Origin of the sequence: Stenotrophomonas sp. ZAC14A_NAIMI4_1, from assembly GCF_003086915.1 — a bacterium.
In the GTDB taxonomy this organism is placed as follows: domain Bacteria; phylum Pseudomonadota; class Gammaproteobacteria; order Xanthomonadales; family Xanthomonadaceae; genus Stenotrophomonas.
In genome coordinates this window covers 399861-455780 of record NZ_CP026002.1, presented here as the reverse complement: position 1 = coordinate 455780, position 55920 = coordinate 399861, and the positions used below count along the sequence as shown (strand labels likewise).

The following is a 55920-nucleotide window of genomic DNA, read 5'->3' as shown; positions in this document are numbered from 1 at the left end:
TGCAGGTGCGTGCGCGGCAGGGCGGCGAGCGCATCCTGCTACCCGGCCGTACCCATTCACACGCGCTGAAGGATTGCCTGCAGCGCGAACACCTCGCGCCCTGGCGGCGCGCGCAGCTGCCACTGCTGTTCGACGGCGGGCAGCTGCTGGCCGCCGCCGACGTGGTCGTTTCCGCGCCGCTGCAGGCGTGGCTGCTGGCCCGCGACGCACAGCTGCAGTGGCGCCCCGGCGGCTGGTGAATTGACCCCCGCGCGGCTGCCGTCCACACTTGTCGCATGGCCAAGAAGTCCCCCGAAAACGCCTCCCCCGTCGCCCAGTTCGAGCAGTCGCTTGAATCGCTGGAACAACTGGTGGAGCAGATGGAAACCGGCGAGCTGAGCCTGGAAGCTTCGCTCAGTGCTTACGAACGCGGCGTCGGTCTGTACCGCCAGTGCCAACAGGCGCTGGAGCAGGCCGAACTGCGCGTGCGCCTGCTCAGCGATCCGGCCCAGCCCGAAACCGCAGAACCCTTCGATCCGCCCAGCCATGACGGCTGAAGCGCACTTCGCACGCTGGCGCGACCGTATCGAAAGCCAGCTCGACGCCGCCCTGCCCTCGCCGGCCGATGCCCCGCAACGCCTGCACCAGGCGATGCGCTATTCGGTACTGGGCGGTGGCAAGCGCATGCGCCCGCTGCTGGTGTATGCCAGCGGCCAGCTGTTCGGCGCACCGCTGGACCAGCTCGATGCCGCCGCCATGGCGGTGGAAATGATCCACGCGTACTCGCTGGTGCATGACGACCTGCCGGCGATGGACGACGACGCACTGCGTCGTGGCAAGCCCACCACCCACATCGCCTTCGACGAGGCCACTGCGATCCTCGCCGGCGATGCCCTGCAGGCACGCGCCTTCGGCCTGCTGGCCGATGCACCGCTGGCGGCCAGCCTGCGCGTGGCCTGCCTGCAGACCCTGGCGCACGCGTCCGGTGCGTCCGGCATGTGCGGCGGCCAGGCGCTGGATATCGATGCCACCGGCCAGCAGCAGTCGCTGGCCGCGCTCACCCGCATGCATGCCCTGAAGACCGGTGCGCTGATCCGCGCGGCGGTCCGCATGGGCGCGCTGTGCGGCCACGCTCCCGACGCGCAGCTGGCCCAGCTGGATGACTTCGCCGACGCGCTCGGCCTGGCCTTCCAGGTGCGTGACGACATCCTCGATGTCGAAGCCAGTTCCGAACAGCTCGGCAAGACCGCCGGCAAGGACCAGGCGCAGGACAAGAGCACCTTCCCGGCACTGCTGGGCATGGACGGTGCCAAGGCGCACCTGCGCGAGCTGGCTGCACGCATGCAGTCGGTGCTGGCCAGCCATGGCGAAGAGGCCGACGCACTGCGTGCGCTGGCGACCCTGGCGGTGGAACGGGATCATTGATCGCGCTCGCCGGGCGTGGCCCGGCGCTACCGGCGACGCACACAAAAACGCCCGGCACTGCCGGGCGTTTTCGCGTCCACGTGCGGCGGATCTTACTTGATCAGGCGCAGGGTGAACGGGTAACGGTAGGTTTCGCCGTTGTTGGCCTTCACTGCGGCGATGATGCACAGGACCAGGTTGGCCACGTACACGATCGGCATCAGGATGGCGCCGATGATGACGAAGCTGAGGATCACGCAGACCAGCACGGCGATGGCAACGGTGATCTGGAAGTTCAGCGCTTCCTTGGACTGGTCGGTCACGAAGCCCTTGCCCGCATCATCCTTGTTGATGAGCCAGATGATCAGGGCACCGATGAAACCGGTGAAGATGCCCAGCAGGTGCGCGGCCAGCGCCATGGTGCGCTGGTCGCTCGGCACGCTGGACGCGGCCGGCACGTTTTCGAAATCGCTCACGACAAAACTCCTTGTTTTTGGGTGGTCTTGACCAACCGGCAGCAGGCCGATCGCGTCAGGCGGCCATAGCTTACGCCATCAATGGCATCAATCATTACCGGCGATGGTCATCCGCCCGACCAGGATCGAGCCGGTACGAATGTGCGAGCGCGGATCGACATCGCTGCCGACGGCCTCGATGACGGTGAACATCTCCCGCAGGTTGCCGGCGATGGTGATGCCGTCGACCGGGTACTGGATCTCCCCGTTCTCCACCTTGAAGCCACCGGCGCCCCGCGAGTAATCGCCGGTCACCCCGTTCACGCCCTGCCCCATCAGCTCGGTCACCAGCAGCCCGTCGCCCATCTGCCGCGCGATCTCCTGCAGCGAACCGGCATTGGCCGCCAGCTGCAGGTTGTGCACGCCGCCGGCGTTGGCCGTGGTCTGCAGGCCCAGCTTGCGCGCCGAGTAGCTGCCCAGCACGTAGCGCTGCAGCACGCCATCGCGCACCAGGGCCGAAGCCCGGGTCGCCACGCCGTCGCCGTCGAAGGCGGCCGAGCGCAGGCCGCGGCGCAGGTGCGGCAGTTCCTCGATCTGCATCCAGTCCGGGAACAGCTGCTGGCCCACGCTGTCCAGCAGGAAGCTGGCCTCGCGGTACAGGGCGCCACCGGACACCGCCGACAGCAGGTGGCCGACCAGGCTGCGTGCCACTTCCGGGGCGAACAGCACCGGCATGCTGCTGGTCGGCAGCGAGCGCGGCTGCAGCCGCGACACGGTGCGCTCGGCGGCGCGGCGGCCCACGCTGTCGGCCGCCTCCAGGTCCTGGCGGGCCAGGCCGCCGGTGTACCAGCCGTCGCGCTGCATGCCATCGCCGCTGCCGGCGATCAGGGCGCAGCCGACCGAATGGTGGGTGCCTCGCTCACGGCCGATGAAGCCGTGCGAATTGGCGTAGACCGAGACACTCTGCATGCTCGACACCGAGGCGCCGTCGGAATTGCTGATGCGCGCATCGGCCTCGCGGCCGGCTGCCTCGCAGGCCAGGGCCAGGTCCACCGCCTCGTCGGCCTGCAGCGCCCAGGGGTGCCAGCTGTCCAGGTCGGGGAAGTCACGGGCCATCAGCGCGGCGTCGGCCAGGCCGGCGGCCGGGTCGTCCTCGGTATGGCGGGCGATCGCGCAGGCCTGTTCGACGGTGGCCGCCAGGCTCGCCTCGTTCAGGTCGGCGGTGCTGGCACTGCCCTTGCGCTGGCCGAAGTACACGGTCACGGCAATGCCGCGGTCGCGGGTGGACTGCACCGTCTCGACCTCGCCGAGACGGACGTTCACTTCCATCCCGCGGTCTTCGCTGCAGCTGACTTCGGCCTGGCTGGCGCCCAGCGCGCGGGCGCGCTCCAGCAGCTGCTGGGAAAGGTCGGCCAGGCGTTCCAGACGGGCCGGGCTGTCGTCGCCGACGGCCACTTCAGGGGCGATCACGTTCAATGCTTTATCCTGTGCGGGTTGGGCCCGGCATCACGCCGGGCGACTTTTTTTGAGATCAGGTAGGGACGATGCGCGGACGCGACGAAGAAACCGGTGAATTCCACGACAAGAGCCGCAGCCAGAACCGGCGCGACGCGCTCGATGTCCTGGCCCTGGGCGAAAAACTGGTGTCGCTGACCCCGGCCCAGCTGGCGCGCCTGCCGGTGCCGGAAGACCTGCTGCCGCATATCGCCGAGTGCAAGCGGATCACCGCCCACATCGCCCACAAGCGGCAGCTGGCGTTCCTGGCCAAGCACATGCGCCGCGAAGAAGACGCCACGCTGGACGCGATCCGCGACGCGCTGGACGCCAACAGTGAAACCGGCCGCCGCGAAGTGGCGATGATGCACCGCGCCGAAGACTGGCGCGAGCGCCTGCTGAACGACGGCGACAAGGCGCTGGGCGCCCTGCTCGACGATTACCCGCAGGCCGACCGCCAGCAGCTGCGCACCCTGGTGCGCAACGCGCAGGCCGAGAAGGCGAAGAACAAGCCGCCGCGCGCCTACCGCGAGATCTTCCAGGTGCTGCGCACGCTGATGCTGCCGGCCGCGCTGGGCCTGAAGGCCGCGGCCGATGAAGCCGACGACGTCGAGACCGACGAAGCCGACGAGGACTGAGTCCCCGCCGGCCCGGGCGGTGGCGCTGGCCATCGCCCGGCTCAGGCCTGGGTACCGCCGACAGTGATGCCTTCGATCAGCAGCGAGGGCTGGCCGACACCCACCGGGACACTCTGGCCGTCCTTGCCGCAGATACCGACACCCTCGTCCAGGGCCAGGTCGTTGCCGACCATGCGCACCTTCTGCATGGTTTCCGGGCCGTTGCCGATCAGGGTCGCGCCCTTCACCGGCGCGGTGATCCGGCCATCCTCGATCAGGTAGGCCTCGGTGGCCGAGAACACGTACTTGCCACTGGTGATGTCGACCTGGCCGCCGCCGAAGTTGACCGCGTACAGGCCCTTCTTCACCGAGCGGATCATTTCCTGCGGGTCGTGCTGGCCGGCACGCATGTAGGTGTTGGTCATGCGCGGCATGGTCAGGTGCGCGAACGACTCGCGACGGCCGTTGCCGGTGGGGGCCACGCCCATCAGGCGCGCGTTGAGGCTGTCCTGCATGTAGCCGACCAGGATGCCGTCCTCGATCAGCGTGGTGCACTGGCTCGGGTGGCCCTCGTCATCGATGTTGAGCGAACCGCGACGCCCGTCCAGGGTGCCGTCGTCGACGATGGTCACGCCCGGGGCGGCCACGCGCTCGCCGATGCGGCCGGCGTAGACGCTGGTGCCCTTGCGGTTGAAGTCGCCTTCCAGGCCATGGCCCACCGCTTCATGCAGCAGCACGCCGGGCCAGCCCGGGCCGAGCACCACCGGCATCACCCCGGCCGGGGCCGGTACGGCTTCCAGGTTCACCAGCGCCTGGCGCAGGGCCTCGCGGGCGAAGGCCTCGGGGCGGCCGTCGGCGAACAGTTCGGCATACCCATAGCGGCCACCGCCGCCGGCGTAGCCCGATTCACGGCGGCCGTTCTGCTCGACGATCACCTGCACGTTCAGGCGCACCAGCGGGCGCACGTCGGCACCCAGCACGCCGTCGGTGCGGGCCACCAGTACGGTATCCACGCCACCGGACAGGCTCACCATCACCTGCTTCACCCGCGGGTCGGCGGCGCGCAGGTAGCCGTCCAGGCGCTTGAGCACCTCGACCTTGGCCTCGTTGCCCAGACTGTCGATCGGGTCCAGCGTCGGGTACAGCGCGCGCGCGTTGCCGCGCAGCAGCGAACGCCCGGCCTGGGCGCCGCCTTCGCGTGAGATCGCGCGGGCCGACTGCGCAGCGGTCAGCAGCGCGTCGGCATGGATGTCATCGGAATAGGCGAAGCCGGTCTTCTCGCCGGCGATGGCGCGCACGCCCACGCCCTGCTCGATCGAATGGGCGCCGTCCTTGACGATGCCGTCTTCCACGCTCCAGCTTTCGCGCCGGGCATGCTGGAAATACAGGTCGCCGAAGTCCACGCCGGGGCCGAGCAGCTGGCCGAAGGTGCGCTCCAGGCCAGCGGTGTCCAGGCCGCCGGGGCGCAACAGGCGGTCCTGGGCAAGCGTCAGTGCGTTATCAGTCATGGTCTCGATCTGGGGGTCTGGAGGCGGCCAGGCAAGGCCGCCGGATGAACAGGGGCCGCGACGCTCAGCGCGGGCGCGGCAGGTCGGTGACGGTCGGCGGCACCGCCGGGGCCGGTGCAGGCGCGCGCGGCGGGGCCGGGGGACGGTCGCGGCTGCGTTCGATCACCTCCACCTTGGGCTCCTTCCACGGGCCGGTGACCCGGTAGGTGCGGGCGCCGATCTCGCCCAATGGCTTGGACAATACCGCATTGGTGGCCGCACCCAGCGCGGCGCCCACCGGGCCGCCGGCCACCGCGCCGACCACGGTCAGCAGGTTGCCGGCGCGCGGGTTGACGTCGATGGTCTGGTCGAACTGCTGCTGGCGCAGGTCGGTCTGGCCGCGGATGGTGATGTTGGCCGCCGGGCCTTCGATCAGCACCTTGTCGGTGCGCGCCATGCCATCGGCGAACTGCATGCCGCCTTCAATGTGGTTGAACGCAAAGCCCTTGGAGAAGAAATCGCGGAAATCGAACATCAGGCGGCGCGGCAGCTGGGCCACGCTGAGCAGGCCCAGCACGCGGCCGGCACCGGGGTCCAGTTCCAGCAGCTGGCCGTTGCGTGCGTCGATGTCGAGCGTGCCCTGCAGGTTGCCCAGCTGGAAATCGGACGGCCCGCCGGCCCAGGCGGCCTGCAGCTGCGCCTGGCCGGAGCCGCCGCGCAGCTGGCCGGCGTAATCCAGGTTCTGCATCAGCCCGCCAAGGTCCTGGCTGCGCACCTTCGCGGTCAGTTCGGTGCGTGCGCCCTCGCCCTTGCCCAGCCAGCGGCCGGTGATGTCGATCTCCTGGTCCGGCGCGCGGAAGCGCAGAGTGTCCACGTTCAGGCCGTTGCCCAGCGGGCGCGTGCGCAGCACGGCCTGGCCCAGCACCACCTTGCCGAATGTCAGGTCGGCGATGTCCAGTGCGAACGGCGGCAGCTTGGCCGGGTCCATGTCATCGGCACCGGTCTGCGGCCGTGCCGGTGCCGCGGCGGTGTCCGCCCCGGGCGCTGCCGGCGAGGACTGCCAGTGCACACGGTCGAGCTGGCCGCTGATGGTGCCGCCATCGGCATTGGGGACGCTCAGGTGACCGGCCAGCGACGGGCCGTCCAGGCGCACGTCCAGCGCCTGCGCGCCCGGCCGCAGCTGCAGCCGGGTCTGTTCGAAGATGCCGCCGATCAGCATCAGCCTGCCGACCTGCACGTCCACCGCGCGCAGCGGCATCGGGTCGCCATCGCCACCGGCGCCACGCGCCAGGCCGATCCATTCCAGCGCATCCAGGGTCGGGCTGCGGCCGTTGATGGCCAGCCCGCTGGGCGGCGGATCGCGGTCGACGCGGTCGCTGCCCATCGTCACCTGCACGCCGGTCTGGTTGTTGTGGGTGCGCGCCGCCAGCGCCAGGCGCTGGCCGAAGGCCACGTCGATGCGGCCATCGCCCATCGGCAGCTGCGCCGACACCGTCGTCGCCAGCGCATCGGCGGCCGGCTTGTCCAGCGGCGCCGGCAGGTCCAGGCGGGTGCCCACCAGGTCCGAATGCAGGCGCAGTTCGCTCGGCGGGGCCGGCGCACCGGGCGCCACCTTGGGCAGGTTGACCGCAATGGTCCAGGCCGAGGTGCCCTCGAGATAGGGTTTCAACCAGGCCATTTCCGGCGCACGGTCGATCAGCACCTTGGCATCCAGGCGTGCGGCCAGTTCCGATTCAAAGGCCCGCGCGGGATCGCGCACGTAGCCGCCGGCGCGCAGGCTCAGGCGGCCGTCCTGGCCCAGGTGCCGCACTGCCAGGTCCTCGGCGGCGAAACCACCGCTGCCGTACCGCGCCTGGCCCTGCATGGCGTCGAATTCCAGATCGAAGCGCTTGTCCACCAGCTTCACGCCGGCCAGGTCCACCGTGCCCTGCAGGTGCCCGCCGCTTTCGTCGTGGTGCAGCGGCTGCAGCAGGTCGAAGTGTACGTTGGCCGGTCCGCTGGCCACGAGATTGTCCAGGGTGTCGCCGTAATCCTTGTGCAGGCCACTCTGCCGCAGCATCGCCAGCAGCCGGCCCGCCTCGCTCTGGCTGTCGGCTCGCACGTACAGCGGCGCATGGCCGAAATCCTCGATGCCGGCCTCGAACTTCTGCACCGCCACGCCGGCCAGGTCACCACGGCCCTGCATGTGGAAACCGGGGCCGATGAAGGCGATGTCGGCGTCGACCTGGCCCATCAGCGGCCAGTCGTGCTGGAAGCGGATGTCGCCGTTGCTGATGTGGCCGGTGGCCTCGAAGCGGCCATCGTTGTTGTCGAACGGCCAGTCGTCCAGGTCACCGCTGACCAGGCCGATGCCGCCGCGCACCTGGCCGCCGACCAGGGCGGCATCCAGCCAGTCAGTGGCGCCCTTGCTCATCCTGGAATGGATCCAGAACCGCTTGGCGGCGGTCATCGGCACGTCGTCCAGCTTGGCCGCCAGCTGCAGCCACGGCCGCGTGCCATCGCCCTGGAACCAGACCCCGCCGCGCACGTCGGCCGCGTAATTGGTGCCCTCCACCCGCATGGCGGGCGTACCGATGCGCCAGCCACCGGCTTCATCGCGCCAGCCGACGATCTGCCCGGCCAGGTGCAGGTCGTGGCGCTCGCCGAAGCCGGTCGGCCAGTCGAACTGCAGTTCCTGCTGCGGCTTCAGCTGCAGGCTGAAACCATCGGCATCACCTTCGAAGCGTCCGCCCAGGCCCCGAACGCCGGGGGCATCGCCGACGCTGGCAAAACCCAGCGCCTGCAGCTCACCCTGCGCCCACAGCGGGCCGTCGCGCTGGCCCTGCAACTGTAGCGCCTGCACGTCCAGCTGCGGCCTGGACAGGTACAGCCAGCGCCGCAGGCCCGGTTCCAGGCGGTCGCTCAGGGCCAGCGCGCGCAGCGCGGTACCGGCCTGCACCGCCCCGCTGCTGATCCGCAGCTGCTTGCCCACCTGCACCTGCAGGCCATCGAGTTGTTGCTGGTCCGGCCCGGCCTGCAGGCGCAGGCGCGGCACCTGCAGCGCCCAGCCGTCGCCCTGGCGCTGCCAGCGCAGGCGGGCCTGCACGCGCTGCAGCTGCAGGCCCGGCGTGGTCACGCCCGGCAGCGGCGCGCCATCGATGCGCACCTCGCGCAGGTCCGAATCGGTGGTCAGGGCCACCGGCGCGAAATCGCGCAGGGCCAGCCACAGGTTGAGTTCGCCCTTGCCCTCGCGCAGGCGCACGCCGCCGGCCGCCAGCAGCGGCGACCATGCATGGAAATCGACCGGGTCGGCACCCAGCCATGCCTGGCCGTTGCCGTGGCGGCGGTCCAGGTCCAGCACCGCCGTCAGCGGCAGCGCATCGGTCTGCGCCCAGGCGCGCACGCCCACCCGCAGGCGGTCGCCATCCACGCGCAGGCGCAGGTCGATGCGCGGCAGCGTGGCATCCACGCCCAGGCCGGGCGCATGCACGCCCAGGCGGCCACCGATCACCTGCAGTTCGCCCAGCCGGCGCAGCGCATCCAGCGGATCACCGCTGCTGGATTGCGGCAGCCCTCGCACCGACCAGCGACCATCGCTGGCCTGCTGCAGGTCCAGGGCCAGGCCGCGCAGGCGCAGTTCGGTCAGCGAACGGCCCGGTAGCAGGCCGCTGTACATCGACACCAGTACTTCGGCCTCGCCGATGGCCAGCCCCTGCCCGGCGCCGATGCGCAGGCCCTTGAGCTGCAGCAGCGGGCCACGGCGGGTCCAGGCGGTGTCCAGTTGTTCGAAGCGCACCGGTTGCCCGGCGCGCTCACTCAGCCAGGCCGCAATCGCCTGGGGATGGCGCTCGGCCAACGGCAGCAGCTGGCTGAGCGTACCCACCAGCAGCGCCAGCACGACCAGACCGACCGCGCATGCAGCAACGAAATGACGGCGGATCCTTCGCAGTCGCAGGCGCGGCGGCGCGCTCATCGGCCTCGACCGATGCCCGGCCCGCGTGCTTCAGAGCAGAACGACATCGAACTGCTCCTGCAGGTACTGCTCATCGGCCTGGAAGCGGATGCTCTTGCCGAGGAACTCCTCCAGCTCGGCCACCGCCGCCGACTCCTCGTCGGTGATGCGCGCCACGACCTTGGTCGAGGCGATCACCAGCAGGCGCGCCGCTTCGAACTGGCGCACCGCGCGGGTGATCTCGCGGAAGATCTCGTAGGTCACCGTCTCGGTGGTCTTGATCGAGCCCCGCCCGCTGCACTGCGGGCAGGTCTCCGACAGCTGCCGTTCCAGGCTTTCCACGGTGCGCTTGCGGGTCATCTCGACCAGGCCCAGCGGCGAGAAGTCGTACACCGTGGTCTTGGCGTGGTCGCGGGCCAGGGCCTTTTCCAGCGTGCGCAGGACCTGTCGGCGGTGCTCGGCGTCATCCATGTCGATGAAGTCGATGATGATGATGCCGCCCAGGTTGCGCAGCCGCAGCTGCCTGGCCACCGCCTGCGCGGCCTCCAGGTTGGTGCGGAACACGGTCTCTTCCAGGTTGCGCTGGCCAAGGAACGAGCCGGTGTTCACGTCGATGGTGGTCATCGCCTCGGTCTGGTCGATGACCAGGTAGCCGCCGGACTTCAGCGGCACCTGCTTGTCCAGCGCGCGGCCGATCTCGTCCTCCACCCCGAACATGTCGAAGATCGGCCGGTCGCCCGAATACAGCTCCAGCTTCTCGGCCAGCACCGGCATGTACTTGGCCACGAAGGCCTGCAGCTGGGCGAAGGTTTCCTTCGAGTCGACCTTCACCTTGTCCACGTCCTTGCGGATCAGGTCGCGTACCGAACGCAGCGGCAGGCTCAGGTCTTCATAGATGTTGCTGCACGAGGGGGCTTCGCGGCCCCGCCGTTCGACCACGTTCCAGACGCGCGACAGGTAGGCCACGTCCTCGGCGATGGCCTCGGCCGGCTGCCCTTCGGCATTGGTGCGCACGATGTAGCCATAGCCACCATGCTGGGCCGACAGCTCGGTCACCAGCGCCTTCAGCCGCGCGCGCTCGCCTTCATCCTCGATGCGCGCCGACACGCCCACCACCTTGGACTGCGGCAGCAGCACCATGTAGCGGGACGGAATGCTGATCTGGGTGGTCAGGCGGGCGCCCTTGGTGCCGATCGGGTCCTTCACCACCTGCACCACGATGTCCTGGCCGTCGCGCAGCAGCTCGACGATGGGCACGCTGGACGGCGGCGGCAGGGTGGTGTGCTCGGTATCGGCGCTGGCCACCGGGGCCGGCCGCACCACGTCGTTGGCGTGCAGGAACGCGGCGCGCTCCAGGCCCACCTCGACGAAGGCCGCCTGCATGCCGGGCATGACCCGCTGCACCTTGCCCTTGTAGATGTTGCCGACCACGCCGCGGCGCCAGCCGCGTTCGATGTGCAGCTCCTGCAGCATGCCGTTCTCGATCACCGCGACCCGGGTCTCGCGCGGGGTCACATTGACCAGGATTTCCTCAGACATCGGCAGCCTCCCTGGCGGCATCGGCAATGGGGGCCGGCACGCCGCAGCGCGCCAGCAGACGATCGGTATGAAGCAGCGGCAACCCCATCACGCCGGAGTAGCTGCCGGAAAGGTGTTCGATCCAGCGCTCGGCGCCCCCCTGGATGGCATAGGCACCAGCCTTGTCCAGCGGCTCGCCGGTGGCCACGTAGGCGGCGATGTCGGCCGCGCTGATCGGGGCGAAGGTGACCTCGGAAACGACCAGTTCACTGTCCAGCCCGCCAGCGCCCACCACCACCACGGCCGTCATCACCTGGTGGGTGCGCCCGGCCAGCCGCGCCAGCATCGCCCGCGCGTCGGCCGCATCGGCCGGCTTGCCGAACACCTCGCCGTCGAGCACGACCTCGGTATCCGAGCCCAGCACCCGCGCCTGCGGGTCGGTGGCCAGCACCGCGGCCAGGCCGGCGCGCGCCTTGTCGGCCGCCACGCGGCATACATAGTGTTCGGCGCTTTCGGCAGCCGCGCGCACCTCGGGCACCTCCAGGTCGAGGGCCTGGAAGGGGCGTCCGAGTCGGGCCAGCAGCTGGTTGCGTCGGGGGGAGCGGGAAGCAAGATAGAGCATCGGCACAGCATAACCTGAGGGCGCTGCCTGAATCGTCGGCAACCCCGCCCGGCACGCCTCAAACCCCGAACGGACTCACAGCGCGTTCATCGCTACGACACCACCCTCACCGCCACAACAAGGAGATCCCATGCGCCGCACCGTCACCCCGCTGCTGCTCGCCCTGTCCCTCGCTCTTGGAGCCTCGATGACCGCCCACGCCGCCCCGTCGTCGCCGTCGATCGCCGCCGCGGCCGAAGGCACCCTGCTGAACATCTCGGCCAATGCCGAGGCCACCCGCGTGCCGGACGTGGCCACCCTGTCGGCCGGCGTGGTCACCCAGGCCGCCGACGGCAACAGCGCCATGCGCCAGAACGCCCAGCAGATGGACAAGGTGCTGGCCGCGATCAAGGCCGCCGGCATTGCCGAGCGCGACGTGCAGACCAGCGGCGTCAGCCTGAACCCCCAGTACCGCTATGCCGACAACGAAGCGCCGAAGATCACCGGCTACCAGGCCAGCAACACGGTCAGCCTGAAGGTGCGCGACATCGCCAAGCTGGGCAAGGTGCTCGATGCCCTGGCCGCCCAGGGCGCCAACCAGATCAACGGCCCGCAGTTCGAGATCGACCAGCCCGAGCCGGTCTATGACGAAGCCCGCCTGGCCGCGCTGAAGAAGGCCCAGGCCCGCGCCCAGACCTATGCGACGTCGCTGGGCCTGCAGGTGCGCCGCATCGTCAGCATTTCCGAGAACAGCAACGGCGGCTTCCGCCCGATGCCGATGATGCGGGCCATGGCCGCCGGTGCGGCGATGGACAAGGCCACCCCGGTCGCCCCCGGTGAATCGACCGTGTCGGTGAACCTGGACGTGGTGTTCGAACTGGGCCGCTGATCGCGCGCGCCAGGCCAGCGCGGGGCCGCCACATGGGTAGCGCGGGGCCATGCCCCGCGAGCGCAGCGGCGCATCTTCTTCCGCCGGGCATGGCCCGGCGCTACCGGCAGATGCCTCGCACGAGGCCGCCACATGGGTAGCGCGGGGCCATGCCCCGCGAGCGCAGCGGCGCATCTTCTTCCGCCGGGCATGGCCCGGCGCTACCGGCAGATGCCTCGCGCGGAGGCCGCCACATGGGTAGCGCGGGGCCATGCCCCGCGAGCGCAGCGGCGCGTCTTCTCCCGCCGGGCATGGCCCGGCGCTACCGGCAGATGCCTCGCACGAGGCCGCCACATGGGTAGCGCGGGGCCGTGCCCCGCGAGCGCAGCGGCGTGTCTTCATCCGCCGGGCATGGCCCGGCGCTACCGGCAGATGTCTCGCGCGAGGCCGCCACAGGGGTAGCGCGGGGCCGTGCCCCGCGAGCGCAGCGGCGTGTCTTCATCCGCCGGGCATGGCCCGGCGCTACCGGCAGATGTCTCGCGCGGGGCCGCCACATGGGTAGCGCGGGGCCATGCCCCGCGAGCGCAGCGGCGTGTCTTCATCCGCCGGGCATGGCCCGGCGCTACCGGCAGATGCCTCGCGCGGGGCCGCCACATGGGTAGCGCGGGGCCGTGCCCCGCGAGCGCAGCGGCGTGTCCTCATCCGCCGGGCATGGCCCGGCGCTACCCCTTCATGAAGGCCAGCCCAACGGCAGCGCCCGTGCCTCTAGGCAGTGGCCGGGCGCCGGCGCTAATGATTGACTGCCAGCCGCGTGCGGCAACCCCGATGGCGGCCCTGGTGCGTTGAGGACTTCGTCACTGGCATGGAGGTGGACCATGGTTCGTACGTATCCCGTTGTACCGCTGCAGTTCGATCCCGCCCGCGTCGCCGCCTGGAGCGCGGCCATTGCCCTGCACCTGCTGGCCTTCCTGTTGCTGCTCATCCCGGCAACCTACCAGGCCATCACCGCCCTTCCCCGCGACAGTACCGAGGTGAGGCTGATCCCCAAGGAGCAACCGAAACCGCCGGAGCCGACCCCGGTGCCGCCGGAGCTGGTCCAGGTGAAGGTCGACCCCAAGCCGAAGACCACGCCGACGGTCGTCCCGCCCCTGCCCACCCCGACCGCAACGCTGGAAGAAGCCCAGGGCATCATCCTGCCCGCCGCCGAACCGGCACCGGTACAGGCGGTGCCGAGCGTTGCGCCCTCCACCCCGATGGCCGGGGTGCAGCTGCAGTACCGCAGCGCCCCGCCGCCGGCCTACCCGGTGCAGGCCGTGCGCAGCCACGAACAGGGCACCGTCCTGCTGCGGGTCGAGGTGGACCCCAGCGGCCAGCCGGTGGATGTCAGCATCGAGCGCAGCAGTGGCTCGCGCAGCCTGGACCAGGCGGCCCGGCAGCAGGTCCTGCGCCACTGGCGCTTCGTGCCGGCCGAGCGTGACGGCCAGGCGGTAGCGGCCATCGGCATGGTGCCGGTGCAGTTCTCCCTGCCGCAGTAGGGCCCGTGCCGGCCCGGCGCACTGCCGGGCCGGCCATACAGGCCGCCTGTACCCCGTCAATAGCCGTTCACGCCAAAACGTTTCGCTTTGGTCGAAAGATCGTTACGAATTCAGTAAAACTTCACACCGCCGTCACCTGCCAGAAACCTAGATTGATGCGTCCCCGGGGCACACCGGGTGACAGCCCTCAATGCTCGAGTTTTCCAGTCAGGAGAGAAGCTGTGAAACACCCGATCCAACGGCCCGCCAGCCGCCGCCAAAACCACCTGGCAACTTCCATCACCCATATCCTCGCTGGCGGCACCCTGCTGCTGGCCGGCGCCGCGGTCTCCTCCTCTGCCTTCGCACAGGAACAGGCCACCAACCTTGACCGCATCACGGTCACCGGTTCGAACATCCCGCGCACCAACACCGAAACGCCGTCCCCGGTGCAGGTGGTGACCCGCCAGGAAATCGACCGCACCGGCAAGACCACGGTCGCCGAATACCTGCAGACGCTGACCGCCGACGGCGCCGGCTCCATTCCCAAGACCTTCGGCAACGGCTTCGCCGGTGGCGGCGCGGGCATTTCGCTGCGCGGCCTGGGCGCCGGCTCGACGCTGGTGCTGTTGAACGGCCGCCGCATGGCGACTTACGGCCTGGCTGACGATGGCCAGAAGGTGTTCACCGACCTCAGCACCATCCCGCTTGACGCCGTCGAGCGCGTGGAAGTGCTGAAGGACGGCGCCTCGGCCATCTACGGTTCCGACGCGATCGCCGGCGTGGTCAACATCATCCTGCGCAGCGACTTCCAGGGCGCGATCCTGCGTGGTTCCTACGGCGTGTCCGGCGATGGCGACGGCGATGCCAAGAAGGCCACTCTGACCGCCGGTACCGGCGACCTCGCCAGCGATGGCTGGAACGCCTTCTTCAGCCTGGACGTCGGCAAGACTGACCGCATCCAGATCAGCGACCGCAAGAACCGCAAGTGGATCGGCACCGGCGACATCCGCCGCTGGGGCTACGATGCCGCCGATGCGCAGTTCCTGGGTGGCGCCTACCTGTCCGGCGGCACGGCCGGCGGCACCGGCCCGAACGGCTCGGTGTTCGACAACACCGGCCACCTGGTCGCCCTGCCGGGCTGCGCCGGCGTGACCACGATCCCGGGCCAGACCGATGCCACCGCCCAGGCACAGGGTTGCCTGTGGGATCCGGCACAGCTGTACCGCGACCTGAGCCCGGAAGAGAAGTACGTCAATGTGTTTGGTCGTGCCAGCTTCGCCTTCGGTGAAGGTGGTGAGATCTACACCGAGATCGGCTACTCGAAGAAGGAAACCATCTTCAGCAACACGCCGTCCGGCGTGTCCGGCGGCTGGGGTTACCCGGGCGGCCCGGTCAACGCCAACAGCGGCCCGGGTGCAACCATGCTGTACGCCGGCCACCCGGACAACCCGCTGCCCTACGCTGCGCGCCTGCGCTACAGCGCCTGGGACGTGGGCCCGCGCGTGACCGACAACACCAATGAGTTCAACCGTTTCCTGGTGGGTGCGAAGGGCAACTGGGGTGAGTGGAGCTACGACACCGCCTACCTGCATTCGGGCACCGACCTGGTCAACAAGCGCACCGGCTTCCTGAACTACGACGCCGTGCGCTGCGTGCTGGGCAACCCGGCCTGCCCGTACGGCACCTGGCGCATCGGCGACAACGCGTCGCAGACGCCGCAGTCGGTCTACGATGCGATCAGCCCGACCATCAGCGCCCGCGCCAAGTCCAGCCTGGACATGTTCGACTTCACCATCTCGCGCAGCCTGATGGACCTGAAGGGCGGCCCGCTGGGCCTGGCCTTCGGTACCGAGTGGCGCAAGACCAGCAACAGCCTGACCCCGCAGACGTTCACCGACGTTGGCCAGATCATCGGCCTGGGCTACTCGGCCTATGACGGCACCCAGAACGTGTACGCCGGCTACGCCGAACTGTCCGCGCCGGTGCTGGAATCGCTGGAACTGTCCGGCGCCGTGCGTTACGACAAGTACGAGAGCGGTGAAGGCAAGGCCACGCCGAAGCTGGGCGTGAAGTGGACCCCGGCCGACTGGATCGCCCTGCGCGCCAGCTACGCCGAAGGCTTCCGCGCGCCGAACCCCGCCGAGAACGGTGACGGTGGCCTGGCTGCCTTCTCCAACGCACGCGATCCGGTGCGTTGCGGCATCGATCCGGCCAACGAGTGCACCGCGCGCTCGGTGGCGATCATCACCCGCCCGAACAAGGACCTGAAGCCGGAAGAGTCCAAGAGCTACTCGGTGGGTATCGTGCTGCAGCCGACCTCCAGCACCTCGATGACCGTTGACGCTTGGGAAATCAAGCGCACCAACGAAATCGCGCAGGGCAGCACCGCCGATGCCATCGCCGCCGGCAACGTGCTGCGTGATTCCAACAACATCGGTGGCGTGCTCAACAGCGGCACGATCCTGGCGGTCAACACGGCCTACGTGAACGCCAACTCCTCGCGTGTCCGCGGTATCGACACCGACGTGCGCCAGACCTTCGACCTGGGTCCGGGCCAGCTGGAGATGGACCTGCAGTGGAGCCACATCCTGAAGTTCGAACGTACCGAGGGTGACACCACCGTCGATTACGTCGGCACCCACGGCAACTGCGACGTGACCAACTGCATCGGTACGCCGCAGGACAAGATCAACTTCGGCACCACCTGGAAGCAGGGCCCGTGGAGCGTCAGCGGCGTGGTGAACTACATCGACAGCATGGAGAACAAGGACCGCCGCGGTGGCGACTACCTGGCCTTCTATGAAGATGGTTCGCCGGTGGAGAAGATCTCCTCCTTCACCACCTTCGATCTGTCCGGCCGCTGGAACATCACCGAAGCCTTCGAACTGAACGCATCGGTGCAGAACGTGTTCGATCGCATCGCTCCGCTCGACCCCAGCACCTACGGTGCGGTCAACTACAACCCGCTGCACTTCAGCGGCGCGATTGGCCGTTACTTCACCGTCGGCGCCAAGTACACCTTCAAGTAATCGAAGGCGCGTCATCTGCAAAGGCCCGGGCAACTGCCCGGGCCTTTGTTTTTTGCGTCACGCCGGGCATGTGCGGCGCCCTGGCAGACGCGCAAAAAAAAACCCGCATCTCGCGATGCGGGTTTTCAAAGGTGGCGCCCGAAGTTGGACTCGAACCAACGACCCCCTGATTAACAGTCAAGTGCTCTAACCGGCTGAGCTATTCGGGCAGACGATTAGTATAACCACTCTTCACGCGCGATGGTAGGGGTGATTGGCAATCATTGCCGCCGCGCGATACAGCTGCTCGGCCACCACCAGGCGCACCAGCATGTGCGGCAGCGTCAGCGGTCCGATCGACCACTTTTCATCGGCCAGCGCGGACACTTCCGGCGAGTGACCTTCGGGGCCACCGATCAGGAAGGCGAGATCCCTGCCCTGCCCGCGCCAGTGCTCGAGGCGCTGCGCCAGCTGTTCGGAACTGAGCTGGCGGCCCGGCACATCCAGTGCCACCACGTAGGCGTTCTTCGGCAGCGCGGCAATCACCCGCTTGCCTTCGTCCTCGGTGGCGCGGCGCGCATCGCGCCCCTTGCCACGCAGGCCCGGCTCGATTTCCACCAGCTCGAACGGCAACCAGTGCGACAGCCGTTTCTGGTACTCGGCAAAGCCCTGCGCGACCCAGCTGGGTGCGCGTTCACCGGTGGCGATCAGGCGCGCTTTCATCGATGGCATCTCCAAAACGTCGACGGCGCCATCGGCGCCGTCGAAGGGTGCAGCAACGCCGTGGCTCAGGCCACTTCGTCGTCGTCGCTCGGCGGCGGCTGGTCGCCAACCGTCCACAGGCGCTCGAGCGCGTAGAACTCGCGCACGCGCGGCAGCATGACGTGGACGATGACGTCGCCCAGGTCGACCAGCACCCACTCGGCTTCGCGCTCGCCTTCCACGCCCAGCGGCATCACGTCGATGTTCTTGGCGAAGCGCACGACTTCATCGGCGATCGACTTGACGTGGCGGGTCGAGGTGCCCGAAACGACGATCATGTAGTCGGCCACGCTGGACCGGCCGCGCACGTCGATCTCGACCAGGTCCTTGGCCTTCAGGTCTTCGGTGGCTTGGCGGACGCTGGCCAGCAGTTCCGGCACGGAGGGCGGCGGGCTGGGCAGATCGACCTTGATGGTCTGGGGCTGGGTCTGGTTGCTCAAAGTGGATCGACTCGATAAACGTGGGGGCGATTATACGGGCATGGCGCGCCTGCGCCATTCACGGCATGCATTCAGGGCGTATCGGGCCGGTACAGGCGCTGGTCGGCCACGTAGTCGGCCACCGCCGGCGGCAGCATGGCCCGCCAGGGCCCGGCGGCGGCGATCTGGGTGCGGACGGCGCTGGCCGACTCACCGCGCAGGGGATGGTGCAGGCGCAGCACGCGCCCGGCCGGGCTGGCGAACAGCGACTGCTCGTTGTCGGCCCAGCGGCCCTCCAGGGCCTGGCCGAGCTCGCCGGCCACGGCATCGCGCAGCGGGCTGCCCGGGCGCTCGGCCACGATGAAATGGGCCAGGCCGAACAGCGCCTGCCATTCATGCCAGGCCGGCAGGGCCAGCAGGCTGTCGGCACCCACCAGCCAGGCCAGCGGCCGGCTCGGGCCGAGTTCGGCGCGCAGCTCGCGCAGGGTGTCCACGGTATAGGACGGGCGGCCGGGATCCCGTGCGGCCCGGTCCAGCTCGCGGCGGTCCAGCAGCAGGCCGGGCTCGTCACCGATGGCCAGCGACAGCATGCGGCAGCGTTGCTCAGCGGTGGCGCCCGGGGCGGCGCGGTGCGGCGGGTCGGCAGCCGGCAACATGCGCACGGCCACCTGCAGTTCGTCGCGTGCGGCGCGCGCGATGGCCAGATGGCCCAGGTGCACCGGATCGAAGGTGCCCCCGTAGTAGATCCGCAGGCTCATCACTCAGGCGCGCGCGAGCAGGCGCACGGCGCGGGCTTCGGCCACCGCCACCAGCAGCCGCTCCAGCGCCAGCCAGGCGTCACCGTCGGCGCGGCCCTTGGCGATGCGGTCGACCAGGCCCGCCTCGGCCACGAAGCGCTCCCAGCGCTTGCCCTCAGGGTGCCGCTGCAGCGCGCGCTTGTACGGCGCCTGCCGCGATTCCCAGATGCCGCGCGATTTCATTTCGGCGGCCAGGTTGCCGCCGCGGGCCTGCACCCGCGCCAGGCCGGCACCGGCCAGCAGCTCGCGGATCACGATCGGCATCAGCGCGGCCACGGCCTCGCCTTCGCCACGCAGGCCGGCGAGCATGCGCAGCACCGCCTGCGGCTGGCCCGAGAACGTTGCTTCGACCAGACGGAACACGTCGTAGCGGGCGGCGTCGGCCACCAGCGATTCCATCCGTTCCACGTCCAGCGGCTGGCCGTCGGCCAGCAGGGCCAGCTTGTCGATTTCCTGCGCGGCGGCCAACAGGTTGCCTTCCACGCGTTCGGCCAGGCGCTGCACCGCTGCGCCATCGGCACGCAGGCCCTTGCTGCGCAGGCGGCGTTCGATCCAGTCCGGCAGTTCATGCGGCTTGATCGCCCAGGCCACCGACAGCACGCCGACGCGGTTGACCGCCTCGGCCCACTTGCCCTGGTGGGCCTTGCTCCATTCGTTGGCGGTGATCAGCAGCACCACGTCCGGCGCCGGGTCGGCGCAGAACCGGCTGATGACTTCGGCGCCGTCCTTGCCCGGCTTGCCGCTGGGCAGGCGCACTTCCACCAGGCGCCGCGCACTGAACAGGCTCGGCGCGTTGAAGCTGGCATCAAGCTGGTTCCAGTCGAAATCGCGGCCGTCGGCGTCGAACACCTCGCGCTCGTCCACGCCGCTGGCGCGGGCGCGGGCGCGCACCGCATCGGCGGCTTCCAGCACGCGCAGGGTTTCCGGGCCGGCGATCAGGTATACCGGCGCCAGCGCGGTGTCACCGCCCTGGCTGGCCAGCTGTTCCGGTCGCAGTTCCATCGTATGCGGCGGCTCAGGGCTTGACCGGCGCCGGCACGGTGGCCGGTTCGCCATCGGTCGACACGGCCGGCTTCGGCGCGGACAGGCTGCCGCCGCGTTCCAGCTCGGCACGCACCACGCTGTCGATGCGGCGGATGATCGAGGCGGACATTTCCCGGCGCAGCTCGTCGGCCAGGATCTCGCGTTCGGTGGTGGTACCGGTGGCGTCGGTCGGCGGCGACACGTAGTCGCGCGACAGTTCGATCACCTGCTGCGGCACCAGCTCGCTGCCGTCTTCGCGGCGGAAGATGAAGATGACCGCATAGCGCAGGCTGTATTCCTGTGCGCGGCCCTGTGCGTCGATGGCGATGGGCAGATCACCCCAGCGCTCGGACAGCACCTGCAGCTGTGCCGCCGGATCCGTGCTGTCCTCGTCGGCCAGCTTCGCGCCGGACGCCAGCAGGCTGCGGTTCAACAGCTTGACCAGCTCGCTGTAGGGCGCAGTGGAGACCACCTTCACCGGCGCGGTGTCGGTCGGCAGCATCAACTTGTTGCGCAGGTGGAAGCCACAGCCGGCAAGGCCGAGGACAAGGACGAGGGCAAGCAGAATTCGGGTCATGGGAACAGTCTGGCGGAGCCGGGCGATCACGGCAACAGACAGCGTGCCCGAGGACGCGTGAACGCAGGGCCATCGGCACGTGGCCGTGGCATGGCGACAACGCACCGGCCGCCAGGGCGGCGGCCGGTGCCGGGTGCATCAGGCAGCGACGATGTTCACGATCTTGCCGGGGACGATGATGATCTTGCGCACCGTCAGGCCTTCCATGAACTTGGCGGTGTTCGGCTCGGCCAGGGCCAGTGCCTCCACCTGCTCGCGCGCGGCGTCGGCGGCCACGTCGATGGTGCCACGCAGCTTGCCGTTGACCTGCACCGCCAGGGTCAGCGCATCACGCACCAGCGCGGCACTGTCGGCCTGCGGGAACGGCTGGTCTTCCAGCAGCGTCTGGCCGTGGCCCAGCACCTGCCAGAGGGTGTGGCTGGCGTGCGGGGTGATCGGGTTGAGCAGCAGCACGACGGCCTGCAGCGCTTCCTGGCGCACCGCACGACCCTGTTCGCTCGCGTCCTCGAACTTGGCCAGTGCGTTCATCAGTTCCATCACCGCAGCGATGGCGGTGTTGAAGCTGTGGCGGCGGCCGTAGTCGTCGCCGACCTTGCCGATGGTCTCGTGGGTCTTGCGGCGCAGTGCCTTCTGGTTGGCATCCAGCGCGGCCACGTCCAGTGCCGGGGCGGCACCGTCGGCAGCGTGCTTGTGCACCTGGGCCCACAGGCGGCGCAGGAAGCGGGCCATGCCGTCCACGCCCGCTTCGTTCCACTCCAGCGACTGTTCCGGCGGCGCGGCGAACATCGAGAACAGGCGCACGGTGTCGGCGCCGTACTTGCCGACCATCGCCTGCGGGTCCACGCCGTTGTTCTTCGACTTGGACATCTTCTCGGTGCCACCAACCACCACCGGCTGGCCGTCGGCGATCAGCGTGGCGCCGGTGATGCGGCCGCGCTCGTCGCGCTGCACGTCCACGTCGGCCGGGTTGATCCAGTCCTTGGAGCCGTCCGGGTTCGGGCGGTAGTAGGTCTCGGCGATCACCATGCCCTGGCACAGCAGGTTGCGCGCCGGTTCGTTGCTGTCCACCATCCGCGCGTCACGCAGCAGCTTGTGGTAGAAGCGGAAATACATCAGGTGCAGGATCGCGTGCTCGATGCCACCGATGTACTGGTCCACCGGCAGCCAGTAGTTGCCGCGCTTGTCGACGGCATCACGGGCACCCGGCGAGGTGTAACGGGCGTAGTACCAGCTCGACTCCATGAAGGTGTCGAAGGTGTCGGTCTCGCGCTCGGCCGCGCCGCCGCAGTCCGGGCAGGTGGTCTTGCGCCATTCCGGGTCGGTCTTGATCGGCGAACCGGTGCCCGCAAAGGCCACGTCCTCCGGCAGCACCACCGGCAGCTGTTCTTCCGGCACCGGCACCGCGCCGCACTTGGCGCAGTAGATCACCGGAATCGGGCAGCCCCAGTAACGCTGGCGGCTCACGCCCCAGTCGCGCAGGCGGTAGTTGACGCGGCGCTGGCCCTGGGCCTTGCGCTCGAAACGCTCGGCCAGCGCTTCAAAGGCGCCCTGGAAGTCCAGGCCGTCGAATTCGGCCGAGTTGACCAGTTCGGTCTGGCGGCTCTTGTCGCTGTACCAGTCCTGCCAGCGGGTGGCGTCCCAGGTGCGCTCATCGTCGTTGCGCGCATCCTTCAGGGCGATGACCTGCACGATCGGCAGGCCGTACTTGTTGGCCACCTCGTTGTCGCGCTGGTCGTGGCCGGGCACGGCCATCACCGCGCCGGTGCCGTAGCCCATCAGCACGAAGTTGGCCACCCACACCGGCACCTGCTCGCCGGTGACCGGGTGCACGGCGCGCAGGCCGGTATCCATGCCGCGCTTTTCCTGGGTTTCCAGTTCGGCTTCGGACACGCCGCCCTGCTTCAGGTCGGCCAGCATCGCCGCCAGTTCGGGGTTGTTCTTCGCCGCGTGCAGCGCCAGCGGGTGTTCGGCGGCAATCGACACGAAGGTCACGCCCATCACCGTATCCGGGCGGGTGGTGAACACGCGCAGCGGGTCCAGCGCGCTGCCATCGACATCGCGCACGTCGAACTGGATTTCCAGGCCTTCGGAACGGCCGATCCAGTTGCGCTGCATGGTCTTGACCGATTCCGGCCAGCCGTCCAGCTCATCCAGGCCGTCCAGCAGTTCCTGGGCGTAATCGGTGATGCGCAGGAACCACTGCGGGATCTCGCGCTTCTCGACCAGGGCGCCGGAGCGCCAGCCGCGGCCGTCGATGACCTGCTCGTTGGCCAGCACGGTCTGGTCGACCGGGTCCCAGTTCACCACCGCGTTGCGGCGGTAGGCCAGGCCCTTGCGCATCAGGCGGGTGAACATGCGCTGCTCGTGGACATAGTAGTCCGGGCGGCAGGTGGCGAACTCGCGCGACCAGTCGATGGCATAGCCCAGCGACTGCAGCTGGCTGCGCATGTGGTCGATGTTCTTGTAGGTCCACGCCGCCGGCGCGGTCTTGTTCTTGATCGCGGCGTTTTCCGCCGGCAGGCCGAACGCGTCCCAGCCCATCGGCTGCAGCACGTTGTGGCCGGTCATGCGCTTGTAGCGGCTGATCACGTCGCCGATCGTGTAGTTGCGCACATGACCCATGTGCAGCGCGCCGGACGGGTACGGAAGCATCGACAGGCAGTAGTATTTCGGCTTGTCCGAGGTCTCGTCGACCTCGAAGGCGCGGGTGGCATCCCAGAAGCTCTGGGCGGCGGATTCAACCTGCTGCGGGTCGTAAACGTTGGGTTCGGCGCTGGTCATGTAACACGCGGTTGCGGCGGCAAAGCGGTACAGCGTACCGCAGTGCGGCAAACGTCTCCAATCCCGGGCCGGAAAGCCCCGCGCGGCGGTCGCCCAGCCGCCGTCTCAGCGCGCCCGCGACAGCGGCAGGGCCAGGGCCAGCCAGACCGCCCAGCAGGCGAAGGCCAGCCGCTGCGCCAGCGGCGCCGGCAGCACGCCCTGCAGGGCAAATGCGGCCAGGCCGGCCAGCGCGCCGCAGCCCAGGGCCAGCAAGGCCATCGCGCGCCCGTGCCCGCCGCGCAGGCGCGGGATGCCCAGCATCAGCGTGCCGACCACGAAGCCCAGCACCCAGACCATCCAGGCGCTGGCGTGCAGCTGGCTGGCGCCGCCATGCAGGTCTTCCGGGTCCAGCGGCAGCAGGCCCATGGCCGCGAAGGCCAATCCCGCCAGCAGCAGCATCTGGCTGCCCACCCGCGGCGCCCAGCCCGCACCCACCGGCAATTGCCGGCGCAGGCGCTCGGCCACCACCACCGCCAGCGCGCCCGGCAGCACCAGGCCCAGCAGGTTGAAGGCCAGCGCATGTGGCACGCCCTGGGCACCGAGCAGCGCCACCGGGTGCACGGCTTGGGCGTAGCCCGCCAGCCCCGCGCCGAAGCCGAGCACGGCCAGCACGAACAACACGGCAGCCAGCAGCCCCAACCAACGATCAAGCCAGAGCACGGACATCGCGCGGACCTACCTGTAATGAAAGACCGCTGCATTGTCGCGGCCGTAGCGTCATGCGCCAAGCACCGCGTTTTCATCCTAATTTGATGTTCACGGGATCTGTCTCCAGCAATGCTCGGGGCATGGCATTTCCGCCATGCAAGGAACTCCTCCAATGTTCAAACGCATCCTCCTCGCCGCCGCGCTCAGCCTGGGCCTGGCAAGCGCGGCCCATGCGGCCGACTTCAACTGCTACGCCAAGATCGGTCCCGCAAGTGCTGCGCAGAACGCCAGCCCGTTGATGGGGACCGTCAGCGCCGCCAACCTGCAGGCGGCCGAGGCCGAGTACTTCAAGCGAGCTTCGGCTACCAAGCCGGTCAGCTCCGGCAGGTGGGTGATCCACGAGCTCTACTGCGTGCCTCTTTCCTGAGGCAGACACGGCGGGCCTGCCGGCCCGCCACACCGCAACCGGGGCGCGGCGCGTGACGACAGGGTTGAGACCGACATGGATCGACACCATAGAATCGGTCTCCAGTTGCCAGGCGATATCTCCCCCATGACCGAGACGACGACACACGTATTCGACGCCACCACCGCGACCTTCGAGGCCGAGGTGCTGCAGAAATCCCTGCAGACGCCGGTGCTGGTGGACTTCTGGGCCACCTGGTGCGGCCCGTGCAAGACCCTGGGCCCGATGCTGGAAAAGCTGGCGGCCGAGTACAACGGCGCGTTCGAGCTGGCCAAGGTCGATGTCGACGCCGAGCAGCAGATCGCTGCCGCTTTCCAGATCCGTTCGGTCCCGACCGTGTTCCTGGTCAAGGGCGGCCAGCTGGTGGACGGCTTCCCCGGCGCCATCCCCGAAGGCCAGCTGCGCGAGTTCCTGGCCCAGCACGGCATCGTGCCGGCCGATATCGGCGATACCGTGGCCGAAGACGAGGCGCCGCTGGACCCGCAGGCGCAGGTGGACGTGCTGCGTGCGCAGATCGCCGCCGAACCGGACAAGGACGAGCTGAAGCTGGACCTGGCCCTCGCCCTGCTGCAGGTGGGTGGCGTGGATGAGGCCGGCACGCTGATCGATGCCCTGCCCGCCAACCTGGCCACCGATGACCGCGCGGTGCGCGGCCGTGCGCGCCTGGCCTTCGCCACCGCGCTGAAGGATGCGCCCTCGGCCGAGGCCCTGGATGCCCGCATCGCCGCCGATGGCAAAGACCTGCAGGCCCACCATCTGCGCGGCGTGCAGCTGCTGCTCGGCGGCCACGACGAAGCCGCGCTCGAGCAGTTCCTGGAGATGCTGCGGATCGACCGCACCTTCGCCGAAGGCCTGCCGCGCAAGGTGCTGATCGATGCCTTCAACGTCATCTCCGACGAGGACCTGGTCGGCCGCTACCGCCGGAAGATGGCCTCGCTGCTGTTCTGAACGAAGGCACGCTCCGTTCAGAATTCCTGCACTGAACGCGGGCAATAATGTGATCGGTAGCGGCCTTTTGGCCGCTACGATCCATTCGGGGGGATGAGGTCGGGGCCATGGGGTCTTGCAGCTGCGCCCCCGCACAGCCGGGACAGCACTCCGTGACCGTTGGCCGTTCGTCGTCATCCCTCGCCCGCCGTTTCGCCGCACTGCTGTGCGCCCTGCTCCTGCTGCCCGGCCTCGCCGCCGCACAGGACTGGAACTACCGGGTCCGCCCCGGCGATACCCTCTGGGATCTGGGCGGCCTGTACCTGAAGGCGGACGTGCCCTGGCAACAGCTGCAACAGCACAACCGCATCGACAACCCTTACCGCCTGCCGCCCGGCGGGCTGCTGCGCTTCCCGGTCAGCTGGCTGCGGGTCGAACCGGCCCCCGCGCGCGTGCTGGCCGTGCGCGGCACCGTGCAGCTGGCCGCTGCCAATGGCAGTGCCACCCGTGCCCTGCTCGCCGGCGAGCGGCTGCACATCGGCGACACCGTGCAGACGGCGGGCGATGCCAGCGTCACCCTTGAATTCGCCGATGCCTCGCGCCTGCAGCTGCGCGAGCACTCGCGGCTGCGCCTGGACCAGCTGAGCCGCTACGGCCGCACCGGCATGGTCGATACCCGCGTGCGCCTGCAGCAGGGCCGGGCCAGCAACCGCGTCACTCCCGCCCGCGGCCCGGCGTCGCGCTACATCATCGATGCCCCCGCAGCCACCAGCAGCGTGCGCGGCACGGTGTTCCGGGTCAGTGCCGGCGACGGCACGCAGGTCGGTGCCACCGAAGTACTGGAAGGCCGCGTGCAGGTGGGTAATCCGCACGGCCAGCGGCTGGTGCGCCCGGGCCAGGCCAGCCGCAGCGCCAGCGCCGATGCGGCACCTGAAGCCGTATCCGCGCTGCTGCCCGCGCCGCGGCTGCGCAGCGATGCCACCACGCTGGCGCCGCTGCCGGCACGCCTGGCATGGGAGCCGGTGGCCGCTGCCGACCACTACCGGGTCGAAGTGGTGCTGGCCGCCACGCCGGAGATCCTGCTGTTCGCGGCCACCACCGCCGGCACCTCGCTGGTCATCGACGACCTGCCGCCCGGCGCCCTGCGGCTGTTGCTGCGCGCCGTCGATGTGCAGGGCGTGGAAGGCCTGGATGCCAGCGCCGATTTCCTGCTGAGCGACCAGCCGCCACCGCCGCTGACCGTGTCGCCCCTGCACGGCCAGTCCGTCAACAGTGACCGGCCGCGCTTCCGCTGGACCCAGGCCCCGGGCGCGAGCAGCAGCGTGCTGCAGATCGCCGGCGAGCCACGCTTCCTGCAACCGCTGCAGCAGCAGGCCAGTACTGGCACCGACCTGCGCCTGGCCACGCCGCTGCCGCCGGGCCAGTACTTCTGGCGCGTTGCCTCGCGCGATGGCCAGGGCCACCAGGGGCCGTTCGGGCAGGCGCTGCCCCTGCAGCTCACCGACGATCCGGTCGACCCGGCCCTGCAGCCGCCCGAAGCTGCCCACGGCGAGCTGACCCTGCGCTGGCAGGCCGGCAGCGAAGGCCAGCGCTACCGCGTGCAGGTCGACCGCCGCGGTGACTTCAAGGCGCCGCTGGTGGATGAAACGCTGGCGCAGCCGCAGGTCAGCTTCAAGCGACCGTGGCGCGGCACCCTGCACGTGCGCGTGCAGTACATCGACGACGACGGCCACGCCGGTCCGTTCTCACCCGCCCAGCAGGTCAAGCTGCCGTGCCGGCTGTGCTACGGCGCCGGCGGCAGTGCCCTGCTGTTGTGGCTGCTGCTGTGAGACGCTCGCCCCTGCCCTGGTCGCGGCGCATCCTGCTGGCCCTGCTGGCCGGCATCGCCACGGCGGCGGTCAGCCACGGGCAGTTCCTGTGGCGGCAGGATGAAGCCGCCTACGACCTGCTGGTGGGCGACTGGGACTACCGCCCCGACCCCAGCGTGCTGATCGTGGCCATCGACGAAGAGAGCCTGCAGCGCATCGGCCAGTGGCCGTGGCCGCGCTCGGTGCATGCACGGCTGCTGGACCGCTTGACCGATGCCGGTGTCGAACGGGTGGCGCTGGACCTGATGCTGTCCGAGCCGGATCGCCGCGACGCGCGCCAGGATGCCGAACTGGCCGCGGCCATCCGACGCAATGGCCGCGTGGTGCTGCCGGTGCTGGCGGCGCCGGCGGCAGGCGACCGCCTGGCCGAGGAACTGCTGCCCATCCCGCTGATCGCCGCCAGCGCAGCAGCCATCGGCCACAGCGACGTGGAAGTCGATGGCGATGGCGTGGCGCGCGGTGTCTACCTGCGCGCCGGCATCGGCCAGCCGCACTGGCCGGCCTTGGGGCTGGCGCTGTCCGGCCTCCCGGCCCAGCGCATGCATGGCCTCGCCGACCCTGCGCCTGCACTCGAATCGCCCTATCAATGGCGTCGCGACGACTACGTGCGCGTGCGCTATGCCGGCCCGCCCGAGCGGCTGCCGCACGTCTCCTACGCCGATGTGCTTGATGGCCAGGTCGACGCGTCGCTGCTGCATGGCCGCCGCATCGTGGTCGGCATGACCGCCAGCGGCATCGCACCGCGCCTGCTGACCCCGACCACCCGCGAGTACTGGATGAGCGGCAGCGAGTACCAGGCCAACATTGCCTCGATGCTGCTGCAGGACAAGCAGATCAACGTGCTGCCGCGCATCGCGCAGGACGTGCTGTCCGGTCTGATGGCGGCGCTGTGCGTAATGCTGCTCGGCCTGCGCCTGCCGTGGCTGGCCGCGCTGTGCTCACTGCCGCTGGCTCCGCTGCTGGGCTGGCTGCTGCTGCGCGTGGGCAACCTGTGGTGGGCACCGGCCAGCGCCCTGCTTGGCGTGCTGCTGATCCTGCTGGTGTGGGCGGTCTGGCGCATCTCGGCCTGGCACCGCCAGGCCAACCGCGATGCGCTGACCGGGCTGGGCAATCGCCTGCGTTTCGAACAGGCCCTGCAGGAGGAATGCGATGCCGCGCGACGCAGTGGCAAGCCGCTGAGCCTGGCCCTGATCGACGTGGACCATTTCAAGCATCACAACGACCGCCACGGCCACCAGGCCGGTGACGGCGTGCTGCGCGATGTCGCGCGGCTGATCGCTGCACATGCACGACGCCCGCGCGACATGGCCGCACGCTATGGCGGCGACGAGTTCGCGCTGGTGCTGCCGGACACCCCGGCCGATGGCGCGCGCCTGGTGGTCGAAGACCTGATCGCCGGCGTGCGCGCACTGCCGCCCCCGGGCGACGGCCGCGGTGCCGGCATCACCCTCACCATCGGCGTGTACACGCGCGTACCCGATGGCAGTCTGCATCCCCACCATTTCGTCGAAGGCGCCGACACCGCGCTGTACCGCGCCAAGGACAATGGCCGTGACGGGTATGCCATGAGTGGTGACCCGTAAAGTCGAGCTTGCTCGACTGGCGTTGCCGTTGTGCCCGTAGAGTCGAGCTTGCTCGACTGGCCGTTGCCGTTGTGCCCGTAGAGTCGAGCTTGCTCGACTGGCCGTTGCCGTTGTGCCCGTAGAGTCGAGCTTGCTCGACTGGCCGTTGCCGTTGTGCCCGTAGAGTCGAGCTTGCTCGACTGCTCTCCTCGATTCCACCGACAGCAGATTCCGCTTTTCCCTAGGGCCACTTCCAAAGTGATCCGCCACTCTGGGCCATGCCCAGTCCCGCCCTCCTGCGTTGCCGTACCTCAGTGGTTGGCCACTTCTATGTCATCACCAGCGTGGCTACAGGCCGCCGGCCGTTGTTTGCCGCACCGGAATGTGCCGGCGTGCTGATGGATCAGTTCAAGGCCAGTGACGCGCGCGGAGCAAGCAGATCCTTTGCCTGGATCATCATGCCCAACCACTTCCATTGGGTCATGCAACTGCGCGAAGGTGCGCTGGGGCCGTGTGTGCAGTCCTTGAAGTCGCGGTCGGCCATTGCCATCAACGCGGCACTCGGTAGACGTGCGCCGGTCTGGCAACGCGGCTACTACGAACACTGGATCCGGGACGAGCACGATATCCGCCAGCAGGTCCTCTATGTGATGGGCAATCCGGTACGCGCCGGCCTGGCGTCTCGGTTGGGCGACTATCCGTATGGATGGTGTCGATGGCCGCTTATGTAGGAAAGCCAGTCGAGCAAGCTCGACTCTACGAACAGCCACGGCGCAGGCAGTCGAGCAAGCTCGACTCTACGAATGGCGGGCCGGGGTTCAACATACGCATGCGAATGGTTAGACTCGAGTCCTCGCCCCCGCGCCCCGCCCGCCCATGAAAGCCAGCACCTTCCGCCTCGGCATCAACCTGTGGCCGCCGTTCCTGTTCACAGGCATCCATGTCACCCGCATCACACCGGACTACCGGCAGATCGAGGTGGAGCTGCGGATGCGCCCCTGGAACCGCAACTACGTCGGCACCCATTTCGGTGGCAGCCTGTTCGCGATGACCGATCCGTTCTGGATGCTCGGCCTGATGCACACCCTGGGCCGCGACTACTACGTGTGGGATCGCGCCGGGGCCATCGAATTCCTCAAGCCCGGGCGCGGCACCGTCCGCACCGCCTTCCATATCGACGAGGCGGTGCTGGATGAGCTGCGCGCCGAGGCGGCCAACGGCGAAAAGGTGCTGCGCTGGTTCAGCAACGACGTGGTCGATGCCTCCGGCGAAGTCGTCGCCCGCGTGCGCAAGCAGGTCTACGTGCGCCTGAAGCCGCAGGCGCGCGCCAGCGCCGCCTGACCTACAGCGGCACCGACAACAGCGGCGCTGCCCCGGCCGGCATGTCGCGCGCCCGTCGCGGCACCTGCAGGTGCCTTCCATCGGCCGACAGCACCAGCGTCCGCGAGGGTGAGCGCCAGTGCGCCGGCAAGCGTTGCAACGCCTGCTCCGGTGCATCCGCCTGCTGCCGCAGCCAACGCTGGGCGCCCAGCAGGCGCAGCCACGCCGCCGCATCCTGGCTGCGTGCGGCGTAATCCTGGTAGGCCGGCGCGGCGATGTCACTGAGGACACAGCCGATCATGTTGGACAGGCAGCCGACGTCCCATCGGCCCACGCTGCCCACGACAACCGGCATGTCGGCCGCCAGCCGGCCGGTGGTGGCCGGGTCGCAGGCCCATCCCAGGTTCAACGCGATGCGGCCCAGGGTGTGTTCGCGATCCAGCATCAGCACGGTGCCGGCCTGCTGCAGCGATGCATCGATGGCGGCCTTGCTGATCGCAAACTCGCCCTGCATCGCCCTGCACAGGCTCTGCCCATCGGCATCCATCGGTTGCAGCGCGCGCTCGCAGGCGGCCGGCAGCACCTGGTCCGGTGGCAGCTCGGCCAGCATGGCGGCCAGCAGCTGCACATGGGTGCGCACCACCGCCGCGCCGATCATGCTGTCGATCAGCGTGTTGCCACCGCGCATCAGGCGCCGCCCCATCTGCACCGATCGGCAGCTGCCAGCCAGTGCGCCGGCGATGTCGCCCTGCACGTAGGCCAGCGCATGCGCGCCGGTGCCATCCATCAACAACGCGTAGTTCGGCAGAGGCATCAGCCACGCCGTACCCGACGGAACGAACGGGGTATCGACGTTGTCGACATCGGCAAGGCTGTCCAACCGCGCGTGCAGTTGCAGGTGGCCGGCATGGGCAGCACTGAAACCCTGCAGGTCGGCGCGCACCTTTGCCAGGCAGTCGCCTGCGGCAGGACCACACTTCCCCCTCGGATCCAGCGCCACGGCCGGGTGCGTGGCCGCCAGCGCCGAATCGGGCATCCGCGGCGCAGGGCCCGCCTGCCAGCGCCGCACGTCCACGGCCAACGCCGCCTCACGCTGGGCAGGGTCCAGGCCATCAAAGGGCAGCGTCCACAGCAGCGCGAAGCCGTTCTTGCCCGGCGCCGGCTGCACGTCCTCCAGCCAGCGCACCTGTTCACGCTGGGCGGCCGGCAGCGGCCAGAGCCGCGACAGGCTCCACAACAGCACCACGAGCACGACCAGCCCCAGCAGGGCCCAGCCCACTCCGCGCAGAATCCTCAACACAGCATCCGTTCCCTGTCTGGCTCCCGCCCGACCTTCCAGCGTAATCCAGCGCAATCGGCCGCTACAATGCGCACATGTCGCTCGAAGCCCCCGCCCTGGTCCCCCGCCCTTCCCTGCAGCGCCTGTTCCTGACCGGCCTGCTGACCCTGCTGCCGATCTGGCTGACCTGGGTCGTGGTGAAGTTTGTCTTCGTGTTGCTGTCGGGCATTTCCAGCCCGCTGGTGGCGCCGCTGTCCGAGCAGATCGCGACCAGCTTCCCGCACTACCTGGGCTGGGTCCACGCCGAGTGGATCCAGGACACCATCGCCCTGCTGGCCACCCTGCTGGTGATCCTGGCGGTGGGCGTGGCCAGCCGTCGCGTGGTCGGCCAGCGCCTGCTGCGCTGGGTCGGCGCCATCATCAAGCGCATCCCGCTGGCCAGCATCATCTACGACAGCGCCAAGAAGCTGCTGGACATGCTGCAGACCGAACCGGGCAGCACCCAGCGCGTGGTCCTCATCGACTTCCCGCACCGTGACATGAAGTCGGTCGGCCTGGTCACCCGGGTCATCAAGGAACAGGGCACCGACCGCGAACTGGCGGCGGTGTACGTGCCGACCACGCCCAACCCGACCTCGGGCTACCTGGAAATCGTGCCGGTGGAACTGCTCACCCCGACCGACTGGACCGTCGACCAGGCGATGAGCTTCATCATTTCCGGCGGTGCGGTGGCTCCGGCCAGCGTGCCCTTCACCCGCGCCGGCGAACGCCCGGAGTGAGCGGCACGCCCAGCGACGCGCCCTACGCGCGCCCCCTGCAGGACCGCGCGGTCCTGCTGTTCATCATCCTGGCCACGTTCTTCTGCGGCAACGCGGTGCTGGCCGAGCTGATCGGGGTGAAGATCTTCGCGCTGGAAGACACGCTGGGCATCGATGCACTGAACTGGAACCTGTTCGGCCAGACCGGTTCGTTGAGCTTCACCGCCGGCACGCTGTTGTGGCCGGTGGTGTTCATCATGACCGACACCATCAACGAGTTCTTCGGCAAGCGCGGCGTGCGCTTCATCTCGTGGCTGGCGGTGGTGCTCATCGCCTATGGGTTCCTGTTCGCGTTCGCCGCCATCTCGCTGGCACCGGCCAGCTGGTGGGTTACTTCGATGGATGCGCACGGCGTGCCGGATTACCAGGCCGCGTTCGCGGCGGTGTTCGGCCAGGGCATGTGGACCATCGCCGGTTCGCTGGTGGCCTTCCTGGTGGGCCAGTTGATCGACGTGGCCGTGTTCCATCGCATCCGCCAGGCCACCGGCGAGCGCCACGTGTGGCTGCGCGCCACCGGTTCGACCGCCGTCTCGCAGCTGGTGGACAGCTTCGTGGTGATCTGGATCGCCTTCGTGCTGGGCCCGCAGAAATGGCCCACCTCGCTGTTCCTGGCCGTCAGCAGCGTCAACTACGTGTACAAGATGGGCTTTGCCATCGCCCTGATACCGTTGCTGTACCTGATGCGGCGCGCGATCACACGCTACTTGGGCGAACCACGCGCCGCGCAGCTGCGCGCTGCCGCTGCGGCTGACTGAAGCCCCAGCGACGGCAAGCTGACTGCGCGTTCACGCTGGCCGTACGCGCCCGGATCGTGCAAGCTCCACGGTCTGTGTTCCACGGAAGCTCCTGATGCCGTATCCCACCCGCGCCCTGGCCGCCGCCATCGCCGCGTTGTTCCTGTTCAGTGCCGTGCCGTCGGCAGAGGCAGCGAAGAAGAAGGCCAGCCGCCCCGCCGCCGCGCAGACCCGGCAGGCCGCCAAGCCGAAGGCCAAGCCCGCGCGCGCCACCCCGGCACGCGGCAGCTCCACGCGCCGCGCCGCCGCGCGCCCGGTGGCACCGGCCCGCGCCGTGCCCAGGCAGGTACAGCTGGAGCGCCTGTACGACGAATACTGGGACGCCTCGATGCGGTTGAACCCGCTGCAGGCCACCTTCCAGGGCGATGCCCGCTACAACGACCAGCTGCCCAACATCCTGTCGGCCGCATGGCGCCAGCAGTCGCACGATTTCACCACCGAATGGCTGGGCAAGGTCGAGAAGGTCGGCAGTGACGGCCTGCAGGGCCAGGACCTGCTCAGCTACGAAATCTTCGTGCGCGATGCGCGCGCCTCGCTGGCGGCCGAGCGCTACCCGAGCTGGATGATGCCGATCAGCCAGTACTACAACATCGGCAGCATCATGGCGATCCTCGGCGCCGGCGCAGGCGCGCAGCCGTTCAACACGGTCAAGGATTACGACACCTGGTCGCGCCGCTCGCTGGGCATCCCCGACCTGTTCAACCAGGCCATCGACAACATGCGCCAGGGCATGAAGGCCGGCGTGGTGCAGCCGCGCGACCTGATGGAGAAGGTGCTGCCGCAGCTGGACGCGGTGATCACCCCGACCGCCGAGGAAAGCATCTTCTGGTCGCCGATCAGGACCATGCCGAGCGACATCCCGGCCGAGGAAAAAGCGCGCATCAGCGCCGAATACAAGCGCATGATCGAGCTGCGCATCATGCCGTCCTACCGCGCCCTGCGCGGCTTCATCGCCACCGAATACCTGCCGGCCACCCGCAGCAGCAGCGGCCTGGGCGCCCTGCCCGACGGCCAGGGCTGGTACGCCAACCTGATCGTGCAGACCACCGCCAGCGACCAGACCGCCGCCCAGCTGCATGCGCTGGGCGAGCAGCGCGTGCAGGAACTGAGCGCGCAGATCGCTGCGGTGATGAAAGACAACAAGCTGCGCGGCTCGCAGGCCAAGCTGCTGAAGAACATGCGCACCGACCGCCAGTTCCAGTACGGCGATGCCAACGCGCTGATCAATCGCTACCGCCAGCTGCAGCAGCAGGTGGATGCGCGCCTGCCGCAGGTGCTGGACACCCTGCCGAAGGACCGCCTGGAAGTACGCGCGGTCGAGCCGGACCGTGCACTGACCGCCGCTGCCGCCGCCTACCAGCCCGGCCAGCCGGGACAACCGGGCGTGCTCTACGTCAACACCCGCGACCTGCCCAGCCGCAAGCGCTGGAGCGTGCCGGTGCAGTACCTGCATGAAGCCATCCCCGGCCACCACGTGCAGCTGGGCCTGCAGCAGGAACTGGCCAAGCTGCCGCGCTTCCGCCGCCTGGGTGGCGACCTCGCCTTCGTCGAAGGCTGGGGCCTGTATGCCGAAACCCTCGGCGACGATCTGGGCGTCTACACCGATCCCTACGACCGTATCGGCTACCTGTACTCGCGCCTGCTGCGCGCGGCCCGCGTGGTAGCCGACACCGGCGTGCACTCGCAGGGCTGGAGCAAGCAGCAGGCAGTGAACTACCTGCAGAAAGCCGTGGACATGAGCGAGGACGACGCCAGCGCCGAAGTTGAACGGATCATGGCCCAGCCGGGCCAGGCGCTGTCCAACGTGGCGGGCCTGAGCCGCATCCTGGCCCTGCGTGACAAGGCCCGAGCGCGCCAGGGCGCAGCCTTCGACCTGCGCCGCTTCCACGCCGAAGTGCTGAAGGACGGCTCGATGCCGCTGGACGTGCTGGAGCGCAAGGTGGACCGCTGGCTTGACCAGCCCGCCGCGACGGCACCGGCCACGGCAACGCCATGACCCGCGCAGCGACCGGCGGCCTGCTGGGCATCCACCATGCCGCCGTCATCTGCAGCGATTACGCACGTTCAAAGGATTTCTACGTGCGCATCCTGGGCCTGCGCGTGCTGGCCGAGAACCACCGTGCCGCGCGCGATTCGTGGAAGCTGGACCTGGCCCTGCCCGACGGCGGCCAGCTGGAGCTGTTCTCCTTCCCCGCACCGCCGCCCCGGCCCAGCCGCCCCGAGGCCCAGGGCCTGCGCCACCTGGCCTTCCGGGTGACGGCGCTGGAACCGTTCATCCAGCGCCTGGCCGAGCATGGCGTAGCCTGCGAACCGATCCGCGTGGACGAGTACACCGGCGCCCGCTTCACCTTCTTCGCCGACCCTGACGACCTGCCGCTGGAGTTGTACGAAGTCGGTTGATCCGGGGTCGGATCCCTTGCCCACGGAAAGGGCTCCGACCCCATCCAGGCTACCCACCAGGGGTCAGAGCCCGTTGCGCAGCAACGGGATCCGACCCCGTGCCCACCATCAGCCGCAGGAACCTGTCAGAGGTGGGGCGGTGTGGGCTTGCAGGACCGCAGGCGCCATGGATGGCGCCTACGAGCCCCCATGGACGGGTTTACGGCGTGTCCTGCAAGCCCACACCGCCTCGCCTTTCCCAGCAGACCGCTCTGGCTCTGGCCTTTGACGTTGATTGCAGCAGGTGCAGGGCTGCAAGCCCTGCAAAGCCCCCCCTTCCCCATACCCCGCCGAATGGGTATACAGTCGCCCTGTACCGGCAACGTGCCGGAATGAACCCTGGGAGGGGACCATGCGCAAGACCTTCAAGACCCTGTTGCTGGCACTGCCGCTGTGCCTGGCCGCCCTGTCGGCCCAGGCCGCCGACAGCGCCGCCGGCCGCTGGAAGACCATCGACGACAAGACCGGCAAGGTGAAGTCGATCGTGGAGATCAGCCAGGCCGCCAATGGCGGGCTGAGCGGCAAGGTGGTCGAGATCCTGCAGTCCGACAAGGGTCCGAACCCCGTCTGCGACGGCTGCGAAGGCGCCAACAAGAACAAGCCGGTCAAGGGCATGACCATCCTGTGGAACCTGTCGCAGGACAAGGGCAGCCACAGCAAGTGGTCCGGCGGCACCATCCTCGACCCGGCCAACGGCAAGACCTACAAGTCCAAGCTGGAGCTGCAGCCGGGCGGTGGCAAGCTGGACGTGTCCGGCTGCATCGCCTTCATCTGCCGCACCCAGACCTGGGTCCGCGAGTAAGCCCCCCGGCCCGCGCAGCACCCCCCGTGACCCGGCCCCGGCCGGGTCACCTCGTTGCAGGCATGCGATACTCTGCGGTTCCCCTCGGCTGCACCCCGCGACCATGACCCGTACCGCGCTCGTCACCACCGCCCTGCCCTACGCCAACGGCCCCCTGCACCTGGGCCATCTGGTCGGCTACATCCAGGCTGACATCTGGGTGCGCGCGCGGCGAATGAGCGGCGGCAAGGCCTGGTTCGTGTGCGCCGACGATACCCACGGCACGCCCATCATGCTGGCCGCGGAAAAGGCCGGGGTCACCCCGGAAGCCTTCATCGCCAACATCCAGGCCGGCCATGAGCGCGATTTCGCCGCCTTCGGCGTGGCCTTCGACCACTACGACTCGACCAACTCGGCGGCCAACAAGGCGCTGACCGAGCAGTTCTACCTGAAGCTGGAAGCGGCCGGCCACATCAGCCGCCGTTCGGTCGCGCAGTTCTACGACCCGGCCAAGGGCATGTTCCTGCCCGACCGCTACATCAAGGGCATCTGCCCGAACTGCGGCAGCGCCGACCAGTACGGCGACAACTGCGAAGTCTGCGGTGCCACCTACAACCCGACCGACCTGAAGGATCCGAAGTCGGTGATCTCCGGCGCCACGCCGGAAATCCGCGATTCGGAACACTTCTTCTTCGAGGTCGGCCGTTTCGAAGGCTTCCTGCGCAGCTGGCTGGCCGGCGATGTCGCCCTGCCCGGCGTGAAGGCCAAGCTGATGGAATGGCTGGACGCCGAAGGTGGCCTGCGCGCGTGGGACATCTCGCGCGATGCGCCGTACTTTGGCTTCGAGATCCCCGGCCAGCCGGGCAAGTACTTCTACGTCTGGCTGGATGCGCCGATCGGCTACCTGTCCAGCTTCCAGACCCTGTGCGGCACGCTCGGCGAAGACTTCGAATCGCACCTGCGCGAAGGCACCAGCACCGAACTGCACCACTTCATCGGCAAGGACATCGTCAACTTCCACGGCCTGTTCTGGCCGGCGGTGCTGAACGGTACCGGCCACCGCGCGCCCACCCGCTTGCACGTCAACGGCTACCTGATGGTCGATGGCGCGAAGATGAGCAAGTCGCGCGGCACCTTCGTGATGGCGCGCACCTTCCTCGACGCCGGCCTGGAACCGGAAGCCCTGCGTTACTACTACGCAGCCAAGACCAGCGGCGGCGTGGACGACCTCGACCTGAACCTGGGTGACTTCGTCGCACGCGTGAATGCCGACCTGGTCGGCAAGTTCGTCAACCTGGCCAGCCGCTGCGCCGGCTTCATCAGCAAGCGCTTCGACGGCCTGCTGGCCGCGCAGCTGCCCGACGCCGCGCAGTACCAGCGCTTCGTCGATGGCCTGGCGCCGATCCGTGAGGCCTACGAGCGCAACGACCCGGCCGCCGCCATCCGCCTGACCATGACCCTGGCCGACGAAGCCAACCGCTACATCGACGAGGTCAAGCCGTGGGTCATCGCCAAGCAGGAAGGCGCCGATGCGCAGCTGCAGGCAGTGTGCAGCCAGGGCCTGAACCTGTTCCGCGTGCTGGTCACCGCCCTGAAGCCGGTGTTGCCGGCCACCGCCGCGCAGGCCGAGGCCTTCCTGGCCGCGCCGGTGAACGACTGGACCGCACTGGCACAGCCGCTGCTGGGCCACCGCATCGCCGAGTACACCCCGCTGTTCACCCGTATCGACCCGAAGAAGATTGACGCCATGATCGACGCCTCCAAGGACACCCTGCAGCCGGCCGCCGCTGCCGCCGCTGCCGCCCCCGCCGCCAGGACCGAAGCCGTGAAGCCGGCTGCCCCGGCCCCGGCCAAGGACGACGCGAAGAGCGCCGACGCACCGGCCTACATCGGCATCGATGATTTCGCCAAGCTCGACCTGCGCATCGGCAAGGTACTGGTGTGCGAGTTCGTGGAAGGTTCGGACAAGCTGCTGCGCTTCGAACTGGATGCCGGCGAGCTGGGCAAGCGCCAGATCTTCTCCGGCATCCGCGGCAGCTACGGCGAGCCCGAAGCGCTGGTCGGCCGCAGCGTGGTGTTCATCGCCAACCTGGCCCCGCGCAAGATGCGCTTCGGCCTGAGCGAAGGCATGATCCTGTCGGCCGGTTTCGACGGCGGCGCGCTGGCGCTGCTGGACGCCGACAGCGGCGCGCAGCCGGGCATGCCGGTCCGCTGATGCCCTGCGGGCGCGGCCCTCGCCGCGCCCTCCACGCAGACCGCCCCGGAAGGCACCGCCATGGGAGTGAGCAGGATGGAACTGGCGCTGTTCGATTTCGACCACACCGTCACCACCTGCGATACCTATGGCCGCTTCCTGCGCCGCGTGGCCACGCCGGAACAACTGGCGCGCGCGTGGTGGAAGGTCGGTCCGTGGCTGCTGGCCTACCGCCTGCGCATCATTTCCGCCGAGCGCATCCGCGCCCGCGTCACCCGCCTCACCTTCAGCGAACGCCACGCCGATGACATCGCAACGCTCGCGGCAGGTTTTGCCCGTGAGGTGCTGCCCGAAGTGGTACGCCCGGAGATGCTGGAGCAGATCCGCTGGCACAAGGAACAGCAGCACACCGTGGTGATCGTGTCCGGCTCGCTGGACCTCTACCTGAAGCCGTGGTGCGAGCAGCTGGGCCTGCAGCTGATCTGCAACCGGCTGGAAAGCCAGGACGGCCGCCTGACCGGTCGCTATGCCGGCGGTGACTGCGGCCCGCGCAAGGTCGAGCACATCCGTCGCCAGTTCGACCTGTCGCGCTACCTGCGCATCCACGCCTACGGCGACAGCTACGAAGACCGCCCGATGCTGGCCCTCGCCCACGAGCGCTGGTACCGCGGCAGACCCCTGAAGTGATTCCAACGCGCAGCCTTCGCCACGCATGAGCCTGATCCCGCCCCTGACCGAACGCCTGGACCGCTTGCTGCCGCAGACCCAATGCGGGCAATGCGGCTATGACGGCTGCCGCCCGTATGCACAGGCGATGGCGCGCGGCGACGTGGGCGTGGACCGCTGCCCGCCCGGTGGTGATGCCGGCGCACGCGCACTGGCCCAGGTGCTGGGCGTGCCCGCCGTGCCGTTCGACCGCACGCGCGGCACGCACAAGGCGCCGCAGGTCGCGCTGATCGTCGAAGCCGACTGCATCGGCTGCACCAAGTGCATCCAGGCCTGCCCGGTGGATGCCATCGTCGGCGGCGCCAAGTACATGCACACGGTGATTGCCGACCTGTGCACCGGCTGCGAGCTGTGCATTCCGCCGTGCCCGGTGGACTGCATCGATCTGGTGCCGGTGTAGCGGGCGTCTCAACCCTCGTCGCAATCGCCCTCTCCTGCGCGGTCCACGCCCTCAGATAAAGAGATGCGCCTCGCAGATTGGTCCACCGACTGTGACAGATGCGACACCGCGCTGCCGCATGCGCAGCTGCATGCAAGACTCCCGCACACGTCCTGAAACGGACCACCCGAGCAGGTGGCCGGTTTTCAAGCCACGTTCCGCCCGCCACCTTGCTGCGGCGGCAACCGATTGCCCTGAACGGAGCTGTGCCATGACCCCTTCGGACCTATCCGGCGCCTGCGCCAGCGACGCCACCGATGCAGCGGACGAGATCCAATGCGATCCCGCCAGGTTGATGGCCCTGCTGCAGAAGATCAGTGCAGGTGCCCCCGCCGGTGGATTCCTGTGGCCGGAAGGCTGCTTCCTGTCCGGCGGCCACGTGGGCCTGACCGAGGCCGACCGCATTCTGGCCGGCCTGCGCGTGGTGCAGGAAGTCGTGCTTGCCGCCGAACGCAGCCGGGGTCATGACGACGCCGACGAATACGTTGGCGACCGCTTCATGGCAAGCCTGATGCAGGCGTGCATCGCGCTCTCGGCAGACGCCGCCAGCAGGATCCATTCGCAGTAACTGCAGCGGGGCCAGAGCCCTCTCCGCGGGAGAGGGATCAGACCCCGGCTCACGGAATTACGGCACGGCCGCCGTGATCACGATCTCGACCTTCCACTCCGCATGCGCCAGCTTCGCTTCAAACGTCGCACGCGCCGGGGTCGCACCTTCAACCACCCACTCGTCCCACGCCTTGTTCATGCCGTCGAAATCGGCAATGTCGGCCAGGAACACTTCCGCGCGCAGCACGTGCTGGCGATCACTGGCCACCTGCGCCAGCAGCTTGTCGATCTCCGCCAGTACCTGCCGGGTCTGCCCGGTGATGTCCTGGCTGGTGTCTTCCGGAATCTGGCCGGAAAGGTAGGCGACCTTGTTGTGCACGGTCATCTCGGACATGCGCGGTCCGATGTCGTAACGCTCCATCATGGGCGTGGCTCCTGCGGGTGGACAGGCCTTCATTCTCACCCAGCCGGGGCCGGAAGTGTGTACCCGGCGCGGCCGCTCGTTGCCGCCAATCGCCGCACAGTGCCGGTGCTGGTCAAACGCGATCGACAGGCGCACGATGCGCCACGTTCACGTTGACACCACCCTCGCCCCCGCTGACGCACCCTTGCGCCGATGACCCACGCCCCCGATTCCACCACCGCTTCCCATACCCCGGCATGGAAGCGGGTCCTGACCATCGTCATCCCGCTGCTGATCCTGGCGCTGGCCCTGCACGGGCTCGCCAACGAATTCGACGAGCATGGCTACCGTGCCATCCGCGACGCCTTCCACAAGCTGACCGGCGCGCAGATCGCGCTGACCGTGCTGCTGGGCCTGGCCAGCTACGCCTGCCTGATCGGCTTTGATGCCATCGGCCTGCGCCGCAGTGGCATCCGCGTGCATCCCGCACGCGTGGGCATCACCGCGTTCCTGGCCCACACCCTGGGCCAGACCGTGGGCTTTGCCGCATTGACCGGTGGCGCGGTGCGCCTGCGCGGCTACCGCAGCGCCGGCCTGGACCTGGCGCAGATCGGCCAGGTGGTACTGATGAGCACGCTGGGCTTCGTGTTCGGTGCCTGGCTGCTGATCGGCGTGGCGCTGTGCATGGAACCGGCCGCGGCCGCGCTGGCCCTGCCGCTGGACCCGGCGGCGGTGCGCGTGGTCGGCATCCTCGCCCTGCTCGCCTACGCCGCCACCGTGCTGCTGGTCGGCCGCAACGGGCGCCAGTTCCGCATCTTCGGCCATGGCCTGTGGCTGCCCGACCGCCGCACCATGCTCGGCGTCACCGTGCTCAGCGTCATCGAACTGGTGCTGGCCAGCGCCGCGTTCTACGTGCTGCTGCCCGACTCCACGCCCACCGGCCTGCCCGGCTTCGTCGGCCTGTACCTGGTGGCCGTGCTGGCCGGCCTGGTGTCCACAGTGCCGGCTGGCCTGGGCGTGTTCGAGTGGAGCCTGCTGAAGCTGCTGCCGCAGGTCGCACCGGCCGCAGTGCTGGCCGCCGCGCTGATCTACCGCGTCACCTACTACGTGCTGCCGCTGCTGCTGGCCACCCTGCTCGCCCTTGCCCCGGCCCTGCGCCAGCCACTGCAGGCCAGCGCCGGCGCCACCCGCGCCGGCTGGCACGCGCTGCGGCCATGGCTGCCGCAGATCATCGCCCTGGCCGCCTTCAGCATCGGTGCCGCGCTGGTCATCGATGGCACGCTGCCGACACCGCGCCGCCATCTCCTCAACGCCTCGCTGCCCATCCTGGAAACCTCGCACCTGATCGGCAGCCTCGGCGGCGTGGCCCTGCTGCTGATCGGCCAGGGCCTGGCCCGGCGCAGCCATGCCGCGTGGATGCTGGCGATGGCGGTATGCGTGGTCACGCCACTGCCGCTGTGGCTGCGCGGCGGCCAACCGCTGATTGCCGTATCGGCGCTGCTGGTGGCGATGGCGCTGTGGGCCGCGCGCCGCGAGTTCTACCGCCAGGGCGCGCTGCTGGATGAGGCCTGGTCGTGGCCGTGGCTGCGCAACCTCGGCCTGGTGCTGGTGGCGGTGACCTGGCTGCTGTTCTTCACCTACAGCCACGTCGAATACCAGAACGAACTGTGGTGGCAGTTCGCGGTGTCGGGCAACGCGCCGCGTGCGCTGCGCGCGTTGCTGGTGGTGGCCATCGCGCTGGTGATGTTCGGCCTGGCGCGCCTGCTGCACAGCACGCGCACCCCGTTGCCGGCTGCCGACGATGCCACCCTGCAGGCGCTGGCACCGGTGCTGGCCGGCGCCACCGACACCCAGGCCTGCCTGGTGCTGACCGCCGACAAGGCGGTGCTGCGCGACGAGGCGAAACAGGGCTTCGTGATGATGCAGCGCTATGGTGGCTCGCTGATCGCGATGGGCGATCCGGTCGGCCCGCCGGAGGTGGCCCGTGCGCTGATCTGGCGCTTCCGCGAGGAAGCCGACCGGCTTGGCCTGCGCCCGGTGTTCTACCAGGTAGGCGAGGCATACTGGCAGACCTACCTGGACCTGGGCCTGGGCCTGGTCAAGCTGGGCGAAGAGGCGATGGTGCCGCTGCACGACTTCGGCCTGGAAGGACGCGAACGCGCCGACCTGCGCCAGGCCTGGAACCGCGGCAAGCGCAGCGGCCTGTCATTCCGGGTGGCGCCGGTGGAGGAGATTCCCGAACTGCTGCCGCGCCTGCACGCCATTTCCAACGCCTGGCTGGACGACAAGGCCGGCGACGAAAAGGGGTTCTCGCTGGGCAGTTTCGATCCCGGCTATCTGGTGCGCTTCCCGGTGGCGCTGGTCGAGGCCGAAGGTGAGATCGTGGCCTTCGCCAACCTGTGGCAGGCGCCGGCCGGGGCTGAGCTGTCGGTGGACCTGATGCGCCACGTCAATGAAGCGCCGAAGGGCACGATGGATTTCCTGTTCATCGAACTGTTCCTGTGGGGACGCGCGCAGGGCTATGCGCGCTTCTCGCTGGGCATGGCGCCGCTGTCCGGGCTGGCCCAGCACCGCCTGGCCGGCCGCTGGAACCGCCTCGCCGGCCTGCTGGCGCGGCATGGTGAACGCTTCTATGGCTTCAGTGGCCTGCGCCGTTTCAAGTCGAAGTTCGACCCGCAGTGGCGCCCGCGTTACCTCGCCGCACCGGGTGGCATGCACCTGCCGGCGGCACTGCTGGATGCCACGCGGTTGATCTCGCTGGACCCGCGGCGCGGCTGATGGAAAGTTTCGCCGGGCATGGCCCGGCGCTACCGGTGGGTGCGGCCTACGCGCCGCCCTTGAGGATCACCTCAGCCAAACGATCGTAATCACCGTTGAAGTGATGGTCGCCCGGCAGCTTCACCTTCTGCACGCCATCGTTGGCCGGCAGGTCCGGGCACAACGCGTCCTCGTCATCCTTGCCGTACACGCACAGCGTCTTGGCCGCGGGCAGCTTCGCCACTTCCGGTGCGATCGGCAGGCCGCCGCCGCCACCGCCCAGCCAGTTGCTGACGTGGAATTCAAAATCGGCCTTGCGCCCCACCGACAGCAGCGCGATGCGCTCGATGCCGTCGCGGGTGCCCGCGTCGAGCTGGTTGATGGTGGCCGGCAGGACATCGGCGCCCTGCGAGAAACCGACCAGCATCACTTTGTCGCGGCGCCATTGCTGCTTGTAGTGGGCGATGATCCTCTGCAGGTCGGCGGCGAAGCCCTTGGGCGTGCGCTCGCTCCAGAAGTAGCGCAGTGAATCGATGCCGACCACGGCCACGCCATGCTCGCTCAGCGACGAGGCAACGTTCTTGTCCAGGCCGGCCCAGCCGCCGTCGCCCGACACGAAGATGGCCAGGGTATCGCCGTTGCCGGTGGCCGGCACTTCCACCACCGGCAGTCCCTTCAATGCATCCGGTGGCGGTGCCAGGCTCACTCCGGCCTGTGCGCCGACCACCCGTGCCGCGGCCACCAGGCCGGGCGAGGCATCACCGCGGGCAGTGCGCTTGAACTCACGCGCCATCGCCACCTGCTGCACGAACGCACTGGCCTGGCCGGCCTTGCAGGCATTGCCGCCGGCCGCGCTCAGCCACGGGAAATTCAGATCGGTCGGCTGCAGCCGGTTGTGCTTCACGCCATCGCCGCAGACCATGCGCTCATGGCTGTGGTCGGGGCAGAAGCCCGTGGTCAGCAGCCCGGCAAACACCTGCGTGTCGGCCTGCGCAGCCAGCGTATAGGCCATTTCCGCGCCTTCGCCATCACCGCCAACCAGCGGCAGGTGGTAGCCCGGCAGGTGCAGCGAGGCCTGCAGCCAGCGCGAGAAATTCTCGACGTCACCCGCACCGAACGAACAGGTCGGATTGCCTTCGCGCTTGAGCACGCCACGCAGGTGGCTGATGTCCACCGCCGCCACCAGGGCACCGTCGGCACGCAGGGCTTCAATCGGCAATCGGCTGGTATCGCCACCGGCAGTCGGTTCATGGAACCAGATCACCACCCGCTGCGGTGTTCCCGCAGGCATGTGCACCGGTATCTGGTCGAAGCGCCCATGGCTGAACTGCTGCACGTTCGCCGCCGCCATGGCCGGCAACGCAGCCAGCGCCAGCACCACACCCATTGCCCTGCCCAGCCCTGCACGCTTCATATCGCATCCCCGGTGGAATGCGCACACGATACGCCGCCACCGCGTGCACGGCACGTACCCGTGCAGGCCGTTGGGGATTCAGTCGGATGCGCTGCGCTGGCCGCGGCGGTACAGGGCAAAAGCCAGCCACAGCAGCCAGCCGGCAATCACCACGATCACTGCCTTCTGGCCCAGCCCACGTGGTGGCCCGGCCCGCCACAACACGTGCAGCCACAGCAGGACAAACGCCAGCCACGCCCAGCCCCACAGCAGGGCTGCACTGCGCTGCCAGCCCGGTTCGCGGCGCAGGTACCACGCCTGCAGCAGCATGCCGACGCTGGCGCACAGGAACGCGGTGTTGGCCGCCAGGCCATGCACCAGCGGCGCCAGCAGTGGCGTCGCTGAGGGCAACCAGCTGTCGCCGATGGAAACGGTGGCCAGGCCGAGCGCAGCCACGGTGAACAGCAGCGGTGCGGCGGCACTGCGCCGCGGCCCCGTGCTGTGCCGGTACAGCGCGATGCCCAGCACGGCGATGGCCAGCGCCAGCAGGCAGTAGGCACTGCGCAGCGCCAGCCCCCAGGGGCCATGCAGGTACAGGCTGAGGGTGGCCTGCACCCAGTCCAGGTCAGCGCGCGCGAACTGGGTCCACACGGCAGTGGCGATGAACAGCAGCAGCGCAACGATGGCCAGCAACGCCGCCGGCCGCGCGCGCGTCACGGTGTCTCCTGCGGGTGCCGCGCCTGCCACTCGGACAGCGCCTTGCGGTAGCGCTGCAGCTCGTCCGAATACAGGTCGAGCACGCACAGCGGGCAGCCGCTGCCGCAGCACTCGTTGGGGCCGGGCTCTTCCGGCGGCAGCGGGCGCGGATCGGGATCAGGTGCGGGCACGGGGTCAGTCACGGGCAGGCAGGACGTTGCGGACAGGCGCCCAGTGTAACGGCCCGGCTCAGGCGTCCAGTTGTCGGCGCAGGTTGGCGCGCGCGGCCGCGTCCAGGCGCTGGTGGAAGAAATCGCTGAGGAAGATGCGCGGCGCGCGCAGCAGGCCCTGCAGGAAACGGCGGCGGCCAGCGCGATAGAGGAAGCCCGGCACCACGCCCTGGTACTCCTCGGCCACGCCGCGGTCGTAGGCGGAAAACACCGCTTCGGGCGCGGCCAGGATGGCCATGTCGCAATCCAGGAACAGGGCCGCCTCGGCATCCACGTCGTCCGGTCCCAGTTCGCCGTGGCGCGCGGTCAGCAGGATCAACTGCTCCACCCGTGCCGCATCCACGCCGGCCAGCTCCGGCGCCTGGGCCATGGCCCGGCGGGCCAGTTCGGCCGAACGCGCTTCGTTGTCCTTGCGCCCCGCCTGGTAGATGGCGTCGTGGTAGAGCACCGCCAGGTACACCTCGGCCGGCTGCTGCCAGCCGGGTCCGGCGGCAACGTCCTGGCAGTGCTGCAGCACCGCGCGCACGTGGCCGAAGTGATGGTAGGCGCGCGGTGGCGTGGCGTAGGCATCCTGCAGTGCCTGCCACTGCGCTGGTGCCAGCGGGATCGGGGCGAAGTCCATGCACGGATCATCCCGCCGGCAGCCGCTGCGGGCAAGCTGGACAATTTTTCACCAGCCGCTCACATCGCCTGCGCGGCAACGCTGGCAACGGGTTGTCCACAGCTTTGTCGCGGGCTGGTCCACACCGGGTGTGGATGAACCTGTGCCGCCGACCAATGGTCGATACCGGCCTGCCCACGCAGGTCTACACTGCCGGAAGGCGGGGCTGCCCGCCGCTGCAGGGAACTGCCATGCGCCGTCTTGCCGCTTGTTGCCTTGCCCCCTTGCTGGCTGCCACTGGTGCGTCCAGCGCCCTGGCCCAGGACCCGCCGCCACCGGCGCCGTATGTGGCACCGGCCGCGCCGGTTGCAGTGGCCAGCGTGCCGACCCCCGAACAGGTGCTGGCCATTCCCGCGCCGCTGCGGCAGATGCTGCAGGCACGGGTGATCGCCCGCCACAGCTCACGCGAGCAGCGCCTGCAGGCGCTGGCCGAGATGATCTTCGGTGCGCAGGCACTCGACCTGCAGTACGACCCCAATGCGACCTACACGCTTTCGGAAATCTGGCAGAAGCGGCAGGCCAACTGCCTGGCCTTCACCCTGCTGTTTGCCACGCTTGCGCGCGAGGCGGGCATCCAGGCAAGCGTGCAGGAAGTGGATCGCGTCGTGTCCTGGTACCAGGACCAGGACCAGGGCGTGGTCTACAGCGTGGGCCACGTCAATGTAGGCGTGGTGGTGAACGGGCGCAGCGGCACCGTCGACCTGGACCGCAACATCCTCTATGACCGCCGCGGCCCGCATGCGATCACGCTGGACCGGGCGCTGGCGCATTTCTACAACAACCGCGGCGCCGAGAGGATGACCGCCGGTGACATGGCCGGCGCGCGCGACTTCTTCAACGCCGCACTGGCCCGCGCGCCGGATTTCGCACCCGCCTGGAACAACCTCGGCGTGCTGGACAGCCGCCAGGGTGACCTCGCCGGCGCGCGCGCCTCGCTGGAAAAGGCGCTGCGGCTGGATGCCCGCGAGGATTCGGCACTGGTCAACGCCAGCGTGCTCTACCGCAGCCTGGGCCTGGTCACGCAGGCGCAGGCGCTGGAGCAGCGGTTGATGGCCGTGCAGCGCAATGATCCGTTCGCCCAGTACATGGCCGGTGCCGCCGCGGAGCGCAGTGGCGACCTGGCCCTGGCGATCCGCTATTACCGGCGCGCGGTGCAGCTGTACGACAACGCGCACCAGTTCCATTTCGGGCTGGCGCGCGCGTATTTCCTCAGTGGGCAGTTGGCGCGTGCCGACCGCGAGCTGACGCGGGCACGTGCGCTGGGCGGCAACAGCAACCAGCAGCGCTACCAGGCCAAGCTGGACGGCCTGTCGCGCCTGCGCACGCAGCAGGCGCGGCGCTGAGGACGGCTCAGGCCTTCTTGAGGAAGCAGGTCTTCAGCACCAGGCCCTTGATCTTGTCCGAGTTGCCTTCGATGTGTTCGGCGTCGTCCTCGACCAGGCGGATGTTGCGGATGACCGTGCCCTGCTTGAGCGGGATGGACGAGCCCTTGACCTTCAGGTCCTTGATGACGGTGACGGTGTCGCCGGCCTGCAGGGTGTTGCCGTTGCTGTCACGCACGACCAGGGCCGCGCCGGCGCCCTCCTCGGCGGTCCACTCGAAACCGCAGTCGGCGCAGATCCACAGCGCGCCATCGGCATAGGTGTTTTCCAGGGTGCACTGCGGGCAGGCGGGAGCGGACGACATCAGCAAGTACCTCAAAATGAATCAACGGCCGCCATTGTAACCGGCTGCTGGTTTTGCTCATTTTTCCGGTGTGTGGCGCTTCGATTGATATCGGTTTGAGGCGGAGGGGCGGGCTGGCCAAGACACGCCGTAAACCCATCCATGGGGGCTCGATGGCGCCATCCATGGCGCCAACGGTCTTGGCCAGCCCGCCCCTCCGCCTCCGGACAGTTTCCCGCGCCGGCGGCCGGGACAATCAAAAGCCAGGGCTGCTGCTTTGCCGTTTGCTGCCGCAGCGCACGGGAACTGTCATGGCGGCGTGGGGAGGGGCGGACGGGACCGTAGGCGCCATGGGCCCGAGGCATGCCTCGGGCGGGTTGGGCAGGACGCCCAACCCCGGTCTTGCCGTGTGCGCAGGACAGCGCACACGAGCAAGGCGCCTACGAGCTACATGGACGTATTTACCGCGTGTCCCGTCCGCCCCTCCCCGCGCCGCCCGAGCGATCCAGGGAGGCGCTGAACCCATCCGAAGCAGAGGGGGAACTTGCAGGAAGACCCGATCTGCAGCAGAGTGCGCGGCCCCCGCCCGCCCCCGGATCTCCCCATGCGCCTTGGCATCGACTTCGGTACCAGCAACTCCGCCGCCGCCATCGTCCGTGATGGACAGCTGCTGCCGATCCGCTTCGGTGACGCCGAACAGTTCCGTACCAGCGTGTATTTCCCCGGCGTGGTGCCCGACCCGGACGACTTCCAGCTCGACGCCGGCCAGGAACACGAACTGCAGCAGATGATCGACAGCGCCGCCCGTGCCGCGCGCGCCGCCGGCCAGGAACGCACCCCGCAGGCACTGCGCCGCGAAGCGCTGCGCGCCCTGCGCCGCGAATGGATGGAAGCCCGCGCCGGCAAGGAACGCAGCGCCAGCGACCTGCTGCAGAACGCCATCTACGGCGATGACGCCCTGGAAGCCTATTTCGAGGAGCACGAAGGCAACCTCGTGCAGAGCCCGAAGTCGATGCTCGGCTACAACCTGCACCCGCGCGCGCGGCAGACCATCACCGGCATCGCCGCGCACATCCTCGAACACATCCGCCTGACCGCCAGTGCCCAGCTCGGCCAGCCGCTGCGCGCGGCCCTGCTCGGACGCCCGGTGCAGTTCCGCAGCTCGATCGGCGCCGCCGGCAACGACCAGGCGCTGGACATCCTGCGCGAGGCCGCCACCCAGGCCGGCTTCGACCAGATCGACTTCCTCGAGGAACCGGCGGCGGCGGCCATGCATTACCACGCCGAAAGCCGCGAGCGGCACCAGGCCGTCATCGTCGACATCGGCGGCGGCACCACCGACATCGCCCACGCCGAAGTGGGCGGCGATGCCGCTCCGCGCATCCATCGCGCCTGGGGTATCGCCCGCGGCGGTACCGATATCGATCTGTCGCTGAGCCTGTCCAGCTACATGCCGCTGTTCGGCCGCGGCATCACCCGCGTGCCCGCCCACCACTACGTGGAAGCGGCCACGGTGCAGGACATGACCCGCCAGCGCGACTTCCGCCAGCACAAGTACGACCACGTGGATGATCCATGGGGTTCGCGCCTGCAGGCGCTGCAGGACACCGGCAACACCGCACGCCTGTACCGCGACGTCGAACGCGCCAAGATCGCCCTGAGCAGCAGCCCCAGCCACCGCAGCACCCTGGATTACATCGCCCGCGACCTGCATGCCGACAGCAGCACCGAAGGCCTGGCCACCGCCGCCTCTGGCTACCTGGCCCAGATCCGCGAGCTGCTGGCCCAGGTCCGCAGCGATATCGGCGGCGACCCGGATGCGGTGTTCCTGACCGGCGGCATGTCCCGCGCCGGCTACCTGCGGCAGGCGGCGGCCGAGGCCTTCCCCGGCGCCCGCATGGTCCATGGCGAGCCCTCGCTGGGCGTGGTCCAGGGCCTGGCGCTCGCGGCAGCCAGCCGGGATTAACAAAACGTTACGCGGAGTTTGCTACCCTCGGTAGGCTTGATAGGGTTCTACCTTCCGCCGGCTGCGCCGGTGTGTGTACCCGGGTAGGGTCCGGCCCGCTTGGCGGGCCTTGCGGCCATGCCTTCTGGCTCGTTCATGGTCCGCGTACTACCCGAGCCGCCATCGAGACCCGCCTTGGGCACCCGCCTGGCCCCTGTGGCCGCACAACCTGAAGAAGCACCTGCACCCATCGACTGCCGCCGTTGTGACGCGGTCTGTTGCCGGTTGCCCGTGCTGCTGCAGGCCGGCGACGACGTGCCCAGCCAGTATACCTCGCGCGACAGGCACGGCCGTGCCGTGATGGCGCGCAATGACGAGGGCTGGTGCGCGGCGATCGATCCCTATCACCTGCGCTGCACGATCTATTCGCAGCGCCCGGCGATCTGCCGCCAGTTTTCGATGGGTGGCGACGACTGCCGCCGCGAGCGGCAGGATTACCTGCGCCAGGCTGATGCCTGGTCGCTTTCCTCCCCTTCCACCTGACAGGAGCAACCATGCCCCGCAAGGCAAAGACCCCCGCGAAGGCTACCAACAGCATCCGCAGCGAACGCAAGGGCGCGGCCGCCAGCACCACGGTCAGCAGCGATTCGATTGCGTCCGATCTGGCCGCGTTCCGCAAGAGCGGTGGCAAGATCGAAGTGCTTGGCACCACCTGGGCGCTGAAGAAAGCCAGCTGACCCACCCTGACCGCGGCGGCGCTGCCGCCGCGGCCTGCCGGGCCGCGCTCAGCGGTCCAGGCTGACCCGCACGCTGCCCGAGTGCGACTGGATGCGGATGTCACCATCGCCACCGCCCAGCTTCGTATCGAGACTGCTGCCCGGCCCATAGCGCGGCCGCTCCACGGTGCCGGCATCACTGTTGATCGAACCGGCGAAGCTGTTCACCGACAGCTGGGCCGAGACCTTGACCGGCAACCGCAGGTTGACCGAAGCGCTGACCGATTCGACGTTGATGCGACCGCCCGGGGCCAGGCCCGACGTGGCCAGGTCGATGCCGCCGGAGACCGTCTCCACCGCCAGGCGCTGGATGCGGCCGGCATCCACGCCGACCCGCCCGGACACCGTCTGCGCGCCGATATCCCCTGACACGCCCCCACCCGCCTCGATGCGGCCACTGACGGTGTTCACGTCCAAGCGCGGCGTCTGCAGCTTGGCGATGACGTTGCCGCTGACCGTGTTGAGCTTGCTGTCGCCACTGCGCCCGGCGGCGTTGAGGTTGCCACTGACCGTATCGGCCTGCAGCCGGCGCACGTCGATGCCGCTGATGTCCTGGTCGGCACTGACCGTGCTCAGCAGCAGTTCCGAGGCACGCGGGACATTCAACACCAGGGTGGCCGTGCCGTTGGTGTGGCGCCGCGGGTATTCCACTTCCCAGCGCACGCGGTTGGCGCTCTTTTCCTGCCGCAGCTGCAGCCCATCGCCGAGGCTGCCGGTCAGCTGCACTTCGTTGCGGTCCCAGCCGCGCACGGTGACCTTGCCGGCCACGTTGCTCAGCTCGATGCGGCCACCGCTGGCCAGGGTGTGGCGCTCATCCACGCGTGTATCGGCCAGGGCCAGGGCAGGCAGCAGCAGCAAGGCAGCGCAGAGCGGGAAAAGGGTTCGCATGGGGGTCTCTCCTCAGGTTGTCAGTCCGGCCGCGGCGGCCTGCGCCGCCTGCCGGGTCAGTTCCAGCCGCAGCGTATAGGTACGCTTGAGCTGTCCAAGCAGGTGCGGTGCGCGCGGGTCCTGCGCCAGCGCGGCACGGATCTGTGCCGCGCTTTCATCCAGTTCGTGCAGGGCCGGCTGCCATTCCGCGGCGCGGGCACCGGGCAGCGATGCCACGGCCTGCTGGTACTGCTCGGTCATCGCCGCTGCCTGCAGCTGCAGCATCGATGGTGCAGGTGCAGGCAGGGGTGCCTGCCGCCACGGAGCCACCGCATACACCGCCAGGCCGGCGGCCAGCGCAGCGCCTGCTGGCAGCCACCAGCGCGGGCGGGCACGGCGCGGCAGGGCCACGACGTTGCCGGGATGCTCCACCGCTGCCGGTGCCGCTTCGCGCGGTGGCAACTGCGCCGCCAGGCGTGCCCAGCCATCGGCCGGTGGCATTCGCTCCCCGGGCAGTGCCCGCAGCCGCGCCTGCAGCGCAGGGTCGTGGTCGTGGTCGTGGTCGGTTTCGTGGGTACTCATGTCATGTCTCCCAGACGCGCGCGCAACAGGCTCCGCGCGCGGTGCAACTGTGCCTTGGAACTGCCGACGGCCATCTGCAGCTGTTCGGCGATTTCCTGGTGTTTCCAGCCTTGGATGTCGTGCAGCACCAGCACCGCACGCGCCCGGGGTGGCAGCGTCGCCAGCGCGCGTTCCAGATCGCGCTCGGTGCCGGCGCAGCGATCGTGCACGGCCAGCTCCTGCAGGCCGCCATCGACCTCGTCCAGGCTGTCATGGTCCGGCCCGGCGGCGCGGCCGCGCAGCTCCATCAGCGCTGCGTTGACGCCCAGCCGGTGCAGCCAGGTCGACAGGCTGCTTTCGAAGCGGAACCCCGGCAGCGCCTTCCAGGCCTGCAGGAAAGCTTCCTGCAGCGCATCCTCGGCGCGCGCCTGCTGGCCGCCGCACAGGCGCCACAACACCGCAAACACGCGTGGCGAATGGCGCCGGTAGAGCTGTTCGTAGGCCCCCATGTCGCCCGCCGCCGCGGCCCGCACCAGGGCGGGTTCGTCGACGGCGTCGGCGTCGGTGGTGGCAGGCAGCGCGGGCATGGTGGTGTCGAGCATATCGCTTGGATGCGGCGACGCTGGAAAAGGTTTAAGGCCGATTGGAGGCGGCGCCATTGCAACCTTTTCGATGCTGGCTGCATCCATGCAGGGTCCTTGGTGAAAATCCCCGGAGTCCCGCCATGTCCAGCTCCTCCTGCGCCGCCCTGCTGGTGATCGTCGCCTGCGTCGTGCTGCAGGCCCTGGACCTGTCGCTGCAGCTTCGCGCGGACAGCAGCCAGGCCTGCCTGCATCAGCATCGGCAGGCGGTGGTCTGCGTGGCCTGGCCAGGATCGGTCGAAACCCCGGCACGCGCCGGGTAACATCAAGGGCCGTTATCGCCACGTGTTGTCGCCCCATGATGTTGTCGCTGAAGGATCACCTGCCCGCCTGGAGCCACCCGTGGCTGAACTACATCGGCATCGCCCTGCAGATCGTGCTGGTGCTGGTGGTTGCCTGGCTGCTGCGGGTACTGGCCCGCCGCCTGATCCGCCGTTTCGCCGAGCACTACACGCTGCCGCCGGAGATGGCGATGGGCGCGCGCCGGATCACCAGTTTCGTGGTCTATTTCAGTGCGCTGCTGTACATCCTCAGTCTGCTGGGCGCGAAGCCATCGGTGCTGTGGACGGCCTTCACCGGTTTTGCCGCCGTGGGCGCGGTGGCGTTCTTCGCGGCGTGGAGCGTGCTGTCGAACATTTTCTGCACGCTGCTGATCTTCACCACCCGTCCGTTCCGCCTGCATGACTACATCGAGGTGCTGGAGAACGGCGAGAAGCCGGGGCTGAAGGGCCGGGTGATCGACGTGAACCTGATCTACACGACGCTGCAGGAAACGGGCAACGGCCACGAGGGCACGGTGCTGCAGTTGCCGAACAACCTGTTCTTCCAGCGCACGGTACGGCGCTGGCGGGATCCCTCGCAGGCCCCGGGTGGCATCCAGGGCGACGGCTGAGGGGTGTGGGGTTTTTGCAGGGCTGCGCCCTGCACCTGCAGAGGCCACAGCAAGAGCAGAAGCTGGCTTTCCGTGGGTTGGCGGGGCGGGTCCGGTTGAGGGGGACGCCGTAAACCCATCCATGGGGGCTTGGTCGCGCCATCCATGGCGCTCACACCCCCTCAACCGGACCCACCCCGCCTTCGACAGAGTTCCGCGATCTGTTGGAACGGCGTTCTGCTTTGGTGGTGCCGACCGTTGGTCGGCACGGAGTTGGATCCAATTTTGAATATCGATATCTGACAGATTTCATCCACGCATGGCGTGGATCTACTGGGACGGCGTTCTGCTTTGGTAGGTGTCGACCTTGGTCGACACGGATGAATTCATTCGATATCTGACAGATGTGCCGACCAACGGTCGGCACCCACCAACAGCGCGCGGAATCTGTCAGAGGCGGGGCGGTGTGGGTGGGCAGGACCGTTGGCGCCATGGATGGCGCCATCGAGCCCCCATGGATGGGTTTACGGCGTGTCCTGCCCACCCACACCGCCCCGCCATCCCACGGAATGCAGCCTTTTGACGTTGCTTTCGCTCTGGCTCTGGCTTCGGCAGGTGCAGGGCGCAGCCCTGCAATAGAACCCCCTACCTCAACTGGCTGTCCTTGCTGCCACGCCGGTTGTAACCAGCATGCGCCTGCTCCTCGTCGTCCAGCGCCTGCTGGCAGGCCACGCACAGCCGTACGCCGGGCACGGCCTGGCGCCGCGCCAACGGAATGGGCGCGTCGCATTCCTCGCAGTGTTCCAGGCCCGGGCCTTCGCGCAGCTGGCGCCGCGCGCGGGCAATCGCATCGTCGACAGTGGCGTCGATCTGGTCCTGGACCGCGCCGTCTCCCGCCCAACCGGTGGCCATGGCCATCCTCCGCAGGTGTGTCGCCTGATATGGGGACGATCCACACCGCCGCAAACGATCGCGCCGGGCCGTGCCCGGCGGTCGTACCCGTTGGTTCAGCCGCGCCTTACCAGACCAGGTCGTCCGGCACCTGGAACTGGGCGTAGTAGGCGTCGTCCTCGGCGTTTCCGGTGGAAATCTCCGCGGTCGAGCCCGGCTGGCCGTGGTCGACGATGATCGCCTCCGGGGCACGCTCGCGCACCTTCTCGGCGGCGGCACGCGGCAGCAGCGCGTAGCCCTCGCCCTGGGCAACGATGACCAGCACGCCCACCGACAGCGCCTTGCGCAGCTTGGGGTCGATCAGCAGGGTGCGGATCGCTCCGCCGTCGCTGAAGCGGTATTCGTCGTCGCCCTTGTGGGGCACGGCATGGGCCGTGATGATCTGCTTCGCCTGCGCCTTCTGTTCAGCCAGCTTGGCCTGGGCGTTGCGCTCGGCGGCAAGGGCGCGGTCGCGCTCGACCTTCTCGGCGCGGGCGCGTTCAGCTTCCCGCTGGACCTCGGCCGAGGTCGATTCGGCCTTGCCCTGGCGGGCCTTGGCCTGCGCGCTCGCGGCGGCGCTGGCCTGCGACTTCTTGGCCAGGCCGGCCTTGAGCAATTGTTCCTGCAGCGCGTTGGGCTTTGCCATGGTCGTTGCGTACCGCGTGTAATCTTGGATGCCCCATTCTACCGACGCCCCGCCGCCCCTGCATGGCAGTCCTGAAGTACCTCACCGGCTATCCCGAACCCCTGGTCGCCCAGGTCAGCGAACTGCTGGCCCAGGGCAAGCTCGGCCCCTGGCTGCAGCAGCGCTACCCCGACCCGCACGAGGTGCGCAGCGACCGCCAGCTGTACGACTACACCCAGGACCTGAAGGACCGTTACCTGCGCAAATCGGTACCGCTCAACAAGGTCTGCTACGACAACACGCTGGAAGTCATCAAGCATGCGCTGGGCACCCACACCGCCATTTCCCGCGTGCATGGCGGCCGCCTCAAGGCCAGCCGCGAGATCCGCATCGCCACCGTGTTCCGCCAGGCGCCGGCGGCCTTCCTGCGCATGATCGTGGTGCACGAACTGGCCCACCTGAAGGAAGCCGACCACAACAAGGCCTTCTACCAGCTGTGCCAGCACATGGAGCCGGACTACCTGCAGCTGGAGTTCGATACCCGCCTGTACCTGACCGAGCTGGCCAACCGCAGCCAGCGCTGACCGGCCGCAGCAGCTACACTGCGCGCCCCCTGACCGACCTGCCCGCCATGGAACCGACCCGCCTCGACAAACGCCTGTCCGCCCTGCTGGGGATCCCGCGCGGCGAAGCGCGCCGCTACATCGAAGGTGGCTGGGTGACGGTCAACGGCGAGGTGGTGGAGCAGCCGCAGCGCCCGGTCGATGAGAGCGCCGTGATCGTGATGGCCGAACAGGCCGAAGACAGCAAGG

56 protein-coding genes and 1 tRNA gene (2 of these 57 running past the window's edge) are annotated in these 55920 nt (G+C 69.0%); 31 read left to right on the top strand and 26 right to left on the bottom strand.

All coding sequences use genetic code 11. The features are described 5' to 3' along the window. The 3 genes in view from tilS to C1926_RS01995 are tightly spaced (at most 36 nt apart) and all read left to right on the top strand, a layout consistent with a single transcriptional unit that may run on beyond the window. Positions 1–239 carry the 3' end of a tRNA lysidine(34) synthetase TilS gene (gene tilS, locus C1926_RS02005; protein WP_254057358.1) on the top strand. 1048 nt of this gene lie to the left of the window's left edge, so the window shows 239 of its 1287 coding nt (coding positions 1049–1287); its start codon lies off the left edge, out of view; it ends in the stop codon at positions 237–239. A gap of 36 nt (positions 240–275) precedes the next feature. Next, positions 276–536 carry an exodeoxyribonuclease VII small subunit gene (locus C1926_RS02000; protein ID WP_006381978.1) on the top strand — a complete coding sequence of 87 codons (261 nt, stop codon included), beginning with the start codon at positions 276–278 and terminating at the stop codon, positions 534–536. Further along, positions 526–1404 (top strand): farnesyl diphosphate synthase, encoded by an 879-nt coding sequence (locus tag C1926_RS01995; protein ID WP_108758097.1) that lies wholly within the window; start codon positions 526–528, stop codon positions 1402–1404. Before C1926_RS02000 ends, C1926_RS01995 begins: the two co-directional genes overlap by 11 nt. 92 nt (positions 1405–1496) lie before the next feature. Here C1926_RS01995 and C1926_RS01990 read toward each other — a convergent pair whose 3' ends face one another. Both C1926_RS01990 and pmbA read right to left on the bottom strand, forming a co-directional pair. Next, positions 1497–1859, bottom strand: a complete 363-nt coding sequence (locus C1926_RS01990; RefSeq protein WP_079222677.1) for a DUF4870 domain-containing protein — start codon at positions 1857–1859, stop codon at positions 1497–1499. An 87-nt stretch (positions 1860–1946) separates the two neighbouring features. Beyond that, on the bottom strand, positions 1947–3314 hold the full coding sequence (pmbA, locus tag C1926_RS01985) for a metalloprotease PmbA (RefSeq protein WP_108758096.1): 1368 nt from the start codon (positions 3312–3314) through the stop codon (positions 1947–1949). 68 nt (positions 3315–3382) lie between these two features. Between pmbA and yjgA the strand changes: the two genes are divergently transcribed. Then, positions 3383–3970, top strand: coding sequence for a ribosome biogenesis factor YjgA (gene yjgA, locus C1926_RS01980; RefSeq protein WP_108758095.1), 588 nt, complete (start codon positions 3383–3385; stop codon positions 3968–3970). 41 nt (positions 3971–4011) lie between these two features. Here yjgA and tldD read toward each other — a convergent pair whose 3' ends face one another. The 4 genes from tldD to C1926_RS01960 form a co-directional block, all read right to left on the bottom strand. Further along, positions 4012–5457, bottom strand: a complete 1446-nt coding sequence (gene tldD, locus C1926_RS01975) for a metalloprotease TldD (RefSeq protein ID WP_079222680.1) — start codon at positions 5455–5457, stop codon at positions 4012–4014. Positions 5458–5521: 64 nt separating this feature from the next. Next, the gene (locus tag C1926_RS01970) at positions 5522–9388 is read right to left on the bottom strand and encodes a YhdP family protein (RefSeq protein ID WP_108758094.1); all 3867 of its coding nucleotides are present in this window, start codon (positions 9386–9388) and stop codon (positions 5522–5524) included. A gap of 30 nt (positions 9389–9418) precedes the next feature. Further along, the gene (gene rng / locus C1926_RS01965; RefSeq protein WP_079222682.1) at positions 9419–10906 is read right to left on the bottom strand and encodes a ribonuclease G; all 1488 of its coding nucleotides are present in this window, start codon (positions 10904–10906) and stop codon (positions 9419–9421) included. Next, positions 10899–11507 (bottom strand): Maf family nucleotide pyrophosphatase, encoded by a 609-nt coding sequence (locus tag C1926_RS01960; protein ID WP_108758093.1) that lies wholly within the window; start codon positions 11505–11507, stop codon positions 10899–10901. Before C1926_RS01960 ends, rng begins: the two co-directional genes overlap by 8 nt. 130 nt (positions 11508–11637) lie before the next feature. On the opposite strand from C1926_RS01960, the gene C1926_RS01955 reads away from it, so the two are divergent. The 3 genes from C1926_RS01955 to C1926_RS01945 all read left to right on the top strand — a co-directional run bounded on the left by C1926_RS01955 (position 11638) and on the right by C1926_RS01945 (position 16900). Continuing rightward, positions 11638–12375, top strand: a complete 738-nt coding sequence (locus C1926_RS01955) for an SIMPL domain-containing protein (protein ID WP_079222684.1) — start codon at positions 11638–11640, stop codon at positions 12373–12375. A gap of 854 nt (positions 12376–13229) precedes the next feature. Next, on the top strand, positions 13230–13889 hold the full coding sequence (locus C1926_RS01950) for an energy transducer TonB (protein WP_108758092.1): 660 nt from the start codon (positions 13230–13232) through the stop codon (positions 13887–13889). 221 nt (positions 13890–14110) lie between these two features. Next, positions 14111–16900, top strand: coding sequence for a TonB-dependent receptor (locus C1926_RS01945; RefSeq protein ID WP_079222686.1), 2790 nt, complete (start codon positions 14111–14113; stop codon positions 16898–16900). A 132-nt stretch (positions 16901–17032) separates the two neighbouring features. Here the strand turns inward: C1926_RS01945 and C1926_RS01940 are convergent. The 8 genes from C1926_RS01940 to C1926_RS01905 all read right to left on the bottom strand — a co-directional run bounded on the left by C1926_RS01940 (position 17033) and on the right by C1926_RS01905 (position 23943). Beyond that, positions 17033–17109: transfer RNA gene (locus tag C1926_RS01940), tRNA-Asn, on the bottom strand. A 22-nt stretch (positions 17110–17131) separates the two neighbouring features. Continuing rightward, on the bottom strand, positions 17132–17602 hold the full coding sequence (gene rlmH, locus C1926_RS01935) for a 23S rRNA (pseudouridine(1915)-N(3))-methyltransferase RlmH (RefSeq protein WP_079222687.1): 471 nt from the start codon (positions 17600–17602) through the stop codon (positions 17132–17134). 65 nt (positions 17603–17667) lie between these two features. Further along, positions 17668–18081, bottom strand: coding sequence for a ribosome silencing factor (gene rsfS, locus C1926_RS01930; RefSeq protein WP_079222688.1), 414 nt, complete (start codon positions 18079–18081; stop codon positions 17668–17670). Between the two features lie 71 nt (positions 18082–18152). Next, positions 18153–18818, bottom strand: a complete 666-nt coding sequence (nadD, locus tag C1926_RS01925) for a nicotinate-nucleotide adenylyltransferase (protein ID WP_108758091.1) — start codon at positions 18816–18818, stop codon at positions 18153–18155. A 3-nt stretch (positions 18819–18821) separates the two neighbouring features. Beyond that, positions 18822–19859, bottom strand: a complete 1038-nt coding sequence (gene holA / locus C1926_RS01920) for a DNA polymerase III subunit delta (protein ID WP_079222690.1) — start codon at positions 19857–19859, stop codon at positions 18822–18824. A 13-nt stretch (positions 19860–19872) separates the two neighbouring features. Next, a complete protein-coding gene (lptE, locus tag C1926_RS01915) occupies positions 19873–20457 on the bottom strand; it encodes an LPS assembly lipoprotein LptE (RefSeq protein WP_108747128.1) in 585 nt (194 codons plus the stop codon). 138 nt (positions 20458–20595) lie between these two features. Then, complete coding sequence (gene leuS / locus C1926_RS01910; protein WP_108758090.1) at positions 20596–23238, bottom strand: leucine--tRNA ligase; 2643 nt, start codon at positions 23236–23238, stop codon at positions 20596–20598. Positions 23239–23343: 105 nt separating this feature from the next. After that, positions 23344–23943 carry a DUF998 domain-containing protein gene (locus tag C1926_RS01905; RefSeq protein ID WP_108758089.1) on the bottom strand — a complete coding sequence of 200 codons (600 nt, stop codon included), beginning with the start codon at positions 23941–23943 and terminating at the stop codon, positions 23344–23346. A gap of 154 nt (positions 23944–24097) precedes the next feature. On the opposite strand from C1926_RS01905, the gene C1926_RS01900 reads away from it, so the two are divergent. The 6 genes from C1926_RS01900 (at position 24098) to C1926_RS01875 (ending at position 30089) form a co-directional block, all read left to right on the top strand. Then, positions 24098–24352, top strand: a complete 255-nt coding sequence (locus C1926_RS01900) for a hypothetical protein (protein ID WP_108758088.1) — start codon at positions 24098–24100, stop codon at positions 24350–24352. 126 nt (positions 24353–24478) lie between these two features. Further along, on the top strand, positions 24479–25339 hold the full coding sequence (trxA, locus tag C1926_RS01895; RefSeq protein ID WP_108758087.1) for a thioredoxin: 861 nt from the start codon (positions 24479–24481) through the stop codon (positions 25337–25339). Positions 25340–25446: 107 nt separating this feature from the next. Beyond that, complete coding sequence (locus tag C1926_RS01890; protein WP_108758086.1) at positions 25447–27147, top strand: FecR domain-containing protein; 1701 nt, start codon at positions 25447–25449, stop codon at positions 27145–27147. Then, positions 27144–28769 (top strand): CHASE2 domain-containing protein, encoded by a 1626-nt coding sequence (locus C1926_RS01885; RefSeq protein ID WP_108758085.1) that lies wholly within the window; start codon positions 27144–27146, stop codon positions 28767–28769. The genes C1926_RS01890 and C1926_RS01885 overlap by 4 nt, the downstream gene beginning before the upstream one ends. Positions 28770–29026: 257 nt before the next feature. Then, positions 29027–29479, top strand: a complete 453-nt coding sequence (locus tag C1926_RS01880; protein ID WP_108758084.1) for a transposase — start codon at positions 29027–29029, stop codon at positions 29477–29479. 145 nt (positions 29480–29624) lie between these two features. Next, positions 29625–30089 (top strand): DUF4442 domain-containing protein, encoded by a 465-nt coding sequence (locus C1926_RS01875; protein ID WP_108758083.1) that lies wholly within the window; start codon positions 29625–29627, stop codon positions 30087–30089. Position 30090: 1 nt separating this feature from the next. On the opposite strand, the gene C1926_RS01870 is transcribed toward C1926_RS01875, so the two are convergent. Further along, the gene (locus C1926_RS01870) at positions 30091–31368 is read right to left on the bottom strand and encodes a hypothetical protein (RefSeq protein WP_108758082.1); all 1278 of its coding nucleotides are present in this window, start codon (positions 31366–31368) and stop codon (positions 30091–30093) included. A gap of 74 nt (positions 31369–31442) precedes the next feature. Here C1926_RS01870 and C1926_RS01865 point away from each other — a divergent pair, with 74 nt between their 5' ends. The 9 genes from C1926_RS01865 to C1926_RS01825 all read left to right on the top strand — a co-directional run bounded on the left by C1926_RS01865 (position 31443) and on the right by C1926_RS01825 (position 40106). Next, positions 31443–32126: a DUF502 domain-containing protein gene (locus C1926_RS01865; RefSeq protein ID WP_108758081.1), complete on the top strand. Its 684-nt coding sequence runs from the start codon at positions 31443–31445 to the stop codon at positions 32124–32126. Continuing rightward, positions 32123–32920 carry a queuosine precursor transporter gene (locus C1926_RS01860; protein ID WP_108747133.1) on the top strand — a complete coding sequence of 266 codons (798 nt, stop codon included), beginning with the start codon at positions 32123–32125 and terminating at the stop codon, positions 32918–32920. Before C1926_RS01865 ends, C1926_RS01860 begins: the two co-directional genes overlap by 4 nt. Positions 32921–33014: 94 nt before the next feature. Beyond that, the gene (locus tag C1926_RS01855) at positions 33015–34955 is read left to right on the top strand and encodes a DUF885 family protein (RefSeq protein WP_108758080.1); all 1941 of its coding nucleotides are present in this window, start codon (positions 33015–33017) and stop codon (positions 34953–34955) included. Then, positions 34952–35359 (top strand): VOC family protein, encoded by a 408-nt coding sequence (locus C1926_RS01850; protein WP_108758079.1) that lies wholly within the window; start codon positions 34952–34954, stop codon positions 35357–35359. The genes C1926_RS01855 and C1926_RS01850 overlap by 4 nt, the downstream gene beginning before the upstream one ends. Before the next feature lie 391 nt (positions 35360–35750). After that, positions 35751–36200, top strand: a complete 450-nt coding sequence (locus C1926_RS01845; protein WP_079222704.1) for a DUF2147 domain-containing protein — start codon at positions 35751–35753, stop codon at positions 36198–36200. Positions 36201–36303: 103 nt separating this feature from the next. Beyond that, positions 36304–38394: a methionine--tRNA ligase gene (gene metG / locus C1926_RS01840; RefSeq protein ID WP_108758078.1), complete on the top strand. Its 2091-nt coding sequence runs from the start codon at positions 36304–36306 to the stop codon at positions 38392–38394. 75 nt (positions 38395–38469) lie between these two features. After that, positions 38470–39060 carry an HAD family hydrolase gene (locus C1926_RS01835; RefSeq protein ID WP_079222706.1) on the top strand — a complete coding sequence of 197 codons (591 nt, stop codon included), beginning with the start codon at positions 38470–38472 and terminating at the stop codon, positions 39058–39060. 25 nt (positions 39061–39085) lie between these two features. Further along, the gene (gene rnfB / locus C1926_RS01830; protein ID WP_079222707.1) at positions 39086–39499 is read left to right on the top strand and encodes an Rnf electron transport complex subunit RnfB; all 414 of its coding nucleotides are present in this window, start codon (positions 39086–39088) and stop codon (positions 39497–39499) included. A 250-nt stretch (positions 39500–39749) separates the two neighbouring features. Next, positions 39750–40106: a hypothetical protein gene (locus C1926_RS01825; RefSeq protein ID WP_108758077.1), complete on the top strand. Its 357-nt coding sequence runs from the start codon at positions 39750–39752 to the stop codon at positions 40104–40106. Between the two features lie 57 nt (positions 40107–40163). Here the strand turns inward: C1926_RS01825 and C1926_RS01820 are convergent, their stop codons facing one another. Further along, positions 40164–40511 carry a RidA family protein gene (locus tag C1926_RS01820; protein WP_108758076.1) on the bottom strand — a complete coding sequence of 116 codons (348 nt, stop codon included), beginning with the start codon at positions 40509–40511 and terminating at the stop codon, positions 40164–40166. A 192-nt stretch (positions 40512–40703) separates the two neighbouring features. On the opposite strand from C1926_RS01820, the gene mprF reads away from it, so the two are divergent. Next, the gene (gene mprF, locus C1926_RS01815) at positions 40704–43268 is read left to right on the top strand and encodes a bifunctional lysylphosphatidylglycerol flippase/synthetase MprF (protein WP_079222709.1); all 2565 of its coding nucleotides are present in this window, start codon (positions 40704–40706) and stop codon (positions 43266–43268) included. A 46-nt stretch (positions 43269–43314) separates the two neighbouring features. Here the strand turns inward: mprF and C1926_RS01810 are convergent, their stop codons facing one another. From C1926_RS01810 to C1926_RS01795, 4 genes are all read right to left on the bottom strand, one after another. After that, positions 43315–44661, bottom strand: a complete 1347-nt coding sequence (locus C1926_RS01810) for an AcvB/VirJ family lysyl-phosphatidylglycerol hydrolase (protein WP_301554037.1) — start codon at positions 44659–44661, stop codon at positions 43315–43317. Positions 44662–44739: 78 nt separating this feature from the next. Continuing rightward, complete coding sequence (locus C1926_RS01805) at positions 44740–45357, bottom strand: DUF998 domain-containing protein (RefSeq protein ID WP_108758074.1); 618 nt, start codon at positions 45355–45357, stop codon at positions 44740–44742. Then, positions 45354–45527: an oxidoreductase-like domain-containing protein gene (locus C1926_RS01800; protein WP_174208733.1), complete on the bottom strand. Its 174-nt coding sequence runs from the start codon at positions 45525–45527 to the stop codon at positions 45354–45356. The genes C1926_RS01805 and C1926_RS01800 overlap by 4 nt, the downstream gene beginning before the upstream one ends. 58 nt (positions 45528–45585) lie before the next feature. Then, the gene (locus C1926_RS01795; protein ID WP_108758073.1) at positions 45586–46188 is read right to left on the bottom strand and encodes a hypothetical protein; all 603 of its coding nucleotides are present in this window, start codon (positions 46186–46188) and stop codon (positions 45586–45588) included. 230 nt (positions 46189–46418) lie between these two features. On the opposite strand from C1926_RS01795, the gene C1926_RS01790 reads away from it, so the two are divergent. Beyond that, positions 46419–47570: a tetratricopeptide repeat protein gene (locus C1926_RS01790; protein ID WP_108758072.1), complete on the top strand. Its 1152-nt coding sequence runs from the start codon at positions 46419–46421 to the stop codon at positions 47568–47570. Positions 47571–47577: 7 nt separating this feature from the next. On the opposite strand, the gene C1926_RS01785 is transcribed toward C1926_RS01790, so the two are convergent. Next, complete coding sequence (locus C1926_RS01785) at positions 47578–47913, bottom strand: zinc ribbon domain-containing protein YjdM (protein ID WP_108747861.1); 336 nt, start codon at positions 47911–47913, stop codon at positions 47578–47580. A 583-nt stretch (positions 47914–48496) separates the two neighbouring features. On the opposite strand from C1926_RS01785, the gene C1926_RS01780 reads away from it, so the two are divergent. The 3 genes from C1926_RS01780 to C1926_RS01770 all read left to right on the top strand — a co-directional run bounded on the left by C1926_RS01780 (position 48497) and on the right by C1926_RS01770 (position 50574). Beyond that, complete coding sequence (locus tag C1926_RS01780; protein ID WP_108758071.1) at positions 48497–49858, top strand: Hsp70 family protein; 1362 nt, start codon at positions 48497–48499, stop codon at positions 49856–49858. A gap of 228 nt (positions 49859–50086) precedes the next feature. Then, positions 50087–50380, top strand: coding sequence for a YkgJ family cysteine cluster protein (locus C1926_RS01775; RefSeq protein ID WP_108760608.1), 294 nt, complete (start codon positions 50087–50089; stop codon positions 50378–50380). 11 nt (positions 50381–50391) lie between these two features. Beyond that, on the top strand, positions 50392–50574 hold the full coding sequence (locus C1926_RS01770) for a hypothetical protein (RefSeq protein ID WP_079222716.1): 183 nt from the start codon (positions 50392–50394) through the stop codon (positions 50572–50574). Positions 50575–50622: 48 nt separating this feature from the next. Here the strand turns inward: C1926_RS01770 and C1926_RS01765 are convergent, their stop codons facing one another. Genes C1926_RS01765 through C1926_RS01755 form a run of 3 tightly spaced genes read right to left on the bottom strand, consistent with a single transcriptional unit; the run spans position 50623 to position 52643 of the window. Further along, a complete protein-coding gene (locus C1926_RS01765) occupies positions 50623–51501 on the bottom strand; it encodes a DUF4097 family beta strand repeat-containing protein (protein ID WP_108758070.1) in 879 nt (292 codons plus the stop codon). A gap of 12 nt (positions 51502–51513) precedes the next feature. Continuing rightward, positions 51514–52062, bottom strand: coding sequence for a hypothetical protein (locus C1926_RS01760; RefSeq protein WP_108758069.1), 549 nt, complete (start codon positions 52060–52062; stop codon positions 51514–51516). Beyond that, positions 52059–52643, bottom strand: coding sequence for a sigma-70 family RNA polymerase sigma factor (locus tag C1926_RS01755; RefSeq protein WP_108758068.1), 585 nt, complete (start codon positions 52641–52643; stop codon positions 52059–52061). The genes C1926_RS01760 and C1926_RS01755 overlap by 4 nt, the downstream gene beginning before the upstream one ends. 122 nt (positions 52644–52765) lie before the next feature. Here C1926_RS01755 and C1926_RS01750 point away from each other — a divergent pair, with 122 nt between their 5' ends. Further along, complete coding sequence (locus C1926_RS01750; RefSeq protein WP_079222720.1) at positions 52766–52945, top strand: hypothetical protein; 180 nt, start codon at positions 52766–52768, stop codon at positions 52943–52945. A gap of 35 nt (positions 52946–52980) precedes the next feature. Continuing rightward, positions 52981–53574 carry a mechanosensitive ion channel family protein gene (locus C1926_RS01745; protein ID WP_079222721.1) on the top strand — a complete coding sequence of 198 codons (594 nt, stop codon included), beginning with the start codon at positions 52981–52983 and terminating at the stop codon, positions 53572–53574. 624 nt (positions 53575–54198) lie between these two features. Here the strand turns inward: C1926_RS01745 and C1926_RS01735 are convergent. Continuing rightward, on the bottom strand, positions 54199–54465 hold the full coding sequence (locus tag C1926_RS01735; RefSeq protein ID WP_079225322.1) for a DksA/TraR family C4-type zinc finger protein: 267 nt from the start codon (positions 54463–54465) through the stop codon (positions 54199–54201). Positions 54466–54571: 106 nt separating this feature from the next. Beyond that, entirely contained in the window at positions 54572–55129 is a 558-nt protein-coding gene (locus tag C1926_RS01730; protein ID WP_079222722.1) for a DUF2058 domain-containing protein, read from the bottom strand. Between the two features lie 62 nt (positions 55130–55191). Between C1926_RS01730 and C1926_RS01725 the strand changes: the two genes are divergently transcribed. Next, positions 55192–55692 (top strand): M48 family metallopeptidase, encoded by a 501-nt coding sequence (locus tag C1926_RS01725; protein WP_100473548.1) that lies wholly within the window; start codon positions 55192–55194, stop codon positions 55690–55692. A gap of 47 nt (positions 55693–55739) precedes the next feature. After that, on the top strand, positions 55740–55920 hold the 5' portion of the coding sequence (locus C1926_RS01720) for an RNA pseudouridine synthase (RefSeq protein WP_079222724.1). The gene runs 518 nt beyond the window's last position; the window shows 181 of its 699 coding nt (coding positions 1–181); it begins with the start codon at positions 55740–55742; its stop codon lies off the right edge, out of view.

Bases quoted from the DNA above. Each gene is read 5' to 3' on its own strand.
- C1926_RS02000 (WP_006381978.1), top strand. From the start codon at position 276: ATGGCCAAGAAGTCCCCCGAAAACGCCTCCCCCGTCGCCCAGTTCGAG.
- C1926_RS01995 (WP_108758097.1), top strand. From the start codon at position 526: ATGACGGCTGAAGCGCACTTCGCACGCTGGCGCGACCGTATCGAAAGC.
- yjgA (WP_108758095.1), top strand. From the start codon at position 3,383: ATGCGCGGACGCGACGAAGAAACCGGTGAATTCCACGACAAGAGCCGC.
- tldD (WP_079222680.1), bottom strand. From the start codon at position 5,457: ATGACTGATAACGCACTGACGCTTGCCCAGGACCGCCTGTTGCGCCCC.
- C1926_RS01970 (WP_108758094.1), bottom strand. From the start codon at position 9,388: ATGAGCGCGCCGCCGCGCCTGCGACTGCGAAGGATCCGCCGTCATTTC.
- rng (WP_079222682.1), bottom strand. From the start codon at position 10,906: ATGTCTGAGGAAATCCTGGTCAATGTGACCCCGCGCGAGACCCGGGTC.
- C1926_RS01960 (WP_108758093.1), bottom strand. From the start codon at position 11,507: ATGCTCTATCTTGCTTCCCGCTCCCCCCGACGCAACCAGCTGCTGGCC.
- C1926_RS01955 (WP_079222684.1), top strand. From the start codon at position 11,638: ATGCGCCGCACCGTCACCCCGCTGCTGCTCGCCCTGTCCCTCGCTCTT.
- C1926_RS01950 (WP_108758092.1), top strand. From the start codon at position 13,230: ATGGTTCGTACGTATCCCGTTGTACCGCTGCAGTTCGATCCCGCCCGC.
- rlmH (WP_079222687.1), bottom strand. From the start codon at position 17,602: ATGAAAGCGCGCCTGATCGCCACCGGTGAACGCGCACCCAGCTGGGTC.
- nadD (WP_108758091.1), bottom strand. From the start codon at position 18,818: ATGAGCCTGCGGATCTACTACGGGGGCACCTTCGATCCGGTGCACCTG.
- holA (WP_079222690.1), bottom strand. From the start codon at position 19,859: ATGGAACTGCGACCGGAACAGCTGGCCAGCCAGGGCGGTGACACCGCG.
- lptE (WP_108747128.1), bottom strand. From the start codon at position 20,457: ATGACCCGAATTCTGCTTGCCCTCGTCCTTGTCCTCGGCCTTGCCGGC.
- leuS (WP_108758090.1), bottom strand. From the start codon at position 23,238: ATGACCAGCGCCGAACCCAACGTTTACGACCCGCAGCAGGTTGAATCC.
- C1926_RS01905 (WP_108758089.1), bottom strand. From the start codon at position 23,943: ATGTCCGTGCTCTGGCTTGATCGTTGGTTGGGGCTGCTGGCTGCCGTG.
- C1926_RS01900 (WP_108758088.1), top strand. From the start codon at position 24,098: ATGTTCAAACGCATCCTCCTCGCCGCCGCGCTCAGCCTGGGCCTGGCA.
- trxA (WP_108758087.1), top strand. From the start codon at position 24,479: ATGACCGAGACGACGACACACGTATTCGACGCCACCACCGCGACCTTC.
- C1926_RS01890 (WP_108758086.1), top strand. From the start codon at position 25,447: ATGGGGTCTTGCAGCTGCGCCCCCGCACAGCCGGGACAGCACTCCGTG.
- C1926_RS01880 (WP_108758084.1), top strand. From the start codon at position 29,027: ATGCCCAGTCCCGCCCTCCTGCGTTGCCGTACCTCAGTGGTTGGCCAC.
- C1926_RS01875 (WP_108758083.1), top strand. From the start codon at position 29,625: ATGAAAGCCAGCACCTTCCGCCTCGGCATCAACCTGTGGCCGCCGTTC.
- C1926_RS01865 (WP_108758081.1), top strand. From the start codon at position 31,443: ATGTCGCTCGAAGCCCCCGCCCTGGTCCCCCGCCCTTCCCTGCAGCGC.
- C1926_RS01855 (WP_108758080.1), top strand. From the start codon at position 33,015: ATGCCGTATCCCACCCGCGCCCTGGCCGCCGCCATCGCCGCGTTGTTC.
- C1926_RS01850 (WP_108758079.1), top strand. From the start codon at position 34,952: ATGACCCGCGCAGCGACCGGCGGCCTGCTGGGCATCCACCATGCCGCC.
- C1926_RS01845 (WP_079222704.1), top strand. From the start codon at position 35,751: ATGCGCAAGACCTTCAAGACCCTGTTGCTGGCACTGCCGCTGTGCCTG.
- metG (WP_108758078.1), top strand. From the start codon at position 36,304: ATGACCCGTACCGCGCTCGTCACCACCGCCCTGCCCTACGCCAACGGC.
- C1926_RS01835 (WP_079222706.1), top strand. From the start codon at position 38,470: ATGGAACTGGCGCTGTTCGATTTCGACCACACCGTCACCACCTGCGAT.
- rnfB (WP_079222707.1), top strand. From the start codon at position 39,086: ATGAGCCTGATCCCGCCCCTGACCGAACGCCTGGACCGCTTGCTGCCG.
- C1926_RS01825 (WP_108758077.1), top strand. From the start codon at position 39,750: ATGACCCCTTCGGACCTATCCGGCGCCTGCGCCAGCGACGCCACCGAT.
- C1926_RS01820 (WP_108758076.1), bottom strand. From the start codon at position 40,511: ATGATGGAGCGTTACGACATCGGACCGCGCATGTCCGAGATGACCGTG.
- mprF (WP_079222709.1), top strand. From the start codon at position 40,704: ATGACCCACGCCCCCGATTCCACCACCGCTTCCCATACCCCGGCATGG.
- C1926_RS01810 (WP_301554037.1), bottom strand. From the start codon at position 44,661: ATGAAGCGTGCAGGGCTGGGCAGGGCAATGGGTGTGGTGCTGGCGCTG.
- C1926_RS01795 (WP_108758073.1), bottom strand. From the start codon at position 46,188: ATGGACTTCGCCCCGATCCCGCTGGCACCAGCGCAGTGGCAGGCACTG.
- C1926_RS01790 (WP_108758072.1), top strand. From the start codon at position 46,419: ATGCGCCGTCTTGCCGCTTGTTGCCTTGCCCCCTTGCTGGCTGCCACT.
- C1926_RS01785 (WP_108747861.1), bottom strand. From the start codon at position 47,913: ATGTCGTCCGCTCCCGCCTGCCCGCAGTGCACCCTGGAAAACACCTAT.
- C1926_RS01780 (WP_108758071.1), top strand. From the start codon at position 48,497: ATGCGCCTTGGCATCGACTTCGGTACCAGCAACTCCGCCGCCGCCATC.
- C1926_RS01770 (WP_079222716.1), top strand. From the start codon at position 50,392: ATGCCCCGCAAGGCAAAGACCCCCGCGAAGGCTACCAACAGCATCCGC.
- C1926_RS01765 (WP_108758070.1), bottom strand. From the start codon at position 51,501: ATGCGAACCCTTTTCCCGCTCTGCGCTGCCTTGCTGCTGCTGCCTGCC.
- C1926_RS01760 (WP_108758069.1), bottom strand. From the start codon at position 52,062: ATGAGTACCCACGAAACCGACCACGACCACGACCACGACCCTGCGCTG.
- C1926_RS01755 (WP_108758068.1), bottom strand. From the start codon at position 52,643: ATGCTCGACACCACCATGCCCGCGCTGCCTGCCACCACCGACGCCGAC.
- C1926_RS01750 (WP_079222720.1), top strand. From the start codon at position 52,766: ATGTCCAGCTCCTCCTGCGCCGCCCTGCTGGTGATCGTCGCCTGCGTC.
- C1926_RS01745 (WP_079222721.1), top strand. From the start codon at position 52,981: ATGATGTTGTCGCTGAAGGATCACCTGCCCGCCTGGAGCCACCCGTGG.
- C1926_RS01735 (WP_079225322.1), bottom strand. From the start codon at position 54,465: ATGGCCACCGGTTGGGCGGGAGACGGCGCGGTCCAGGACCAGATCGAC.
- C1926_RS01730 (WP_079222722.1), bottom strand. From the start codon at position 55,129: ATGGCAAAGCCCAACGCGCTGCAGGAACAATTGCTCAAGGCCGGCCTG.
- C1926_RS01725 (WP_100473548.1), top strand. From the start codon at position 55,192: ATGGCAGTCCTGAAGTACCTCACCGGCTATCCCGAACCCCTGGTCGCC.